General features: G+C 51.8%; 57 protein-coding genes and 3 pseudogenes (2 of these 60 cut by a window edge). 15 read left to right on the forward strand and 45 right to left on the reverse strand.

What is annotated here, in order from left to right; translation table 11 throughout:
- Together E2L00_RS14170 and E2L00_RS14175 are read right to left on the reverse strand one after the other, a co-directional pair.
- Positions 1-423, reverse strand: the 5' portion of a protein-coding gene (locus tag E2L00_RS14170; RefSeq protein WP_167612685.1) for an MFS transporter. It extends 744 nt beyond the left edge of the window; 423 of the gene's 1,167 nt are visible here — the first part of the coding sequence; it begins with the start codon at positions 421-423; its stop codon lies beyond the left edge, outside the window.
- A gap of 205 nt (positions 424-628) precedes the next feature.
- Entirely contained in the window at positions 629-1,327 is a 699-nt protein-coding gene (locus E2L00_RS14175; protein ID WP_167612687.1) for an aspartate/glutamate racemase, read from the reverse strand.
- A gap of 162 nt (positions 1,328-1,489) precedes the next feature.
- On the opposite strand from E2L00_RS14175, the gene E2L00_RS14180 reads away from it, so the two are divergent.
- Positions 1,490-1,813, forward strand: a complete 324-nt coding sequence (locus tag E2L00_RS14180) for a cupin domain-containing protein (protein ID WP_167612688.1) — start codon at positions 1,490-1,492, stop codon at positions 1,811-1,813.
- A 187-nt stretch (positions 1,814-2,000) separates the two neighbouring features.
- Here E2L00_RS14180 and kduD read toward each other — a convergent pair whose 3' ends face one another.
- The 18 genes from kduD to fliF form a co-directional block, all read right to left on the reverse strand.
- A complete protein-coding gene (gene kduD / locus E2L00_RS14185) occupies positions 2,001-2,762 on the reverse strand; it encodes a 2-dehydro-3-deoxy-D-gluconate 5-dehydrogenase KduD (protein ID WP_167612690.1) in 762 nt (253 codons plus the stop codon).
- Between the two features lie 537 nt (positions 2,763-3,299).
- Complete coding sequence (locus E2L00_RS14190; RefSeq protein WP_167612692.1) at positions 3,300-4,481, reverse strand: acetyl-CoA C-acetyltransferase; 1,182 nt, start codon at positions 4,479-4,481, stop codon at positions 3,300-3,302.
- A 306-nt stretch (positions 4,482-4,787) separates the two neighbouring features.
- Positions 4,788-7,142 (reverse strand): membrane-bound PQQ-dependent dehydrogenase, glucose/quinate/shikimate family, encoded by a 2,355-nt coding sequence (locus E2L00_RS14195; RefSeq protein ID WP_167612694.1) that lies wholly within the window; start codon positions 7,140-7,142, stop codon positions 4,788-4,790.
- 385 nt (positions 7,143-7,527) lie between these two features.
- Positions 7,528-8,127, reverse strand: coding sequence for a methyl-accepting chemotaxis protein (locus E2L00_RS14200; protein WP_167612863.1), 600 nt, complete (start codon positions 8,125-8,127; stop codon positions 7,528-7,530).
- Between the two features lies 1 nt (position 8,128).
- Entirely contained in the window at positions 8,129-8,335 is a 207-nt protein-coding gene (locus E2L00_RS14205; RefSeq protein WP_167612696.1) for a hypothetical protein, read from the reverse strand.
- A 71-nt stretch (positions 8,336-8,406) separates the two neighbouring features.
- Positions 8,407-9,192 (reverse strand): flagellar biosynthetic protein FliR, encoded by a 786-nt coding sequence (gene fliR / locus E2L00_RS14210; protein ID WP_167612698.1) that lies wholly within the window; start codon positions 9,190-9,192, stop codon positions 8,407-8,409.
- 2 nt (positions 9,193-9,194) lie between these two features.
- A complete protein-coding gene (fliQ, locus tag E2L00_RS14215; RefSeq protein ID WP_167612700.1) occupies positions 9,195-9,464 on the reverse strand; it encodes a flagellar biosynthesis protein FliQ in 270 nt (89 codons plus the stop codon).
- 13 nt (positions 9,465-9,477) lie between these two features.
- On the reverse strand, positions 9,478-10,251 hold the full coding sequence (gene fliP, locus E2L00_RS14220; protein ID WP_167612702.1) for a flagellar type III secretion system pore protein FliP: 774 nt from the start codon (positions 10,249-10,251) through the stop codon (positions 9,478-9,480).
- Positions 10,248-10,658 (reverse strand): flagellar biosynthetic protein FliO, encoded by a 411-nt coding sequence (gene fliO / locus E2L00_RS14225; RefSeq protein WP_167612704.1) that lies wholly within the window; start codon positions 10,656-10,658, stop codon positions 10,248-10,250. Before fliO ends, fliP begins: the two co-directional genes overlap by 4 nt.
- Complete coding sequence (gene fliN / locus E2L00_RS14230; RefSeq protein WP_167612706.1) at positions 10,658-11,062, reverse strand: flagellar motor switch protein FliN; 405 nt, start codon at positions 11,060-11,062, stop codon at positions 10,658-10,660. Before fliN ends, fliO begins: the two co-directional genes overlap by 1 nt.
- Positions 11,063-11,068: 6 nt before the next feature.
- Positions 11,069-12,076: a flagellar motor switch protein FliM gene (gene fliM / locus E2L00_RS14235; protein WP_167612708.1), complete on the reverse strand. Its 1,008-nt coding sequence runs from the start codon at positions 12,074-12,076 to the stop codon at positions 11,069-11,071.
- Positions 12,077-12,081: 5 nt separating this feature from the next.
- Positions 12,082-12,591: a flagellar basal body-associated protein FliL gene (gene fliL / locus E2L00_RS14240; RefSeq protein WP_167612710.1), complete on the reverse strand. Its 510-nt coding sequence runs from the start codon at positions 12,589-12,591 to the stop codon at positions 12,082-12,084.
- A gap of 135 nt (positions 12,592-12,726) precedes the next feature.
- Positions 12,727-13,980, reverse strand: a complete 1,254-nt coding sequence (locus E2L00_RS14245) for a flagellar hook-length control protein FliK (RefSeq protein ID WP_167612712.1) — start codon at positions 13,978-13,980, stop codon at positions 12,727-12,729.
- Positions 13,977-14,426: a flagellar export protein FliJ gene (fliJ, locus tag E2L00_RS14250; RefSeq protein ID WP_167612714.1), complete on the reverse strand. Its 450-nt coding sequence runs from the start codon at positions 14,424-14,426 to the stop codon at positions 13,977-13,979. Before fliJ ends, E2L00_RS14245 begins: the two co-directional genes overlap by 4 nt.
- A gap of 14 nt (positions 14,427-14,440) precedes the next feature.
- Entirely contained in the window at positions 14,441-15,817 is a 1,377-nt protein-coding gene (gene fliI, locus E2L00_RS14255; protein WP_167612716.1) for a flagellar protein export ATPase FliI, read from the reverse strand.
- Positions 15,814-16,527: a flagellar assembly protein FliH gene (locus E2L00_RS14260; protein ID WP_236127752.1), complete on the reverse strand. Its 714-nt coding sequence runs from the start codon at positions 16,525-16,527 to the stop codon at positions 15,814-15,816. Before E2L00_RS14260 ends, fliI begins: the two co-directional genes overlap by 4 nt.
- Positions 16,520-17,506, reverse strand: a complete 987-nt coding sequence (gene fliG / locus E2L00_RS14265; protein ID WP_167612717.1) for a flagellar motor switch protein FliG — start codon at positions 17,504-17,506, stop codon at positions 16,520-16,522. The genes E2L00_RS14260 and fliG overlap by 8 nt, the downstream gene beginning before the upstream one ends.
- Positions 17,503-19,206: a flagellar basal-body MS-ring/collar protein FliF gene (gene fliF, locus E2L00_RS14270; protein WP_167612719.1), complete on the reverse strand. Its 1,704-nt coding sequence runs from the start codon at positions 19,204-19,206 to the stop codon at positions 17,503-17,505. Before fliF ends, fliG begins: the two co-directional genes overlap by 4 nt.
- Before the next feature lie 286 nt (positions 19,207-19,492).
- Here fliF and fliE point away from each other — a divergent pair, with 286 nt between their 5' ends.
- The 8 genes from fliE to E2L00_RS14310 all read left to right on the forward strand — a co-directional run bounded on the left by fliE (position 19,493) and on the right by E2L00_RS14310 (position 26,775).
- On the forward strand, positions 19,493-19,828 hold the full coding sequence (gene fliE, locus E2L00_RS14275) for a flagellar hook-basal body complex protein FliE (RefSeq protein WP_167612721.1): 336 nt from the start codon (positions 19,493-19,495) through the stop codon (positions 19,826-19,828).
- A gap of 160 nt (positions 19,829-19,988) precedes the next feature.
- The gene (locus tag E2L00_RS14280; RefSeq protein ID WP_420808855.1) at positions 19,989-20,849 is read left to right on the forward strand and encodes a CheR family methyltransferase; all 861 of its coding nucleotides are present in this window, start codon (positions 19,989-19,991) and stop codon (positions 20,847-20,849) included.
- Positions 20,849-21,895 carry a protein-glutamate methylesterase/protein-glutamine glutaminase gene (locus tag E2L00_RS14285; protein WP_167612723.1) on the forward strand — a complete coding sequence of 349 codons (1,047 nt, stop codon included), beginning with the start codon at positions 20,849-20,851 and terminating at the stop codon, positions 21,893-21,895. Before E2L00_RS14280 ends, E2L00_RS14285 begins: the two co-directional genes overlap by 1 nt.
- Before the next feature lie 56 nt (positions 21,896-21,951).
- Positions 21,952-22,341 (forward strand): chemotaxis response regulator CheY, encoded by a 390-nt coding sequence (gene cheY, locus E2L00_RS14290; RefSeq protein WP_167612725.1) that lies wholly within the window; start codon positions 21,952-21,954, stop codon positions 22,339-22,341.
- Positions 22,342-22,344: 3 nt separating this feature from the next.
- Positions 22,345-22,977 (forward strand): protein phosphatase CheZ, encoded by a 633-nt coding sequence (gene cheZ / locus E2L00_RS14295; RefSeq protein WP_167612727.1) that lies wholly within the window; start codon positions 22,345-22,347, stop codon positions 22,975-22,977.
- A 119-nt stretch (positions 22,978-23,096) separates the two neighbouring features.
- Complete coding sequence (flhB, locus tag E2L00_RS14300; RefSeq protein ID WP_167612729.1) at positions 23,097-24,242, forward strand: flagellar biosynthesis protein FlhB; 1,146 nt, start codon at positions 23,097-23,099, stop codon at positions 24,240-24,242.
- The gene (gene flhA / locus E2L00_RS14305) at positions 24,242-26,347 is read left to right on the forward strand and encodes a flagellar biosynthesis protein FlhA (RefSeq protein WP_167612731.1); all 2,106 of its coding nucleotides are present in this window, start codon (positions 24,242-24,244) and stop codon (positions 26,345-26,347) included. Before flhB ends, flhA begins: the two co-directional genes overlap by 1 nt.
- Positions 26,344-26,775, forward strand: coding sequence for a flagellar protein FlhE (locus E2L00_RS14310; RefSeq protein WP_338031935.1), 432 nt, complete (start codon positions 26,344-26,346; stop codon positions 26,773-26,775). Before flhA ends, E2L00_RS14310 begins: the two co-directional genes overlap by 4 nt.
- A 23-nt stretch (positions 26,776-26,798) precedes the next feature.
- Here the strand turns inward: E2L00_RS14310 and E2L00_RS14315 are convergent, their stop codons facing one another.
- From E2L00_RS14315 to fliD, 3 genes are all read right to left on the reverse strand, one after another.
- Positions 26,799-27,137, reverse strand: coding sequence for a flagellar protein FliT (locus E2L00_RS14315; RefSeq protein WP_167612733.1), 339 nt, complete (start codon positions 27,135-27,137; stop codon positions 26,799-26,801).
- The gene (gene fliS / locus E2L00_RS14320) at positions 27,130-27,537 is read right to left on the reverse strand and encodes a flagellar export chaperone FliS (RefSeq protein ID WP_167612735.1); all 408 of its coding nucleotides are present in this window, start codon (positions 27,535-27,537) and stop codon (positions 27,130-27,132) included. The genes E2L00_RS14315 and fliS overlap by 8 nt, the downstream gene beginning before the upstream one ends.
- A gap of 71 nt (positions 27,538-27,608) precedes the next feature.
- Positions 27,609-29,030, reverse strand: coding sequence for a flagellar filament capping protein FliD (gene fliD / locus E2L00_RS14325; RefSeq protein WP_167612737.1), 1,422 nt, complete (start codon positions 29,028-29,030; stop codon positions 27,609-27,611).
- A gap of 482 nt (positions 29,031-29,512) precedes the next feature.
- On the opposite strand from fliD, the gene E2L00_RS14330 reads away from it, so the two are divergent.
- Positions 29,513-30,631 (forward strand): FliC/FljB family flagellin, encoded by a 1,119-nt coding sequence (locus E2L00_RS14330; RefSeq protein ID WP_167612739.1) that lies wholly within the window; start codon positions 29,513-29,515, stop codon positions 30,629-30,631.
- Positions 30,632-31,211: 580 nt separating this feature from the next.
- Here E2L00_RS14330 and cheW read toward each other — a convergent pair.
- The 18 genes from cheW to flgB form a co-directional block, all read right to left on the reverse strand.
- The gene (gene cheW / locus E2L00_RS14335) at positions 31,212-31,718 is read right to left on the reverse strand and encodes a chemotaxis protein CheW (protein ID WP_167612741.1); all 507 of its coding nucleotides are present in this window, start codon (positions 31,716-31,718) and stop codon (positions 31,212-31,214) included.
- A 10-nt stretch (positions 31,719-31,728) separates the two neighbouring features.
- On the reverse strand, positions 31,729-33,750 hold the full coding sequence (cheA, locus tag E2L00_RS14340; RefSeq protein ID WP_167612742.1) for a chemotaxis protein CheA: 2,022 nt from the start codon (positions 33,748-33,750) through the stop codon (positions 31,729-31,731).
- Positions 33,737-34,708, reverse strand: coding sequence for a flagellar motor protein MotB (motB, locus tag E2L00_RS14345; RefSeq protein ID WP_167612744.1), 972 nt, complete (start codon positions 34,706-34,708; stop codon positions 33,737-33,739). Before motB ends, cheA begins: the two co-directional genes overlap by 14 nt.
- On the reverse strand, positions 34,705-35,610 hold the full coding sequence (gene motA, locus E2L00_RS14350; protein WP_167612746.1) for a flagellar motor stator protein MotA: 906 nt from the start codon (positions 35,608-35,610) through the stop codon (positions 34,705-34,707). Before motA ends, motB begins: the two co-directional genes overlap by 4 nt.
- A gap of 141 nt (positions 35,611-35,751) precedes the next feature.
- Positions 35,752-36,300, reverse strand: a complete 549-nt coding sequence (gene flhC / locus E2L00_RS14355) for a flagellar transcriptional regulator FlhC (RefSeq protein WP_167612748.1) — start codon at positions 36,298-36,300, stop codon at positions 35,752-35,754.
- 12 nt (positions 36,301-36,312) lie between these two features.
- Positions 36,313-36,651, reverse strand: a complete 339-nt coding sequence (gene flhD / locus E2L00_RS14360; RefSeq protein WP_201279430.1) for a flagellar transcriptional regulator FlhD — start codon at positions 36,649-36,651, stop codon at positions 36,313-36,315.
- Positions 36,652-36,791: 140 nt separating this feature from the next.
- Positions 36,792-37,514: an RNA polymerase sigma factor FliA gene (locus E2L00_RS14365; RefSeq protein ID WP_167612873.1), complete on the reverse strand. Its 723-nt coding sequence runs from the start codon at positions 37,512-37,514 to the stop codon at positions 36,792-36,794.
- Between the two features lie 363 nt (positions 37,515-37,877).
- Positions 37,878-38,801 carry a flagellar hook-associated protein FlgL gene (gene flgL, locus E2L00_RS14370; RefSeq protein WP_167612750.1) on the reverse strand — a complete coding sequence of 308 codons (924 nt, stop codon included), beginning with the start codon at positions 38,799-38,801 and terminating at the stop codon, positions 37,878-37,880.
- Positions 38,802-38,849: 48 nt separating this feature from the next.
- Entirely contained in the window at positions 38,850-40,493 is a 1,644-nt protein-coding gene (gene flgK / locus E2L00_RS14375; protein ID WP_167612752.1) for a flagellar hook-associated protein FlgK, read from the reverse strand.
- Positions 40,494-40,600: 107 nt separating this feature from the next.
- On the reverse strand, positions 40,601-41,551 hold the full coding sequence (gene flgJ, locus E2L00_RS14380) for a flagellar assembly peptidoglycan hydrolase FlgJ (protein WP_167612754.1): 951 nt from the start codon (positions 41,549-41,551) through the stop codon (positions 40,601-40,603).
- Positions 41,551-42,672, reverse strand: a complete 1,122-nt coding sequence (locus tag E2L00_RS14385) for a flagellar basal body P-ring protein FlgI (RefSeq protein ID WP_167612756.1) — start codon at positions 42,670-42,672, stop codon at positions 41,551-41,553. Before E2L00_RS14385 ends, flgJ begins: the two co-directional genes overlap by 1 nt.
- A gap of 9 nt (positions 42,673-42,681) precedes the next feature.
- Positions 42,682-43,401 carry a flagellar basal body L-ring protein FlgH gene (locus E2L00_RS14390; RefSeq protein ID WP_167612875.1) on the reverse strand — a complete coding sequence of 240 codons (720 nt, stop codon included), beginning with the start codon at positions 43,399-43,401 and terminating at the stop codon, positions 42,682-42,684.
- 96 nt (positions 43,402-43,497) lie between these two features.
- The gene (flgG, locus tag E2L00_RS14395; RefSeq protein ID WP_167612758.1) at positions 43,498-44,280 is read right to left on the reverse strand and encodes a flagellar basal-body rod protein FlgG; all 783 of its coding nucleotides are present in this window, start codon (positions 44,278-44,280) and stop codon (positions 43,498-43,500) included.
- Between the two features lie 22 nt (positions 44,281-44,302).
- A complete protein-coding gene (locus E2L00_RS14400; RefSeq protein ID WP_167612760.1) occupies positions 44,303-45,046 on the reverse strand; it encodes a flagellar basal body rod protein FlgF in 744 nt (247 codons plus the stop codon).
- 11 nt (positions 45,047-45,057) lie between these two features.
- On the reverse strand, positions 45,058-46,284 hold the full coding sequence (flgE, locus tag E2L00_RS14405) for a flagellar hook protein FlgE (protein ID WP_167612762.1): 1,227 nt from the start codon (positions 46,282-46,284) through the stop codon (positions 45,058-45,060).
- Positions 46,285-46,320: 36 nt separating this feature from the next.
- Positions 46,321-47,004, reverse strand: a complete 684-nt coding sequence (locus E2L00_RS14410) for a flagellar hook assembly protein FlgD (RefSeq protein ID WP_167612764.1) — start codon at positions 47,002-47,004, stop codon at positions 46,321-46,323.
- 19 nt (positions 47,005-47,023) lie between these two features.
- On the reverse strand, positions 47,024-47,428 hold the full coding sequence (gene flgC, locus E2L00_RS14415; protein WP_167612766.1) for a flagellar basal body rod protein FlgC: 405 nt from the start codon (positions 47,426-47,428) through the stop codon (positions 47,024-47,026).
- Positions 47,429-47,436: 8 nt separating this feature from the next.
- Complete coding sequence (gene flgB / locus E2L00_RS14420; RefSeq protein ID WP_167612768.1) at positions 47,437-47,850, reverse strand: flagellar basal body rod protein FlgB; 414 nt, start codon at positions 47,848-47,850, stop codon at positions 47,437-47,439.
- Between the two features lie 276 nt (positions 47,851-48,126).
- Between flgB and flgA the strand changes: the two genes are divergently transcribed.
- The 3 genes from flgA (at position 48,127) to E2L00_RS14435 (ending at position 49,648) form a co-directional block, all read left to right on the forward strand.
- Positions 48,127-48,819, forward strand: a complete 693-nt coding sequence (gene flgA / locus E2L00_RS14425; protein ID WP_167612770.1) for a flagellar basal body P-ring formation chaperone FlgA — start codon at positions 48,127-48,129, stop codon at positions 48,817-48,819.
- A gap of 77 nt (positions 48,820-48,896) precedes the next feature.
- Positions 48,897-49,184: a flagellar biosynthesis anti-sigma factor FlgM gene (gene flgM / locus E2L00_RS14430; RefSeq protein ID WP_167612772.1), complete on the forward strand. Its 288-nt coding sequence runs from the start codon at positions 48,897-48,899 to the stop codon at positions 49,182-49,184.
- Between the two features lie 20 nt (positions 49,185-49,204).
- Positions 49,205-49,648 (forward strand): flagella synthesis protein FlgN, encoded by a 444-nt coding sequence (locus tag E2L00_RS14435; RefSeq protein ID WP_167612774.1) that lies wholly within the window; start codon positions 49,205-49,207, stop codon positions 49,646-49,648.
- Between the two features lie 798 nt (positions 49,649-50,446).
- Here E2L00_RS14435 and E2L00_RS14440 read toward each other — a convergent pair.
- Positions 50,447-52,111 (reverse strand): methyl-accepting chemotaxis protein, encoded by a 1,665-nt coding sequence (locus tag E2L00_RS14440; RefSeq protein WP_167612776.1) that lies wholly within the window; start codon positions 52,109-52,111, stop codon positions 50,447-50,449.
- Between the two features lie 704 nt (positions 52,112-52,815).
- Between E2L00_RS14440 and E2L00_RS21995 the strand changes: the two are divergent.
- A pseudogene (locus E2L00_RS21995) lies at positions 52,816-53,295 on the forward strand (Tar ligand binding domain-containing protein); the annotation flags it as partial.
- 141 nt (positions 53,296-53,436) lie between these two features.
- Positions 53,437-54,354, forward strand: a pseudogene (locus E2L00_RS22000) (methyl-accepting chemotaxis protein); the annotation flags it as partial.
- 538 nt (positions 54,355-54,892) lie between these two features.
- Here E2L00_RS22000 and E2L00_RS14450 read toward each other — a convergent pair.
- The 3 genes and pseudogenes from E2L00_RS14450 to E2L00_RS14460 form a co-directional block, all read right to left on the reverse strand.
- Positions 54,893-55,087 carry a hypothetical protein gene (locus E2L00_RS14450; RefSeq protein ID WP_167612780.1) on the reverse strand — a complete coding sequence of 65 codons (195 nt, stop codon included), beginning with the start codon at positions 55,085-55,087 and terminating at the stop codon, positions 54,893-54,895.
- Positions 55,088-55,298: 211 nt separating this feature from the next.
- Positions 55,299-56,465 (reverse strand): methyl-accepting chemotaxis protein, encoded by a 1,167-nt coding sequence (locus E2L00_RS14455; protein ID WP_167612782.1) that lies wholly within the window; start codon positions 56,463-56,465, stop codon positions 55,299-55,301.
- Between the two features lie 338 nt (positions 56,466-56,803).
- Positions 56,804-56,810, reverse strand: a pseudogene (locus tag E2L00_RS14460) (transposase); its annotated part runs 101 nt beyond the window's last position; the annotation flags it as partial.

The following is a 56,810-nucleotide window of genomic DNA, read 5'->3' on the forward strand; positions in this document are numbered from 1 at the left end:
GACGTTGGCAAGGGTTAAACCGGTAAACATCAGCGCCACTGCCGAAGCCTTGCGGTTGGGCGCCACGAGGCTTGCCGCTACCACGGCGCCAATGCCGAAGAAAGCCCCGTGGCAAAGGGCGGTAATAATGCGCGCCAGCATCAGGAAATGATAAGAAATCGCCGCGGCGCACAGCAGATTTCCGATGATAAATATCACCATCAGCAGCACCAGCGAAAGTTTGCGCGGTAGCCGCGCGGTCAGCAGCGCCATGATCGGTGCGCCAATCGCCACGCCCAGCGCATAGCCGCTGATTAACCAGCCGGCGGTAGGAATAGAAATATGAAGATCCCCGGCTACGTCGGGCAGCAGGCCCATAATAACGAACTCCGTCGTGCCGATGGCAAACGCACTCATCGCCAACGCCAGTAAGGAAACAGGCATGGAATAACTCCCGGTTGTAAAAATGACAAAAGGCGGAAGAGCCTGAGCTCGGCCGCCAGATTCGTGGGGACTTCAGAGGTGCAGCTTATTGAAATAATGTGCGCTGCTTAACAAATTTATAACACAGAATGCGGCCGGGTAAACCCAGCGCGCCGTAAGGATAAGCTTATTTACCCCTTAATTCCCTGAAGCGGCAAAGAAAAAATTACTGTTTACCGAGCATAAAGTTGACGGCATCTTCAGCATGAATTGCCGCCGTATCGAACACGGGAAGCGGACAATCCTGCTGTTGCAGCAGCAGGCCAATTTCCGTGCAGCCGAAAATCACGCCCTCTGCGCCCTGCTGCTGAAGGTCCGCGATCGCCTGCTGATAATAGCGTTTCGATGCAGCGGTAATTTTACCGAGGCATAGCTCTGCAAAAATAATCTGGTTGATGCGCAGACGCTGCGGCTCAGGCGGAATCAATGATTCAATGCCAAATTCCGCGCTTAAACGACCGCGATAAAAATCCTGCTCCATCGTGTAACGCGTGCCCAGCAGCGCCACCTTGCTTACGCCCTGCGCAGCAATCGCTCTGCCGGTCGCGTCCGCGATATGCAGGAACGGTAAACCGCAGCGTGATTCAATATGGTCCGCCACTTTGTGCATGGTATTCGTACACAGCACTATGCCTTCCGCACCCGCTTTCTGTAGCCCCAGAGCGGCATCCGCCAGCATCGCTCCCGCTTTATCCCACTCCCCGCTGGACTGGCAGGCTTCAATTTCATGAAAGTCCACGCTGTGCAGGATAATTTTCGCCGAGTGCAGCCCGCCCAGACGCGCCTTCACGCCCTCATTGATCAGGCGGTAATAAGGAATAGTAGATTCCCAGCTCATGCCGCCAATCAGGCCTATCGTTTTCATTTTTGCTTACCTTTTCATGACCGTTTGCTGGTTATAGCAGAGGTTCGCCGGCCAATGAAAGCGTGATTCCCGCAACAATTATCAGCGGCGAGCTATCGCAAAGATCTATTTCGCGATACGATTAAAAATGAAACAATGTTTCACACAGATAAGGAGCCGCGAATGTTTACCTTTTTTAAAGACACTACGCTTGACGATCTCGGCGCAGGCGTAAGCCGTCGCATTCTGGCGCACGGCGGGAAAATGATGGCGGTTCAGGTTAACTTCGAAACGGGTGCTGTGGGTCCCATGCATAACCATCCGCACGAGCAGCTAACTTACGTGCTGTCCGGTGAGTTCGAGTTCACCATTGGCGAAGAAGTTCACCGGGTAAAGGCGGGTGATACGCTGTATAAAGAGCCGCATGTGATGCACGGCTGCGTATGCCTGGCGGCAGGCACGCTGCTGGATACCTTCACGCCAGTCCGTGAAGATTTTCTAAAGTAGGCTGCCAATGATAACGGTTCCGCAGGAAGCCGTTTGAGCCTGCTGACAGCCCCCACAGCTGTTAAAAGTTATTTTCCGGTACTTTTTAACAACAAAGCATTATGTCTCTGGTTGACCCCACCCGAAACTACGCTTTAGAAGGGGTAGCGGGTGGCACAGCGCCACTCGCTATAGAAGAGTAACTGGATTAACGCGCCAGCCAGCCGCCATCTACGGCCACGGTATAACCGTTGACGTAGTCAGAAGCGCTGGAAGCCAGGAATACAATCGGCCCCATCAGATCGTCCGGCAACCCCCAGCGGCCCGCCGGAATACGGCCCAGGATCTCACTGCTGCGCTGCTCGTCGGCACGCAGTTGCTGGGTATTGTTGGTCGCCATATAGCCCGGAGCGATAGCGTTCACGTTGATGCCGTGTTTCGCCCACTCGTTCGCCAGCAAGCGGGTCACGCCCATGACCGCGCTTTTCGACGCGGTGTAAGAAGGCACCCGAATCCCGCCCTGGAAGGAGAGCATGGAGGCGATATTTACGATCTTGCCGCCGTTGCCCTGGGCAATAAAATGCTTCGCCGCAGCCTGCGACATAAAGAATACGCTCTTGATATTAATATTCATCACGTCGTCCCAGTTTTGCTCGCTGAATTCGATAGCGTCCTCGCGACGAATCAGGCCCGCGTTATTCACCAGGATATCAATATGACCAAACTCGGCAACCGCGCGATCCAGCAGGGCTGGAATGCCGTCGATCTTGCGCAAGTCAGCAGTCAGGCTCAGAAAACGGCGGCCCAGATCGGTAACGCGTTCGATGGTTTCCGTTGGCTCAACGATGTTGATACCCACAATGTCACAGCCGGCCTGCGCAAGTCCGAGCGCCATGCCCTGGCCCAGGCCAGTATCACAGCCAGACACCACGGCCACTTTACCCTGTAGGGAGAATGAATCCAGAATCATGGAGGTTTCCTTTTATTCAGGCCCGCGCAGCAGGCGTTTCTGGAAAAATAGGTTCACGCAATAAGCACACCTTTACAGGAAGGTCTTAAGGTGAAAGCAACGTTCTGTGAGCTTTGATGTTCTTATACTAAGCATATTGAAACTGCATTTCAATTAGGATTAAAACAACGTTTCATTTTAATGCGATTATTTGCTGGATTTGATAATGGGATCACGATTACCCGTATAAAATTGCGCTTCAGGCCCGGACGATAGCGCCGCTTTGTTCAGCTCCGACAAAGACGGCACACCGGTGCTGTATATCGCCTGAATGACGGCTAATCCGGCGCTGATTGCTGCCCGACAAGTTGCGAATTCCGTAACGGACCTGGCCCTTTCTCGCGGAGGGCTTTTTATGCGAAAAAAAGCAAACAAAGAGCCTCCGCTGTCAGCTTCGGGCGATGTGGCGATGCGTATACGTTGTGAAATATGGCGCAAATAAAAGCGCCTGCCGGGAACCGGTAAGCGCCTGAGGAAAGGAAACAACCAGAAGATTAATCAGTCACGTTCAATGGCCAGCGCCACACCCTGCCCGCCGCCGATACACAAGGTTGCCAGGCCTTTTTTCGCATCGCGCTTGACCATTTCATGCACCAGCGAAACCAGAATCCGGCAGCCGGACGCGCCAATCGGATGGCCCAGCGCTATCGCTCCACCGTTTACGTTCACTTTACGCTCGTCCCATTCCAGCATTTTGCCCACGGAAAGCGCCTGCGCCGCGAAGGCCTCGTTCGCCTCGATTAAATCCAGCTCATTCAGCGACCAGCCTGCACGCTCCAGGCAGCGCCGCGTGGCCGTAACCGGGGCAATTCCCATCAGCGCAGGATCGACGCCGACGCTGGCAAAAGCGCGAATGCGCGCCAGCACCGGGAGGTTCAGCTCTGCCGCTTTTGCCGCGCTCATCATTAGCACCGCTGCGGCGCCGTCATTAATAGACGAAGCGTTTCCGGCAGTGACGCTGCCTTCGGCCTCAAAGGCTGGAATAAGACGCGCCAGCGCTTCGGCGCTGGCGTCGGTGCGCGGCTGCTCGTCGGTATCAACAAGCAAAGTCCCGCCCGTACGCAGCTCTACGGCAACCGGGACAATTTCATCTCTGAACCGCCCTGAATCAATAGCCGCCCGCGCTTTTTGCTGTGAAGCGAGCGCGAAGGCGTCCTGGCTTTCACGACTTATGCCATATTCACGGGCGAGGTTTTCTGCCGTCACGCCCATATGGTAATCGTTAAACGCGTCCCACAGGCCATCGTGAACCAGGCTGTCGATAAGCTGGCTGTTGCCCAGCGCCGCGCCGGTTCGGCTGTTGGCTAAGACATGCGGGGCGCGGCTCATATTTTCCTGACCGCCCGCGATAACCACATCCGCTTCACCGCACTGAATAGCCTGGGTGGCAAGATGCAGCGCTTTTAAGCCGGAGCCGCAGACGTCATTGATGGTAATGGCCGAGACAGACCAGGGCAGGCCGCTGTTTAGCGCCGTTTGTCGCGCCGGGTTTTGCCCGGCTCCGGCGGTTAATACCTGGCCCAGAATGACCTCGTCGATCTCCTGCTCGCTCACGCCGCTACGTTCAAGCAGCGCTTTTACCACCGCACTGCCTAGTTCTGCCGCGCTGCGTGGGGAAAGCGCTCCCTGGAAACAGCCAATCGGGGTCCGGGCTGCCCCAACAATCACCACATCTTTCATCGCATCTCCGCAACACGTCCGCCTGACCCTGAGTGCGCATATCATGAGTTAATATTAATTATTTGTTAATTTCGTTTTTTGTAGAACGTTATATTTAAAACGTCACCATTCAGAAGAATAAACAATAAAATCATTAGGATACGCTAAGTAACCCGCCACTTCGCCTGCGGATATTTCTTCGCAACCAGTGAACATCATCACAATTTAATAACGGTGGGAATCAACGCGGTGAGATACGTCGGGGTACGGCTGGAATGAAGGAAGCTGGCCTCTGCCTGAATTGTGCAGAGGCCAGTATGTTAATGACTATTTCAGGCGGAACGCAACCACAGTATCACCGAGTTTTGTACCGAGCGAACCGTGCCCGCCGGCAGCGATGACCACATACTGTTTGCCATCTTTACCCATATAGGTAGAAGGCGTTGCCTGTGCTCCTGCCGTCAACTCCGTCTGCCATAGCAGCTTACCGGTGGTGCTATCATAGGCGCGGAAGAAGTTATCGGCCGTCGCACCATGGAATACCACATCACCAGCAGTTGTCAGCGGGCCGCCGTGCGCAACCATTCCCATCGGGAAGCCTATAGGGAAGAGGCCCGGCAGGAAGGTCGTTTTCAGGTTTTTGGTCGTCCCCACGCGGCGCAGCCAGGTAGTTTTACCCGTTTTTAAATCAACGCCCACCATGCGACCCAGCGGCGGCGCAATGCACGGGATCCCCAGATCGGAGGCAAGCTGCTGAATGTGAATCGCGTAATCACCCTGGAAGTTTTCATTCCAGTATGGCGTATTCTCATCGGTGAACATGCGTTTGGTCTGTGTCTCAGGCGTACGCTTAATCAGCGTATATTTATAAGCCAGGCGGACAGGCGCAGCCACCAGCATCTGACGCTGCGGATCTATCGCCACCGAACCCCAGTTAAATACGCCGATATTGCCCGGGAATACCAGGGAACCCTGCTCGGTAGCCGGCGTCCATGGGTTGCCATCGTAGCGCAGTGAGCGGAAGGTTGCGCGGCAGCTCATCTGATCGAATGGCGTAACGCCCCACATCGATTTTTCAGTTAACGGCTCTGGAATGAAGTTCAGCGCAGAGACCGGCTGCGTCGCCGCATAGTTTTCTCCCGGCACGCCTTTAGTAGACACCTTCACCTGCTGCACCGGATAAACGGGTTTCCCGGTCAGACGGTTGAGTACGAACAAATTACCGGTTTTGGTCGGCAGGATAACGACTGGCTGTTTTTGCCCCTGGTAATCAATATCCAGCAGCGAGGCCTGGGACGGATTATCGCGATCCCACAAATCGTGGTTAGCGGTCTGATAGCGCCATTTTAAAGCCCCGGTTTTCAGATCCAGCGCTACCAGCGCATCACGGAATTTCTCGCTATTGCTACTGTCATCGCGGCCAATGCCCAGCTCATCCGGGGAAGCGTTACCAAAAGGCACATAAACCAGACCATTTTTCAGATCCGCGCTCAGCGTAGCCCAGGCCACAGGCGTGTCATACGGATAATTTACCCCTGCCGGAACAGGCTGGGTATTGTCAGGATTCGCCGGATCAAAATTCCACACCAGGCGCCCGGTAGTCGTATCATAGGCGCGGATAACCCCGGATGGATTTCCTTTATTGTAGCCGTTATCCATTACCGAGCCGCCAACGATGACCAGATCGCCTGCAACCAACGGCGCTGCGGTCTGCATCAGCGCATGAGAGCGCAGTTTGCCCATATTGGTATGTAAATCGACAATGCCGTTCTGGCCAAAGTCGGCGCAAGGTTTACCGGTGTCGGCATCCAGGGCGACCAGTTTACCGTCAGTCGCGGCGTCAAAAATGCGCTTACGGCAGATTGCCGCCGTCGGTTGAGCTGAAACTTCATTCCCTTTTGCTTCAAAATAGCTTACGCCACGACACGTCTGGTGCTGCTGAAGATAGGAGCGATCCTGTTCAGGAGTGAACTTCCATTTCACCTTACCGGTTTCTGGATCAAGCGCGTGGACTTCATTATGCGCGGTACAGAAATAAAGCATACCGTTTACTTTAAGCGGGGTTGCTTCAAAAGTGTATTCGCTGGCATCGTCACCTTTACGTATATCGCCTGTTTTATATGTCCAGGCAACCTCCAGATCCTTCACGTTATCTTTAGTGATTTGATTCAGCGAAGAGAAGCGCAGCCCGTTTGCGGTCCCGCCATAGGCGCTCCAGTCATTACCGGCGACCTGGGCTGAAGAGGTAACTCGTTCGTTGGTTACGGTGCCGTCCTGAGGAAGCGGATCGTAGAAGCAAAGCCCAATGACCACGATAATCATAAAGATAACGGTGCCACCGAGGAATGGATGAAAACGGCGCTGTGCCTGGGTCAGCGGACGTACTATCCATGGAAGCGCTAACCATAAACCGATCAGGCCGAACACATCGCCGCGAGGGATCCATTGCCATTTATCAAAACCGACTTCCCAGATAGTCCAGAACAGGGTTATCCACATTAATAGGGCATAGAAGCTTAACGCTGACTTTTTCCTCATAAACAGCAGGATGGCCGTAATCAGTAATCCAACAGCCATTAGCGCATAAAATACGCTACCTCCCAAAAACAGGAGTTTCCCACCCATATAGAGCATCGCCAGCCCGATAAGGGCTATTACGATACCGGTGATATTTCTGATCATTAAACATCCTCAATAAATTATTCCGCAGACAACGCGTTTTCCACCACAGGCACAGCCGACGGGAAAACTAACTTCCTGTTTACCTTGTGATTTAATAAACATACGTTGTTTTTAAAAGCGCTTAATTTGTGTATTTCTTGTTAAGTGCCGCTCTAAATTATACCAACAATGAATTAATATAATTAACAACTCATGTGCTATTGAAAAAAACTTAACGATATTTTAAACGAGGCAAAGGGTGGGCGGCGAAACTCAGGAAGGTAGAGTAGGGTCGGCCAAAAGACGGAAAAAGCTTAGCTGTAAAAAGCAGATAAGCCTCCTGCTATGGAGTAGTCAGGTGTCTTATCTATAGGTAACGATATCAGGGTTCAGTTATCGACTGTCGCTAGTTCTGCTGGGGTTTCTGGCCAGCCGGACTGAGCTGGAACAGGGATACCGTTTTTAACAGCTCAAGGCCCTGAGCGTTCACTTTATGCGTCATCCGGGATAATTCTTCTACAAAAGAAGCGTTCTGCTGCGTCGTCAGATCCATTTCGTTAACGGCCGTGGCAATTTGCCCAACGCCGGTGCTCTGTTCTTCGAACGCCTGGGTAATTTCCTCCATGATTTTGCTGGCATGGGACAAAGAAGTCACGATATCCGTCATCGTCTTGTCGGCAGTTTCCATAAGTTTTGCGCCGTCATCGACGTATTTAACCGACTCATTAATCAACTGGCTTATCTCTTTCGCTGCGTCAGCGCTGCGCTTAGCCAGCTTGCGAACTCCGGCGGCGACAACGGCAAAACCCCGGTCCTGCTCGCCGGCTCGTGCGGCTGCCACCGCCGCATTCAGCGCCAGAATATTGGTCTGATTTGCAATCCCGTCGATAACGCTGTTGATCTCAGCGATTTGCATGGCGCTGAGCGACATCTTCTCCATGTTGGCGACTAGGTTATGCATCACCACAGCGCCGTTATTGGCAGTAGCCTGCGCCTGCCAGGCCAGTTTATTTGCCGACGTGCATTTTCAGCGTTGCTGGAAACGGTGGTTTTGATTTCTTCCATACTTGCAGCGGGTTGCTGGAGCGCGCTGGCCTGTTGATCGGTGCGGGATGCCAGATTTTCATTACCGCGATCGATTTCGCCGCGTTAGCGCTGATCGACTCTGAGGTAGTACGTACCGAAGAGCTCATGTTGCTCAGCAATATATTCATGCTCTGCAAGCATTCCATCATCGCGCCTATTTCGTTACGCGCAGATTATTAAAGAGAAAATAGATTAAATATTATCCGCCCGAAAATAAAATAATGATGCGCGAAAGATGATTAAATATAGCCGTTAAAAGATTTTCAACAAAAGGGGCCAGGGTATACATTTCCAGCATCAGCGCGCCCATACCCACCGTCAGCGTCAGCGGGAAGCCAATGACAAAAATAGAAAGCTGTGGCGTTAAGCGATTGAGCAACCCGAGCGTAAAGTTAATTGCCAGCAGCAGGGTAACAACAGGAAGTCCCAGCATGAGTCCACAGCGAAATATTAATCCCGCCATCCGCACCAGATAATAAAATCCTTCCGCATGCAGCGAAACACCACCGACTGGCAAGACTTCAAAGCTCTGGGCAAGAATGGTCAGCATCCACAAGTGCCCGTCGCAGGCTAAAAAAAGCAAGGTTGCCAGAAGGTTTATTATCCTGGCGATGATGGGCATATTTTGCCCACCGGAAGGATCGAAGAATGTTGCAAAGGAAAGCCCCATTTGCAGGCCGATAATTTCCCCGGCGGTTCGTACCGTCACGAAGATAAGCTGTACCGTCAACCCCATCGCAGCCCCAATGATTAGCTGCTGTGCCGCCACTCCGAAGCCCTGCCAGGAAAAAATACTAATATGGCTGTCTGGCAAATTTTGTCCGATTAAAAAAGCGATGCACAGCGCCAGCGCTACTTTGGCCTTTTTGTTTAATTCTTTGCCGCTAAAAATGGGGGCGGTACTGAACAGAGCAAGGACTCTTAACGCTGGCCAAAACAGATGACTGATTTGAAAATAGAGGCTTTCAACGGACAGGGTGTACATAGCTATCCGATTATATAAGGCAGGCTGTTAAACAACGATCGCATATAGTCGAGAAAAATACTGAGCATCCAGGGGCCGAGGATAATCACCACCAGAACGATAGCCAGTATTTTAGGAATAAAGGAGAGCGTCATTTCGTTTATCTGCGTGGATGCCTGGAGAATACTAATGAGAAGCCCCGTGAAGAGCGCCACCATCAGCATGGGGGCCGCCACCATCAGGCCAACCTTCACCGCCTGAAATCCCAACGCCATTACGCTTTCTGGGGTCATTGTTTACCGGGCCTTAGCTAAAAAAGCTTTGGGCAAGCGAGCCCGTTAATAATTGCCAGCCGTCAACCAGCACAAACAGCATCAGCTTGAAGGGCAACGAAATGGTGGCCGGCGGCAACATCATCATCCCCAGCGCCATTAATACGCTCGCCACCACCAGATCGATTATCAGGAACGGAATGAATACCGTAAAGCCTATCTGGAAGCCGGTTTTTAGTTCACTGGTAACAAAGGCGGGCAGCAGGATGCGCATTGGCACATCGTCGGGGCTGGCAAAGTTATTGGTTTTCGCCAGCCGGGTGTAAAGCGCCAGATCCGCTTCCCGGGTTTGTTGCAGCATAAAGGTGCGCATGGGCCCGGCCGCCCTTTCCAGCGCGGTTTCCATGCTGATTTTATCTTCCGTTAACGGCTGCCACGCATCCTGATAAATCTGGTTAAAGACCGGCGACATAACGTAAAACGTAAGAAATAATGCCAGCCCCAGCAATACCTGATTAGGCGGCGTTGAAGGCGTACCCAGCGCATTGCGTAACAGGCCAAAGACGATGATTATGCGGGTGAAGCCGGTCATCATCAGCAAAACCGCGGGCAAAAAGGTTAACGAGGTGAGCAATACCAGGGTCTGAACAGGTAACGACCAGCTCTCACCGTTGCCAGCATGGGTAATCAGCAGATCGCTGTTAGCGGCCCACGCGTGCTGTAAAGGCAGTAAAATGCCCGTGCCGGACAGCACAAGCAGGAAAAAAATCCTCGGGCAGCGAAAGCAAGGACGCCGTGAAACGCTCATTGCCCTGACTCCGGTTTGCGTTTTTTTACCATATTGAGCATTACGGCCTGAAAGTCCCCTACCAGCGGCGAGTGGGAAACGTCTTCCGCACCGCTTTGCTTATCAAAGGTAGCGAGGCAGGTAATGTTCGCCGGCGTTACCCCCAGCAGCAGCCATTTATCATTGACTTCAACGATAACCACACGTTCGCGCTGCCCAAGGGATTGGCTGCATTTAACGGTCAACAACGCGGACGCTTTTCGATCTTGCCGCCGGTACCCCGCCCGACGGGTAATCCAGGCGATAGCGGCAATAAGCAGCAATACCAGGGCAAGCGCCCCTCCGACGTTAAATAACACCGAACCAGGCGTATCTGAGCCGACGGGTGAATACGAAGAGGGCGTGGTGGTTTTTGTCGCAGAGTTCATTATTTGCTCAGACGGTACATACGCTCTGAAGGAGTAATAATGTCGGTAATGCGAATACCGAATTTATCGGAAACCACCACAACCTCCCCCTGCGCAATTAAATAGCCGTTAATCAGAACGTCCAGCGGCTCGCCCGCCAGGCCTTCCAGCGTCACCACCGAACCCTGACTTAAGCGCAGCAGCTCTTTGATGGTCATTTTGGTGCGCCCTAACTCCACCGTCATTTTGACCGGGATATCGAGGATCAGATCGAGATCCTGAGATAAATTTGCCGCCAGAGGTTCCTGGCCGCCAGACGGAGCCGCATTATTGTTTTCCACTGACTGCTGCTCGCTCATCGCATCGCCCCACAGATCTTCTATGGATTGGCTGCCAGCGTCAGATGAGGATGGGGTATCGCTCACAGGAAACTACTCCTTTTTAAAAGAGGCTAAAGAAGGATTCTTCATATGCTCAACCTTCAAAGCATACTGATTGTTAACACAACCATATTTACCAGACAGTACGGGTACGCCATCAATAAAGGCCACCAGACTTTCTGGCTTATCGATCGGGATAATGTCGCCTTTTTTAAGCTGCATTACCTGCAACAAACGAGTATCGATCTCGACAAAGTTTGCCATCAGCTCAATTTCGGTATCCTGCACCTGTGTGGCCAGCGTATTACGCCACTGTTCATCCTCCTGTTTGGAGTTTTCCATTAGCGGACTGGTTAGCAACTCGCGTAACGGCTCAATAATGCTAAATGGAATGCAGATATCAAAATGCCCAACGTGAGCACCTATTTCTACCGAGAAAGGCGTGGTGACCACGATATCGTTTGGCGACGAGGTAATATTAGTAAACTTGACCTGTACTTCAGAGCGGACGTATTCCGTTTTCAGCTTGAATACTGAACTCCATCCATAGTCATAGGCTTCCAGCGCCATCGACAGTATTTTTTCGATAATTCGCTGTTCGGTTGGCGTAAATTCACGCCCGTCCACTTTAGTAGGGAAACGGCCATCGCCGCCAAACAGGCTATCTACCGTCATAAATACCAGGTTCGGCGAGAACACAAATAGTGCCGTACCGCGCAGCGGATTCATATGGACCAGGTTTAAATTCGTCGGCACGGATAAATTACGGGCAAAATCATGGTAAGGCTGAATTTTAATCGCACCTACGGTGATATCCGGGCTGCGTCGTAACAGATTAAATAGCCCAATACGAAACTGGCGTGCAAAGCGTTCATTGATAATCTCAAGCGACTGTAAACGCTCGCGAACCACACGACGTTGCGTATTGGGATTATAGGGTTTAATCCCTTCATTCTGCTCCGGCTGCTGCGGGTTTTCGGCGAGGTTATCACTATCATCATCGCCTCCCCCATTCAGCAGGCGATCGATCTCCGCCTGAGAAAGTACGCTATCAGACATAGAATTTACCGTAATATAAATGCGTTAAATAATACGTCAGTAACATTCGCACTGTCGCTACCTACGAGTGGCTGACTGACTATGGTTTTAATTTCATTGATGAGCTGAAGCTTGCCTTCGCTGGTAGATAAATATTCAGAAGTTTGCTCTGAAAAAAGGATAAGCAAGCGGCTGCGAATTTCTGGCAAAAACTTCTCAACCAGCTCTTTTGAACGATCATCTTTAACGCGTAGCGTCAGGCCAATATATAAAACGCGATCACTATTTTCGTTCCCTTCATCTGGCTTCAGGCTGACGGTAAACGTATCCATTGGAATATAGGTAGGCGCAGATTCTTCGACAGGCTCAGATTCCGCTGTGGCAGCATTCGCCGCAGCTCCGCTTTTCATTTTATTTATTTCATAAAAAGTAAAACCAGCAAAGCCGCAGGCACCGAGGACCAAAAGCAGGAGAAGCAAAATGATGATGGTGTTCTTTTTACCGGGCCTGGCGTCGTTTTTATTGTTTTTCGACATTATGTAAAAACCTTGTAAATGTATCGGACCTGTAATGAACGCCCTAGAATAGATCATTCTATTACACAGGGCCTTTGAGACAATTCAGTGAATAAGTGAAATTAATGACGGCAAGCAGGCAATTAAATGTAACCGTCAAACAAAGGTATTTATTCCACTATTGTGGCGCATCTGCGCAGGACGAATAACCACGTCTCCTGTATCAGCCTGAGGAGTATCACGACCGGTATCGTCCTGCGCCCGCTGTTCGGACGCCAGCTCAGAATGCGCAGAACCGCTCCAGGACTCGGCGGAATCACTAGCTACGCGGCTCGCTTCAAGGTTGATACCCGACTCCGCAAGAGAGGTGCGCAGCTGCGGCATCGCCGCTTCGAGGGCTGCACGAACCTGGTGATTCTCGCTGACGAAATGTAAGCTCGCCTGGTCGCTTTTGAGGCGCAGATTAATTTTTAAGACGCCTAGCTCCGCCGGATTTAAGCGTATTTCTGCGTTATGAATACCGTTGCGGGTAAACATCGCAATTTGCTGCCCCAAAGATTGTTGCCAGGCAACCGTTCCCATCTCCTGCGTTAAGACGGTCGCCGACGCTGCCGTCACGGGAACCGAGGCAGCATGCGAGGCCAGTAGTGAAGAACCAGATGGCGTATGTGGATGGGCAATGGTCGCAGAGGTGAAGGAAGGCTGGCCTTCGGCAGCGGACGCCAGAGCGCCTTCGACCACAGGTTTAAAAAGACTGAGCATCTGCTCTGGCTTTTCAACCTGCACAGGAGCAGGCAGGCCAGGCGTCGATTGCGCTTCGTGGTTCACTTCTTTACCTGCCGGACCTGCAGGCGGATAGCTTTGCTTAGCCAGCGCTGCTGTGAGGGCTGCGTTGCCGCTGTCCGCCATGCCTTTACGGCTGGTTAGCATAGCCCGGTCAATATTTGCAGCTGCCGCTTCTCCTTCGGCATCAGCTGCGGTCGTTGCCGCCGCGATCATATTCATCTGCTGCGCAGTTCCTGCTACCGCACCCGCTGCGCCTGCATTTGCAGCATCCATCTGCATCACCAGAGTTTGCAGGTGTACAAGCTGCAACTCAGCAGATATCTCCGCCAGAACAGGAGCCCGATCGTCAGCCGTCTCCTGTGGCTTACCGTTTAACGTGCTGCCCGGCAGTTTATCAAGGGAATCGAAAGCGCTTCCCTGCGGTTCATGGCTGACATTAACCAGAGTTTCTGCCGCAGGCAGAGGAACCGATTGCTGCATATCTCCCTGAATCACAGGGAGCAACTGCTGCGTTTTCTGTTCAAGCGCGGCGGTGAAATCGTCGTCCTTCACGGTATCCGTGCTGCCTTGCGCGGTTGGTGTTGCTGGCTTAGCGTTCATTAAGGCCGTGATATTTACCATCATAAAGCTTTTTTCCCCAGGCAGGCGCGCTGCGCAAATTCATCCATTAATTTTTGCTCGTGTCGGCTTTCTTTTAACGTGCGCACTCTATCCGCGCGGCTTTTCAGCGTGTCGAAAGCGTTCAGGCGCTGTTTGTCGCGACACCAGGAAGACAGCGCCAGATCGACCGCCTGTTTACAGGCGGTGACGTGCCCTGCGTGCTGGCGAGCCACCTTACCAAGAGAGTCAATAAACGACTGCTGGCTTACCCAATTCACCACCGATACCCCTCGATCCACCATGTTCAACTGCAAATTCTGCTGATACTCCAGCTCGTACGCTTCCAGTTGCTCAAGCTGGATAACGGCACGCGTATAGTCCTGCTGCACCTTTCCCAGGCGAGCGGTGCTCGTCTCAAGCTGCTGCTGTGCAAGATCGCGCAGCGTATCCATTGGGCTAGTGATTACCATGCGTTACGGTCCCGTTAAGTTTTTGCAGACTCAGAAAAAATCTTATTCAGCAGCGCCTGGGAGGCTTCATAGCTGCAATTCTCGTCGATGGACTGCTGAAGGAAAGCTTCAAGCCGGGGATAAAGGCCGATCGCTTTATCCAGCAGAGGATCGCTTCCTGCCGCATAGGCCCCGACGCTGATAAGATCGCGGTTACGCTGATAAGAGGACAGCAGCTGCTTAAAGGTCTGCACCTTTCCGTAGTGCGCTTTGTCGATAAGCTCGGTCATCGCACGGCTTATCGATGCTTCAATATCAATCGCCGGATAATGCCCGGACTCCGCCAGGCGACGCGATAACACGATATGGCCGTCAAGAATCGCTCGCGCCGAATCGGCAATAGGATCTTGCTGATCGTCGCCTTCCGTCAGAACGGTATAAAAAGCAGTTATCGAACCACCGCCCTTCACCCCGTTTCCGGCGCGTTCTACCAGCGCAGGTAATTTCGCAAACACCGAAGGCGGATAGCCTTTGGTTGCCGGAGGCTCACCGATGGCCAGCGCGATTTCACGCTGTGCCATGGCGTAACGGGTCAGTGAATCCATAATCAACAGCACGTTCATGCCGCGTTCACGAAAATCTTCGGCGATACGGGTGGCATAGACCGCGCCTTGCATGCGCAGTATCGGTGAAACGTCTGCCGGGGCGGCAATCACTACGGAGCGGCGTAGCCCATCTTTACCGAGAATATTTTCGATAAAGTCTTTCACTTCGCGCCCGCGTTCGCCGATAAGCCCCACCACAATCACATCCGCCCTGGTGTAGCGGGCCATCATGCCCAGCAGCACGCTTTTGCCTACCCCGGAACCGGCAAACAATCCCATACGCTGGCCGCGCCCCACGGTCAGCAAGCCGTTGATTGCGCGCACGCCAACGTCGAGAACGTTCTTGATCGGATCGCGCAACAGAGGGTTTAAAGGTGCGGTAAACAGTGTGTCCTGCTGTCGGCGACAAGGGGCAGGTAAACCGTCCAGCGGACGGGCGCTGGCATCCAGCACCCGTCCCAGCAACGCAGGCCCCAGCGGCAACTGTTTGCCCTGGGCCAGGCCGGGACCGCTGTCAAAAGCGTAAACGCGCGCGCCGGGTAAAACACCGTCAACGTTTTCAAGCGGCATCAGATAGAGGATCTGACCATTAAACCCCACCACTTCGCTTTCGATTTTTGCGATGCCGTTACCGGTGTCGCGCTCCACAATGCACAGCGTGCCGATAGGTAACTTAAGGCCAACCGCCTCCATTACCAGGCCCGTGGCGCGCGTCAACTTTCCGTAATGGCGAAAAGGCGGAAGCCCCGCAATCTTCTGCTCCCGGCTTTCAATGGCGTCCAGCCAGTTTTTCAGGCGCGCGGTCATGAGCTGAAATCTTCCCGGCTCAGGCGACAAAGTTCTTCCCAACGGGTGCTCAGGGTCGCGTCAATTTCGCCCTCGGAGGAAGTAATACGGCAGCCGCCCGGCAGAATATCCACGTCAACAAGCAGTTCCCATCCCAGCGAGGTAAGCGTGGGGCTGAGCCGCTCGGCGACCACGGCCATATCCTCTGCGCTCACCCGCAGCTGGATATCACCCGCCAGCAGCGTATCTTCCCTGAGGAGCTGTTTAAGCTTCTCGATCAGGATAGTGTTGTCATAAACGATGTTTTTCCCGACGATTGAGCGCGCGGCCGTTAGCGAAAGCTGCACCAGGCGCGACGGGATCACGCTATCGAGGTTATCCAGCGCGTCCTTAAACGCTTCGAACAGGTGGGCAATCTGCGCAGCGGTTTCATCCTGTAGGGCTTTAGCCTGCGCCAGTCCCTGTTCGATCCCCTCTTTTTTACCGAGCTGCAGTCCGTCCTGATAACCCTGCCGTTTGCCTTCTTCCAGACCTCGCGCCTGGCCCTGAGCAAAACCTTTTTGCTCATTCTGCTGACGGATGCGTGAAAGCTCAGCCTGTAGCAGCTCGTCAGACTGATAGTTTTCGGGGACCGCCTCTGGCTCAGAAAACGTATGTCCCGTGCGGCTACCAAAGTCAGCCAGCAGATCTTCCGGCTGCCAGCGGCGCCATGCCATAGCGTTATCAGACATAGACGTCCTCCCCGCCACCAAGCACCACTTCGCCGCTCTCGGCTAAGCGGCGCACCACCAGCAGAATATTCTTCTGCTCGGCCTCCACCTGCGACATACGCACCGGGCCGCGAGAGTTGAGATCTTCCACCATGATATCCGCCTGACGCCTGGACATATTGCGGAAGAACTTATCGCGCAGCGGCTGTTCAGCCCCTTTAAGCGCAACGATCAGCGCCTCGTTATCGATCTCCTGCAGAATACGCTGGATGCTGCGATCTTCTAGCGCAATCAGATTTTCAAACAGGAACATCTCATCAATGATTTTCTGCGCCAGCTCATGGTCAAATTCGCGCACCGCTGCAATAGCCGCATCTTCCTGCTGAGATTTCATCAGGTTGAGAATTTCAGCCGCAGGACGCACGCCTCCCATTTTGCTGCGTTTGAGATTTTGTCCGTGCAGCAGGTTGTTGAGCACTTCGATCAGCTCGTGAAGCGCCGCTGGCTGTACGCCGCCGAAGGTAGCAATACGCAGCATGATGTCGTTACGCTCGCGATCGTCGAATCTCGCCAGCACGTCGGCCGCCTGGCTGCGCTTCAGATGCACAAGTATGGTGGCGATAATCTGCGGGTGCTCATCGCGAATCAGGTCATATACCGTTACCGGTTCCATGAAGTTAAGCGTTTCGATGCCGTTGTTGCCGTCCTGGGTTTCCAGCAGATCTTCCAGCAGGCTTGATGCCCGCTCTTCACCCAGCGCTTTCACCAGTACGCTACGCAGATATTCATTGGTATCGATGTTGAGCGTCGCGACTTCGCTGGAATCCCTCTGAAATTCTTTCAGCACATGGGAAAGCTGATCGTGAGTAAATGCGCTCATGCTGACCATCGCCGAGCTAATCCGGGTTACCTCCTGGGTAGACAGGTGCTTAAACACCTCAGCCGCCCGCTCATCGCCGAGCGTCAGCATGACGATGGCACTTTTCTCTGCGGCATTCATTTTCCGGTAAGCTCCTTGTTCATCCATTGGCGCATGACCAGCGCAATCACCTGCGGACCGTTCTCCGCCATTTCACGCAGGTGCTGAGCGTTGAGTTCAACGTCAATACGCGCCTGAGCCTTCATTTTCGCGGTCTGTTCGTTCTTACTTGACAGCGCGTCCAGTTCGGCCTGACGGGCTTCTTTCTCCAGTTTCAGCCGCTGTAACGCCAGTTCCTGGTTACGCATCCAGGCTGGCTGTACGGCTTTACGCCACAGAACCCATGCCACAATGCCAACCAGCAAATAACGGGCCGCGGCCAGCAACAGGTTGATGGCTTCCGGCTGTTGCCACAGCGGCAGCACCCGCTCGTCATCCGCAGTGCTAAAGGCGGAGTTGACGATGTTCAGGGTGTCGCCGCGCGCTTCGGAATAGCCAACCGCCTCTTTCACCAGCGCGGTTATCTGTTCCATCTGCTCTTTGGCTAAAGGCGTCAGGTTGCCCTCTTTATTCAGCACATGATTTACCACCACCGCGACTGATAAGCGCTCAATGCTGCCCGTACTGCGCTTAATGTGCGTCAGCGTGCGGTCAAGCTCGTAGTTGGTGGTGGCGTCTTTGTTTGAGTTAAACGGGATTATCGCTACGGCATCGTTAGCTCCGGCGGCAGCGGATTTGTTGTTAGCGTTCCCGGCTCCCTCTTGCGCCTGGTTAGCCGTACCCAGCGGCTGAGTTAACGGCGCCGTGGCGGGTGTCGGCGGTTGATTACTCAGCGCGCCCGGCACGCCTCCGTTACTAGTTTTGCCGCCCTGCTCTGCGTCGCTGGTCTGACGGCTGCGGATAGCCATTTTTTCCGGCGCTGAGTTGGGCTGGAACCGTTCAGCCGTCTGCTCGTGAGTCGTAAAATCAACCTGTGCCGTTACCTGCGCACGCACGTTCTGGCTGCCAACAATGGGCGCCAGGATAGACTGAATCCGACGCTGAAAATCTGCCTCCACTTCGCTGGTGTATTTTAAGCGAGAGGTTTGCTGCGCCTGGCCGCCGTGCTGCGACAGCAGGCGACCCGTTCGATCCACGACAGTCACCAGATCGGCATTCAGACCGGGAACGGCGCTTGCAATTAACCAGGTAATGGCGTTCACCTGGCTTGTATCCATACTGCGGCCGTTATCCAGATGCACCGTCACGGAAGCTGAAGGTTGTTTTTCATTGCGCACAAACAGGGAGGGTTTTGGTATGGCAAGGTGCACGCGAGCGCGGCGAACCGGACCTAAATTTTCAATAGTGCGCGACAGCTCCCCTTCCAGCGCACGCTGATAGTTAACCTGCTCGCTGAACTGGCTGATACCAAATTTTTCCTGGTCCAGCAGCTCAAAGCCTACGGCCCCACCTTTGGGCAGCCCCATCTGCGCAAGCTTAAGACGCGCCTCATAAATCCGATCCGCCGGGACCATAATCGCACCGCCGCGCTCGTCAAAACGATAGGGCACATTCATCTGTCCCAGCTGGGCTACAATGGCCCCGCCGTCCCGATCGCTGATGTTGCTGTACAGTACGCGATAGTTCGGCGACTGAGCCCAGAGAGCAAGCGCGACGATAAGCGAGATGGCAGCCGCAGCAGAGACAATCAGAGCAATTTTAGGATTGGCACGAATACGCTCAAAGGCTGCTATCAGAGTTGTTGTATTGTTGCTTTTAATACCGTTTGTGGTGGCATTCATGCCGCAGTCCTGTAAAAAATAAATGACGCAATGTGTACGCAATATTGCGAATCAGCACTCCGGTTAGAGATCCAAACAAAGCACAGCGGGCGATCCTTCATTTTTACCAAATTTCATTCGTGTATTATGTGTCATTCCGAATTTATCTTAAGCACCAATGAGCTGAAATTTTTGTCAGCTTATTGCGTTATCTTGTCAGCCAGACCACATGCTAAACTCCCCTTAATAAAAAGAAGCAAAGCCTGAATCATCAGGGTTTATTAGCGATAATTAACAGGAGCGTTTAATGGCTACTCCAGCAATGAATAGCGTGCTGGAACAAATTCAGTTTCAGTCAAGGCAGATCACCGGATTATCCAACGGCAATGTGCTGTCAGATAAACAAAATGCTGCTAATTCCGTTTCCTTTTCCTCGCTGTTATTTAACAGCATAAACGGCATTAGCCAGATGCAAACGGCAGCAAAAACCCAGGCGCAGAACTATATAACAGGCGCCTCGGACATTGGTCTTAGTGATGTAATGGTCTCTTTGCAAAAGGCTTCAGTGGCGCTAAATATGGGAATACAGGTCCGCAATAAAATGGTCAGCGCCTACCAGGAAATTATGAACATGGCGGTATAGGTTCCGCTTTATAGTTTACCAGGATCATTACCGAAGAGATTTTTAGGCAATTAACGCTCAGCAATTTGATAACCTCATTCAGCATATTTTCTAAAAACAGACCCGCGCAGTCACGCCATTATAATAAATTTTATATGTCGCAAGGATGTTATTTATGAGTATGGAAAGCGACGATCGTTTAATGAACAGCACAGCTATTCGCATTCAGCCTGGGCTTGCAGACAAAGAACTGGAAAAGGTTAGTCAGCTTATTTATCAACGCGCGGGGATTGTGTTAAACAGCCAGAAACGCGACATGGTTTATAACCGCCTGTCGCGGCGTTTACGTGAATTAAAATTAACGCACTTCAGTGAGTACTTAACTCGCCTGGAATCGAGTCCCAATAGCGGTGAATGGCAGACATTTATTAACGCGCTAACTACCAACCTGACTTCTTTTTTCCGGGAAGCTTATCATTTCCCCGTTCTTGCTGAGCATGCGCGCGCGCGCAGAGGGAATGGCAATTATAAAGTCTGGTGCACCGCCTCCTCTACCGGGGAAGAACCTTATTCTATCGCCATCACTTTAGATGAGGCGCTGGGCCGCAGTACGCTTAACCCGCGTATCTGGGCATCGGATATCGATACCGAAGTGCTGGCCAAAGCAGCGGCTGGCGTTTATCGGCTATCCGATCTCGGTAACCTGAGCGCTGAGCAAAAGAAAACCTACTTCCTGCGCGGTATCGGGGAGCAACAATCCCTCGTGAAAGTCCGAAAAGAGCTGCTCGATACTATTCATTACCAGCACCTCAATCTCCTGGATGCAAAATGGGATATTCCGGCACCGTTCGACGCTATCTTCTGCCGCAATGTGATGATTTATTTTGATCAAAAGACACAGGAACAACTGCTGAATCGCTTTGCCAGCATGCTGAAACCCGGCGGTATTTTATTCGTCGGGCATTCTGAACACTTTGGCACGACAAACGGCGCATTTCGCCTTCGCGGTCAGTCAGTGTACGACCTGACACAGGATAAATAATGCACAAGATTAAAGTCCTCTGCGTTGACGATTCGGCGCTTATTCGCAATATCATGAGCGACATTGTCAATCAGCAACCCGATATGGAAATGGTCGCCACCGCACCGGATCCGATTATCGCTCGTGATTTGGTTAAACGCTTCAATCCGGACGTGCTTACGCTTGACGTTGAAATGCCGCGTATGGACGGACTGGATTTTCTCGAACGCCTGATGCGCCTGCGCCCCATGCCGGTCATTATGATCTCATCGCTGACCAGTAAAGGCTCTGAAATCACGCTTAGCGCGCTGGAGATGGGTGCGGTGGATTTTGTTACCAAGCCGCAAATGGGATTGAAAGAGGGCATGGCGCAGTACAGCGAGCTGATTGCCGAGAAGATCCGTATCGCTGCAAAGGCGCAAATCTACCGTCGCGATCGCCACAAGGCGCTGCCAAAAATTATCGCCAGCCCGCTGGTCGGCAGCGAAAAAATCTTTGCTATCGGCTCGTCAACCGGCGGTACCGAGGCCCTGCGCCAGCTCCTGATGCCGCTGCCCCGCACCTGTCCGGGCGTCGTCATCGCCCAGCATATGCCCCCCGGCTTTACCCGCTCCTTTGCCGAACGGCTCGACAAGATTTGTGAAATCGCGGTGAAAGAAGCCGAAGACGGCGACCGCGTGCTGCCCGGACATGCCTATATCGCGCCCGGCGCCGTGCATATGGAGCTTGTGCGCAGCGGGGCTAACTATCACGTGAAGCTCAACGATAACCCACCGGTTAACCGCCATCGTCCGTCGGTAGACGTGCTGTTCAAATCGGTGGCGGCTTGCGCGGGTAAAAACGCCGTAGGCTCGATTCTGACCGGCATGGGCAACGATGGCGCGCATGGCCTGCTGGAAATGCGTAAAGCGGGTGCTCACACCCTCGCCCAAAGCGAAAAATCCTGCGTGGTGTTCGGGATGCCAAAAGAAGCTATTGGCCTTGGCGCCGCCGTGGAAGTTGTCGATCTCTGTGAGATGACGCAGCACATGTTAAACAGCGTAACCGGCCAGGCACGGCGAATTTAACTCAGCATAATTACTCAACTCTCCCCGCGGGGGGATTAAACCTTTCAGGAATTAACATGGCAGATAAAAACCTGCGTTTTTTAGTCGTTGACGACTTCGCTACCATGCGCCGTATCGTGCGTAATCTTTTAAAAGATTTAGATTTCAATAACGTTGAAGAAGCTGAAGACGGCCAGGACGCCCTCACTCGTCTGCGAGAATCTTCCTTCGATTTTGTGATAACCGACTGGAATATGCCCAATATGGATGGCCTCGAACTGCTGACTGAAATTCGTAAAGATGCCGTGCTTGGCAAGCTGCCGGTGCTGATGGTGACGGCGGAAGCGAAAAAAGAAAACATTATTGCCGCCGCTCAGGCCGGTGCCAGCGGGTACGTTGTTAAGCCTTTCACCGCAGCGACGCTGGAAGAGAAGCTAGGCAAAATATTTGAAAAGCTCGGGTGGTAAATTATGGATAGCAAAGCAACGCAGGATAATTTTAAGGATATCTTCTCGCGGATTGGCCAGTTAACGCGTCTGCTGCACGATAGCGTGGCCAATCTTGGGCTTGACCGCATCATTATTGATGCGGCAGATGCCATCCCTGATGCCCGCGACAGGCTGTCTTATGTCGTGGCAAAAACGTCACAGGCGGCGGACTGCGCCTTAACCTGCGTGGAGGTTGCCCGCCCGCTACAGGACTCGCTTAGCAGCCAGTCCACGGCGCTAAGCACGCGCTGGGACGAATGGTTTGCCAGCCCCGTTGAGCTGCCGATTGCAAAAGATCTGGTTTCGGATACCCGTCAGTTTCTGCACGATACGCCGGATATTGCCGGTAAGACCAACGAGCAGCTTATGCAGATTATGATGGCGCAGGATTTCCAGGATCTGACCGGCCAGGTTATTCAGCGCATGATGGTGCTTATCGAGAATATTGAGAAAGAGCTGATCCATGTTCTGCTCGATAACATGCCAGAAGAGGTGGCACCAGGGAAGACGGCTGAAGAACCGCTGAAAAATGGTCCGCAAATCGATCAAAACGGCGCAGGCGTTGTCGCTACGCAAGGTCAGGTTGATGATTTACTTGAAAGTCTGGGCTTTTAATTTTCTTGCGGCATCTTTGCGAGCGGGCCGTGCCGGCGTGTTTTTTATCCTGCTATTAAAGGTGTTGTCGTTCAGCCCTTCGCCGCAGCGTTGTTATACCCGCAATATGATTAAAGCCGATGTCTGAAGAAAGCGATGTAGAAAAAACAGAGGAACCCACGCCCCAACGACGAGAGAAAGCCCGGGAAGAGGGGCAAATTCCTCGTTCCAAAGAGCTGACGTCATTGCTGATGCTGATGGTTGGCTGGAGCCTGATTCTGTTCGCTGGGGATGTGGTGGCCCGCAAGCTGGCGACGCTGTTACAAAGCGGGCTGAGCTTCGATCGGTCAGCTTTCCTGGATACCGCCTCAATGATTCGGCAGCTTCGCCAACTGCTGCTGATGGCGGCATCGTCGGTATTGCCGATTTTGCTGGGGCTGTTTTTGACCGGCATCTGCGCCTCTGCGCTGCTGGGAGGCGTCCAGCCTGGCGGTAAGGCATTCAAATTTGAACTAAAGCGGATAAATCCTTTGCCCGGCCTGAAGCGTATGGTTTCCGCTCAGATGGTATCTGAATTAATCAAAGGCATACTCAAAGTCGTGCTGGTAGGAAGCGCTGGCGCGCTGTTTATCTACCATAACAAAGCACGTTTTATTTCTCTCGGCCACGGCTCGCTGGCCGACGGTCTGGCAGATTCGCGCTACCTGATTTCCCGGTGCCTGCTAATGGTTATCCTCGCGCTGATCCCGATGGTAGGTTACGACGTGTTTTACCAGATCTTCAGCAATCTGAAGAAAATGCGCATGAGCCGCCAGGAAATTCGCGATGAACTTAAACAAAGCGAAGGCGACCCGCACATTAAGAACCGCATCAAACAACTGCAACGTGCCGCCGCACGCCGGCGCATGATGTCCGACGTGCCAAACGCCGATGTGATTGTGAATAACCCGACGCACTACTCCATTGCCTTAAGCTACAAAGAAGGCGGCAACGCCGCTCCCATCGTGCTGGCTAAGGGCGCGGGTGAAATGGCGTTACGCATTCGAACAGAAGCGCAAAAGCATGCCATCCCCATGCTTGAAGCGCCGCCGCTTGCCCGTGCGCTCTATCGCCACTGCGAAATTGGACAGCCTATACCTGGCGAACTGTACAGCGCCGTTGCCGAAGTCCTTGCCTGGGTTTATGGCCTGAGACGCTGGCGGCTGGGCGGCGGCATTGCGCCTAAAAAACCTGAGAACCTTCCCGTGCCTGCTGCGCTGGATTTTGCACAAGAGAGTCATGAGTGATGGCAAACTTCGCCGCCAAATTACGTTTACCCCCGATGAGGGAGACACAGTGGAAAATACTGGCGGGGCCGATATTAATCATGCTGATTCTGGCCATGATGATATTGCCCCTGCCCGCGTTTCTGCTTGATTTACTCTTCACCTTTAATATCGTCCTTTCCCTGATGATATTAATGGTGGCTATGTTCACCCAAAAGACGCTCGATTTCTCTGCATTCCCTACGGTACTGCTGTTTTCGACGCTGCTGCGCCTCGCGCTGAATATCGCCTCAACGCGAATCATCCTGATGGACGGGCACACGGGAGCCAACGCTGCGGGCCGCGTCGTTGAGGCATTCGGGCATTTTCTGGTCGGGGGGAATTTTGCGATTGGTATCGTGGTGTTCGCCATCCTCATTATTATCAACTTTATGGTTATCACCAAAGGCGCTGGCCGTATCGCGGAAGTCGGCGCGCGCTTTGTGCTGGACGGGATGCCGGGCAAACAGATGGCCATTGATGCCGATCTGAATGCGGGTCTTATTGGTGAAGAAGAAGCCAAGCGCCGTCGCAATGAGGTGACCCAGGAGTCCGACTTCTACGGTTCGATGGATGGCGCCAGCAAATTTGTGCGCGGGGATGCGATTGCCAGCCTGCTGATCATGGCGGTGAACGTCATCGGCGGTCTGATAATCGGCATTCTGCAACACGATTTGTCCTTTGGGGCCGCCGCCGAAACTTATACCATCCTGACTATTGGTGACGGCCTGGTTGCCCAGATCCCGGCCCTGATCATCTCGACCGCGGCTGGCGTTATCGTTACCCGGGTTGTCACCGATCAGGACGTGGGCGAGCAGATGGTAGGCCAACTGTTTAACAACCCGCGCGTTCTGGTCCTTTCGGCCGCGATAATTGGCCTGCTGGGCACGATCCCCGGCATGCCTAACTTTGTTTTTCTGCTGTTTACCGCCTCGCTGCTGGGCATTGCCTGGTGGATGCGCGGCAAAGAGACAGAAAGCCAGGCGGCGGGCGGCTCCCGGTCCAAAGAGAGCAGAGACGCGGCCAGGGCCCAGGCCGACGCCGTTCAGGTGACCGAGGCCTCCTGGAATGACGTTCAGCATGAAGATGTGCTGGGTCTTGAAGTCGGCTATCGGTTAATCCCGATGGTGGACAGCGCGCAAAGCGGCGAGTTGCTCACGCGCGTTCGCGGCATCCGTAAAAAATTCGCCCAAGAGATGGGCTTTCTACCGCCCGCAGTGCATATCCGCGATAACCTCGATCTGCCGCCGACCCACTATCGCATTCTGCTTAAAGGCGTCGAAATCGGCAGCGGCGAAACGATGCCCGAACGCTGGATGGCTATCGATCCTGGCTGTGCGGAAGGCGAGCTACCCGGCACGCCGTGTCAGGAGCCGACGTTTGGCCTGCCCGCAGTATGGATCGATGAAGTACTGCGCGAGCGGGCCCAGATTCTGGGCTACACGGTGGTTGATCCAAGCTCGGTCATTGCGACCCACCTTAATCACCTGATTGCCACACACACCGATGAGCTGTTTGGCCGTCAGGAAACGCAACAGTTGCTCAGTCGTCTTAACAAAGAAATGCCGAAGCTGGTAGACGATCTGATCCCGGGCGTTATCTCCCTGACCACTTTCCATAAGGTACTGCAAAATCTGCTGGCGGAAAGGATCTCAATTCGCGATATGCGCACCATTGTTGACACGCTGGCTGAGTATGCGGCGGTACAAAACGATCCCGATGAGCTGACGGCACACGCGCGCATTCGTTTAGGTCGCGCCATCACGCAGCAATGGTTCCCGGGCAACGACGAGATTCGCGTTATTGGTATGGATATGAACCTGGAAAGGTTAATGATCCAGGCAAGCCAGAACGGCAGCGCCATCGAACCGGGGATTGCCGAAAACCTTATGCGGCAGACTGAAAAAGCGCTGGCTCAGCAGGAAGCCCTCGGTGCGCCGCCGGTGCTGCTGGTGAATCAGCCCCTGCGTATGATGCTTTCACGTTTCCTGCGCCGCGTCTATCCGCAGCTTGCCGTACTGTCGAATCTGGAAATCAGCAATAACCGTACGGTGCGCATGACCTCCATCGTTGGAGGCCAGGAGTGAAACTCGCGGGGTTAATGGTGCTGGCTGCGCTTCTTTTTCCGCCTGCGGCTTTCGCTACCGGTGGCGCCTGGCACCAGAAAACGGCTGGCGTCGTAATAAGCGTGGGGAAACAGACGATGGCGGGCGCGGCGTTGAGCGCCCCGGCAGATCTCCCCGCCTCGGCGCAGGCCAGCCTCCTGGCATGGCGGGTCACGCTGCTCACGCCTCCTCCTGCGGGTCTGGAGATAAAGCTGTGCAGCGCCGCTACCTGCATTAAGCTTGCAGGACTGAGCGGGCGAAAAAAACTCACCGCCCCGCTTTCAGCACGCGGCCCGTTTCGCTTTGTTTATTCCGTAGCAGGCCGGGGACAGCTTATTCCTGCCTTGCACGTGGTCAGCAATGAGTTAACGGTAAATTATCGCCGGGTCATACCAGAGCCTGGCTTTTAGCTGCTTAATATTGCGGTCGCAGTTTATTGCAGGGTCGTCGTAAAATTTGCAGAATAAGCCAGGCTACATTTTTTTCCGCGATTGAGCGATGAGATGTCCGTTTTTAAAGCACCAAGGCGGTTTTTCAGCTTTTTTATTATTTCGGCCTCATTCTCAATCAATTTTTCTATCAGAATACGGATCGCTTCCTGCTCGCCTGAGGTCAGGATCTCAGGATGATTATTAATAACCTGTTGTAGCCTAATGACGTAATTTTCCGCCAGCTCAATAAACCTCTGCCATTCGCCCAGGCGTGCCATCTCAAGCAATTTTAAATTTAGCTGATAAACACTTTCATAATCGTTGATAAGGGCTTTAGTCATTTTTTGCCTGCTTAAGCTGGGGATCGATTTCCTTCCATGTCGTGGCGAGATTCATCAGTAGCTCATCAACGTGAGCGAGCTTCTCCGGATTATTGTGCAAATTGCATTCCAGCAGGGTACGCGACATATATTCATAGAGCATTTCCATTTCCTGAGCGATCGCTTTACCCTTTTGATGATCGAGTGAGGCGCGAAGGCCATTATCAATAATATTGATGGCTTTAGAAATCATCTCTCCGCGCCGGGCCAGGTTCCCGGTTTCGAAATAAATCTTTGCGCGTAAAATTGCGTTGTGCGCACCGTCAAACAGCATCGTAATAAGCTGATGTGGTGTTGCCCCCGCCAGTTGACTTTGCAAATCAACCTGAGCATAGGCTTGTATGCCTTGCCTTGCGTACATAACAGGCTCCGTAATAAAGAGGCAGAAGGTATCGACGCTCCTGCCCGGAGAAACAAAGGATTAAAAAATTTTTACAACGTAGCCAGAATGCCGGAAAGCTGCGAGTTCATGCTGTTCAGCTTAGACATGGTGGTATCCAGGTTCTGGAACTGCACGCGATAGCGCTCAACGGACGCGTCGATTAAACGCTGCGTTTTATCAATCTGTTCCTGCATCCGATCGGCCTGTGCGGTCAGCCCTTCGGTCGAAGTTTTGATGATGCCGTCAGTTTTCTTGTCGGTATCGCCTATATACAGGGTAATAATTGCGCCAAGCGCGTCGGCAAGACCAGCCCTGTCACCGCTTCCCGTAAACATCGTGGCAATACCATTTGGGCTATCGGCAATCGCCTCATCGATCTTTTTCTCATCCAGCGTCATCTGCCCGGTTGAGGCATCGATTTTTATACCGAGATCCGCAAGCGAGGCATAGTCAGCCTCCGATTCGCCATAAACGGCATTCACCGCCGAGCGAATCTCGCTCACCAGTCCACGTAGCGTAGAATCGCCCATAAGAGCACCGTTCTGCGCGTTTTGCGTGGCCACATCGGCATCGGCTAAGTGAGAGGAATCATAAGGAACATATTTACTCAGGCTGGTTGTAGACGTCAGTAAGCCATTGTACTGCTTAACAAAATCCTGCAACGTGCTTTTAATTGCGCTGGTGTTTTGCGTCAGGGTCAGCTGTTCTGATTTATTATCTTCAGAGGGTGCTGTCAGGGTCAGAGTGATACCGTCAAGGATATCGGTAACGCTGTTGCTTGAGCGGGTGTATTCACTGCCATCGACGATAAGTTTTGCATCTTCTGCCGCAGAGACCTCATGCAGATTGGCGCTGTTCAGCACGGCATCCAGGACGGCATCACCTTCTACGCTGACGGTCATTTTTCCATCCGTTCCGGTGGTTCTGGAACTCAGCACCAGTTGATAGCCATCGTCGGTACGCTGTACGGTGGCGGCAACGTCGCCTTTCGCCGCGTTAACCGCTTTAGCAATCTGGCTCAGCGAGGTTTCATCGTCCCTGAGCGTGACCTGCATCTTGCTACCGTCTTGCTGGGCGATAGTCACGGTGCGTTCTTCCCCTTCGGTCGCAGAACCCAACTGCCTGTGCTGATTGTCGAAGCTATTGTCGGTTTTTAACTTATGCGAAGTGGCAAGGTTGAGCACGGTGACCGAGTGGGTGTCAGCGCGAGCCGTCGACGACGCCGTCGCGGTAAATGCCTTATTGGTGCTTACCGTCAGGGTATTAAACGCATCACCGGTAAGTTTTTTTACCGTTCCCTGCAAGGTTGAAAGCCCGCTGGAGACCTGACCCCACGCTGATACTTTGGCCTTATAGCTGCTTTGCAAAGCGGTATAAGGGCTTAACCGGGTCTGCTCACCAGCTTTAATCTGCGCCAGCATAACCGTTGTATCCAGCCCTGAGCCGATACCCAATGATGATATAGAAGCCATATAATTCTCCTTTATGGCATAAATTGAATTTTTTTATTCGCCATTGTGTTTTCTATCGGTGCTTATGCCATAAAGTTTAATTTTTTATCAGAACAGGAACAACTTACAGGGCCGCCATAAAACAATCATGGAGCCTGTTCAACCAATAAAAAAGGTAGCCTCGCCTGTTTTTAATCTCACCATCGCAATAGGCCGATATGCTAACAAAAATGCGCGCAATTCAATGAATGGGGAGTTTTTCCTATTAACAACATACCTGTCTTAACGTAATTGAATACCGCCTTCTCTTATGCGTAACGGCAAGGCACTCAGGTCCAGGAAAAGGTCTTAAATAAAAGACAAGTAAAAAAACAAAAACCACCAAAAAATTTTTAGAGAATTTTTTTCGCGCCGATATTCATATTATGCGAACAGAACAACGCATGGAAATATTGGGCTCCACATTGAAGTGTTGCTAAGTTAATTAAGAAAGAGGAAAAAATATGTCGCAGGTAATTAATACTAACTCCCTGAGCCTCGTTGCGCAGAATAATCTGAACAAGTCTCAGTCTGCCCTGGGTACTTCTATCGAACGTCTGTCTTCCGGTATGCGTATCAATAGCGCAAAAGACGATGCTGCCGGTCAGGCTATCAGCAACCGCTTTACCGCGAATATTACCGGTCTGACCCAGGCCTCCCGTAACGCCAACGATGGTATCTCCATTTCGCAAACCACCGAAGGCGCGCTGAATGAAGTCAACGACAACTTACAGAACATTCGTCGTCTGACCGTACAGGCGCAGAACGGAACTAACTCCGACTCTGACCGTCAGTCTATTCAGGACGAAATCGACGCCCGTCTGGCAGAGATCAACCGTATCTCTGAACAGACCGAATTCAACGGCGTTAAAGTGCTGAGCAAAGACCAGACGCTGAGCATCCAGGTCGGTGCAAACGATGGCCAGACTATCGATATCAACCTAAGCGAAACCAGCGCCGCGACCCTGGGGATGGGAGGTTTTGATATCAGTCATGTGGCCACCAGGCTTAGCGTAGATGGCACCTATACAGACAGTGGCACTGGTTTTACAAGCGCTGGAATCACTGAGACAGCCCTTACAACAGCCAAAACTGCACTCTTCGGCGCAGAGGGTAAGGGTGATATTTATTCGGTGAATGACGGGGCCGGCGGTACCGCATTCGTCGCCGTTGGCACCAAAGCCGATGGTACCAAAGTTGCTGCCAGCATGACGCCAGGAGCCGTGGCTGCCGCTGGTGCTGCATTTACGCTTACCAGAGGTGCGGATCTGGATATTACTAATACCGATGATGCGGCTCTGCTTGCCCAGGTGAATCCTCTGTCGGCTATCGATAGCGCAATGTCAAAAGTTGATGAAATGCGTTCCGGTCTGGGCGCCACCCAGAACCGTTTCGCATCTGTAATCAGCAACCTGAACAGCACCGTGAATAATCTGAGCGAATCCCGTTCACGTATCATGGATGCAGACTTCGCCTCTGAAGTTTCTGAGATGAGCCGTGCGAACATCCTGCAGTCTGCCGGTATCTCCGTATTGGCGCAGGCAAACCAGGTTCCACAGAACGTTCTGTCCCTGCTGCGTTAATTCTTTCTCCGTCGCAAGCAAACCTGGCCCTTTCGGGCCAGGTTTTTTCATTTATTCACGCCCACTTTCCGGTAATTATTTAAGTAGCGGCATCTCTGCACGCTTATTCTATTGTTGGCGGCTTGTACAAAATGCAGCTTAATTTGTATAGCAAAGGCAGCCGCAGCGCATAGCTGGATAGGTAAATTCCCATTTAAATTCAGGGAATTATATTTTATGCCGTCCGGCCTTAAATAACTCGGCCTGTCATTTTTCTGGCCGCTTTAACAGGTTGCCTGAAGTTAACGAACGCTTGACTGCCCTGGCGCTGAACAGCATTCAGAAGATGCAGGCCGCAGGCTTGCGGTTCGCCATAGATGATTTCAACACCGTCGGGACTCGTCATGATGGTAGATAGCAGATTTGGTGTCGAAGAGGTACAAAGGGAGATCGGACGCAGCGCCTGGCTGAACGGGGGAGCTGATCTGCTGCAGGGCCAGAGTTATTTCACTTCTGCCTCCTGAGCGTTACAACGCGCGGAATAAATAAAGCCTGTCGTCAATTCAATCACGACAGGCCTTTGTATGGCATGCAAAACTTTTTACTCGTGGGCGGTTTCTACTATTTTTTCGACCAGTTCCATCTCTTCGCTGTTCAGCAACTTTTCGATATCAACCAGAATCAACATACGTTCATCGATGGTCCCTAAACCCAAAAGGTATTCCGTAGAAAGGGTGACTGAAAAATCCGGAGCTGGCCTGATCTGACCGTTATTCATTGAAATAACGTCTGATACACCGTCAACGATAACGCCCACTACACGATCGGCAAAGTTGAGGATAATAATAACCGTGTTTGCATTGAATTCGGTGACCTGCAAATCAAACTTCACGCGTAAATCCACAATCGGCACGATTACGCCACGCAGGTTTGTTACTCCCAGAATAAAGTCTGGCGTATTGGCAATACGCGTCACCCGGTCATAACCGCGGATCTCCTGAACCTTGAGGATTTCAAGACCGTACTCTTCTTCGCCCAGGGTAAATACCAGGTATTCCTGGCCAATATTTTTTTCATCGAACTGCTGTTCTGATGCTGAGAAACTCATTAGCTCACCTTCACTGATTCAACAATAAGTTGTTGTTATTAACCAATCGCTTGTTTTTGCAAAGCGAGACCAGTGCCGCAACATCCAGAATGAGCGCTACGCTGCCGTCGCCAAGGATTGTTGCCGCTGAGATACCCGGAACTTTGCGGTAATTAAGTTCGAGGTTTTTCACCACCACCTGATGCTGACCAATCAATTGGTCGACCAGCAGCGCATAGCGGTTACCCGCACTTTGTAGGATCACCGCGACCCCCTCGCTGGCCTGAAGCGCATCGCTATTGATGTCAAATATTTGATAGAGCTCGATAAGCGGCATATATTCGCCGCGTACCTGCAGCATAAGCTCGTCGCCCGCCATACGGTAAAGTTCGCTTTTATTCGGCTTGAGCGACTCCATAACGGTACCGAGCGGCAACACATAAATTTCGTCGCCGACCTTCACCGACATCCCATCAAGGATAGCGAGGGTCAACGGCAGGATGATGCGGATGGCGGAGCCTTTATCCTGTTCGGATCTAATCTCAACGTGTCCCCCCATTTCCTGGATATTTCGACGCACCACGTCCATGCCAACACCGCGCCCGGAAACGTCGGTGACTTTCTCGGCCGTTGAGAACCCGGCGGCAAAGATAAGCATCCAGACTTCGTCGTCGCTCATGTTATCGCTAAGCGTCAGACCCTGTGATTTAGCACGCGCGAGGATCTTTTCACGGTTAAGCCCTGCCCCGTCATCAATCACTTCAATGACAATGTTGCCGCCGTGATGCTCGGCCGACAGAATAAGATTGCCTTTCTCCGGCTTTCCTTTCTCCCGACGAACCTCTGCCGATTCAATACCGTGATCGAGGCTGTTACGCACCAGGTGGGTCAGCGGATCGATGATCCTTTCAATAAGACTCTTATCCAGTTCGGCCGAACCACCACGTAAGGTCAGCTCCACTTCTTTATCGAGCTTGCCGGCAAGGTCATGCACCAGACGCGGGAAGCGGCTGAAGACGTACTCCATCGGCATCATGCGGATGGACATTACCGACTCCTGCAGGTCACGCGCGTTGCGGTCCATCTGGGCGATGCTGCTGATGAGCGTGTCGTGGACTGCCGGGTCGAGGGTGCCGGAAAGCTGCGACAGCATCGCCTGGGTGATAATTAGCTCGCCGACCTGGTTGATTATCTGATCGACCTTCTCCACCGCCACGCGAATACTGCTGGACTCTACGCTATGCGTTCTGGCAGCGGGTTTAGGTCTGGACACGGCTATTTTCGCAGGCGACGTGCTGACTTCAGTCGGATTTTCCGCGACGGCGGACAAAGCAGTTTCACCGCTTTTAACCACGGCTGGCGTCGTTGCCTGCCCGGCAATTTCCGTAATCTCAATCTGTTCCGGCTCAACCACAAAACAAAGCACGGCGAAAATATCATCCGGCGATGTTGTGGTGCGTAACTTAGCCACTACCCGATCGTCAAAAAGCTCGTGGCCTTCCAGCTCACCAAGGTTTTCCAGCTCTTCAAGCAGAATCGTCTTTTCCGACTCTTTAAGCGCGCTAAGCGTGATTTGCAATAAGGCCTGCGCATTTTTTACGGTCGCTGCGGAGTCTGCCTGGGCTGGCTCAGCCGGTGCGAGCGCTGCACCGCCTTCCTGTTGGGCTTTGGCCTCAAGCGCAATCTGTCGCAAAGCATCACAGATATACCGAAAACTTTCCTGATCGGGCTCCTGGGATAATTTATACGCGTCAAGCTGCTCTTGCATGATGTCCTTACTCTCCAGAAACAGATTAATAATATCGCTGTTGAGCGGAAGCTCTCCGCAGCGGGCATCATCCAGCAGATTCTCCATTAAATGCGTGGTCTCCTGCAGCACGCTAAAACCGAACGTTCCGGCTCCGCCTTTAATAGAGTGCGCCGCACGGAAAATCGCATTCATCATCTCCTTGTCCGGGCTGGCACAATCCAGCTCTAAAAGATGCCGCTCCATATCAGCCAGTAATTCATCTGCTTCGGCAAAGAAAGTCTGATAAAAATCACTTACGTCCATCTTGCTCAACCTTTTCCTGGTTTAGTATTGCGGACCCCGTTTGCTCAATCCCCGGCGGGGACGCCACCGTTTTAAGCTGCGCTTGCGTCTGTTCTATCTGCTGCATAGCCGAAACGATGTTTTGTGAGGTGTATTCGCGCCTGATGCTTTTCTCTTTTTCCCGGCTTAGCACCAGAATGCTGATACGTCGGTTCGACGGATCGGTGGGCTGGGTATTTTCCAGCACCATAATGTCTGCGGTTCCCGTCACGCGCATAAATTTGTCCGGAGAAAGGCCTGCGGCGACCAGCGTGCGACGCGAGGCGTTAGCACGGTCTGCGGAAAGCTCCCAGTTGCTGTAACCGGCGCTACCGCCGGCATACGGCAGAGAATCCGTATGCCCGGTGAGACTGATGAGGTTCGGCAATTCGTTGAGTACCGGTGCCAGACTCTGGAGAATGCCAACCATATAAGGTTCCAGCCGCACGCCACCGACCCGGAACATCGGTCGGTCCTGGGTGTCAAGAATCTGAACTAACAGACCATCATCGCTTAGCGACAGGCGCAGGTTGGCGGCGTAATTGCTCAGACGGGGATCGTTCTTGATCAGGCTTTCCAGCTTATCCAACGCGCGCTTTAAATTTTGCACGCTCTTTTCACGATCGATTTTTCTCAGAGTCTGCTTAAACACCTCACCGCTCTGCTTGATGACGTCATCTCCGCCGCCTGGGATCACGCTGTCGCTCAGGCTGTCTTTATTGCCCTGGCTTAGCGCGGCCTTGAGCGGCATATTGAAATATTCCGCGATCTGCTGACGCTGCTGCGGCGAGGAGGTCGCCAGCAGCCACATCACCAGGAAGAAAGCCATCATTGCCGTCATAAAATCCGCATAGGCAATTTTCCATGAGCCGCCGTGATGGCCGTGCTTATGGCTTTTCTTCTTGCGCACGACAATCAGCGACTGCCCGTTTTTACTCATGAGGCGCTGTCCGACGAGCCGCTGTCCGACGAGGCGCTACTGGAGACTGATTTTACCTGCCGAACATGGTCCTCCAGCTCTATAAAGGAAGGGCGCTCGGTGCTATACAGAATTTTGCGGCCAAACTCGACGGCAATTTGCGGCGCATAACCGTGGATGCTGGACAGAAGCGTAATTTTGATGCACTGCAGCATCTTAATCTGCTCGCTGCTTTTCTGGCGCAGAAGGGTAGCCAACGGCAGGACAAATCCATACGCCAGCAGTATCCCCAGGAAGGTCCCCACCATCGCGTGGGCAATCAGTTCGCCCAGCTCGGCCGCCGGCCTGTCCGCGGCGGCGAGCGCGTTTACTACTCCCATGACCGCAGCAACGATACCGAACGCCGGCAGGGCATCGCCTACGCTGTTAAGGCTGCTGGCCGGGACTTCATGTTCATGCTCGCAGGTTTCAATTTCCTCATCCATCAACGCTTCCAGCTCGAAAGCATTCATGCTGCCGCTGATCATCAGCCGCAGGTAATCGAGCATAAAATTCATCAGTACGGCGTCGGCCAGCAGCCGGGGATAGGCGGAAAAAATAGGGCTGTTTTGCGGGTCTTCAATATCATTTTCCAGGGAGATCGTCCCGCTCTGGCGGCTTTTGTGCAGCAATAAATACATCACGCCGATGAGATCCAAATACAGGGCTTTGCTATAGGACGACCCCTTCATCAGATGCGGGAGCACCTTCATCGTGGCCTTGATGGACTTACCATTATTCCCTACGATAAACGCGCCGACCCCCGCCCCACCAATAATAAGGACTTCGATTGGTTGAAATAGCGCAGCAAAGTGCCCACCGGATAAACCATATCCACCAAATACGGTCAAAATGATTACCGCATAACCAATAATGACTAACACATGAACTCCTTGCTGGAATAAAAATCTTCATCACACCCTGTAGCTGGTTACCAGCATCCTTTGCACGGGTAACCTTCATATCATTCATGGTAATAACAGGGCGGTAATATCCTTATGGGTGGCCTACGGTTATCAGATGCTTTATACGTTTTGCCCAGCGGTTAAGTCATACACCTTACTTTTCTTTATGGCGCGCGATGGCGGGCTGCACAGGCTACAGGTAAACGGGCCTTTAGCATGCTCCGTGGATGCCACAAACCAGCCCTGACAGACGCAACACTTCGTATGCTCAATCATTCCGCAATCAATAAAGCGCAGCAGGGTCCAGGCCCTTGTAAGCCCGAGTACTGGCTTCTCATCCGCGATGCCCGGACACTGTTCCAGATACAGGCGATAGGCTTTTACCATCGCCTCAATAGGACGGCACCCTTCGGTTTTTTGCAGATAAAGAAAAATGTTATAGAACATGGATGAATGAATATTCTGCTCCCACGACATAAACCAGTCTTCGGAAAAGGGCAGCATTCCCTTGGGCGGAGGGCATCCTCGTAATTCTTTATATAGCCGGAGTAATCTTCTGCGGCTTAAGCTCGTTTCGCTTTCCAGAACCTGCATACGAGCGCCAAAGGAAATCAAAGCCATTGCTATATGGATTTCTTTAATTTCATCTAAAATACTTTTTTCAGACATGGTTCATCCCCTTCAGGCCGCAGGAATGCTTTCTTCCGCAAGCGAATTCAGCAGATTGGTTGATAAGATGATGCCGGTGTGCATTTGTTGTAAGGCTTCAATACGCGAATCTTTAGTCAAATGCTCAATGACAATTTCATTATCAACCCGCAGACGACAGATTAACTGGTTCGTCGAAGCAAGCTTAATAAGCTGGGGCAGGGATAAATCTTTTAAAGTGTCTATCGTCGCCTCGGTCAATCCGAGACGAAAACCCGCGGCGAATTTATCTTCTCTGATTAACTGCTGGGCTAATAGCAGATAAGATAAGTTAATATCGTGAATACTTTGCAGTTGCTCATCGAGATGCATTATGTTTTTACCTTTGTTATATCCATCAGGGAATAAATCGGTAGCACATTAAAACAATCATTACATCGAAGAATGTAACAGAATAATAAACAAAAAGTGCCTTAATGCTGTGAAAATGGGCTAAACAAGCTCTTTAAACATTATTTATCCGACGCCAGTCGCGCCCGTAACCTTTTTATCGCATGACTGTGCAATTGACTAACGCGGGTCTCCGTGATGCCCAACAATACGCCAACCTCTTTCATATTAAGTTCTTGCTGGTAATAGAGATTCAATAACAATTGTTCGCGTTCTGGCAGCGCGCTGATTTCAACCGATATCTGACTGATGAGCTTTTTTATCATCAGATTATTTAATGGATTTAATTTTTCGTGTTGCGCATCGGGTTGTTCAAAGCCATCTGCAGATTCCTCCTGCAACTCTTCCAGCGAAAAAAGCTGACTGCTGTTGGTATCTGCCAGCATCTGCTGATATTCGCGTATCGTTATGCCCATTGCGGCGGCTACATCGTTCTCAGAGGCCGCCATACCGGTACTTTGCTCAATTTTTTGTATAACGGCGACAATCTCCCGGGCGTTGCGGCGCACTCGCCTTGGCACCCAATCCCTTTCACGAAGCTCATCCAGTAATGCCCAACGCACGCGCTGGGTAATATAATTTCCCAGCGTAATACCTTTGCCGGGATCAAAATCATCAATTGCGGCAAGCAGACCAACAGACCCCGCCTGAATAAGATCGTCAAGGTCTACGCTCGCTGGCAAACGAGCCTGCAGACGAAGCGCTTCATGGCGCACTAATGAACTATATTTCATCCACAGTTCATTTTTATCTGCTACGCCGTTAGGGTTATAGATACCATTCATATTTCCATTATCCCACCAGTCCATTAACGAGCAGCTTGACAAATATCCCTAAAAATCCGGCAAGCTAAACATTCACTACAACAAACTTTAATTATAGGATTTTTCTTTTCGGTAGGTAAAGTACAGTTAACCACCCAGCAGGAAATAAAAATTATTCAAGCAATTTTAATAAGGTGGAAGGGTAATGGAATTTCCGCCTCATCTTTACTGTATATAAGGCTTTTTTAAATATTATGCGCATATTATTTCCTCTGAGGAAATTTTACTTCCGCCAAATTTTATCATTAACACTCCAGGTCGATTAGCTTGGTGATATTTAATAAATAACGATTTGGCGCAATAAATCTCAAACAGAAAACAACATTAACGCAACATATTAAAAATCGACATCTGCTGCATGGACTGGAAAACCATCATTGATGAGTTCAGGGCGAACTCGCTCATCTTTGATTGTGAAACCAGAGTAATCATTGAATCCGGATCGGACCCCACGGTTTGTTGCAGACGCGACTGTAAAGCGATCTTCTGCGTCTGTGCGCTAAAGCCAAGGGATTCAATTTGCTGCAGGCTGGTGCCGACTTCCGCCTGAATTTTACCGAGGTTATCGATGCCGCGGCTAAGAGAAGCATTGACGCTGTCCAGCGTGCTTTGCAGCGCTTCGCGATCGGCATCGCCTTCAACGGGCCGTTTGAGCGCGGCAATGGCTTTATCCAATGCGGTAAAAATATCGTCCGCGGTACCGCTCATAAAAACATTTTTGCCCGTGTGGCCTACTGCTATTTCAGCGCTTTCCGCCACCTTTTGCGTCATCGCCGTATCCCCACCCACGTAGGTGCCATCTGCCTGGAAGGGGGCTTCGCCAGTCTTGTAGCCGGAAAATATGTAGCGGCCGTTTTGGTTTTTACCGTTCGCCAAATCCAGCATATTGTCACGGATACCCTGGATCTCCTTCGCCAGAGCCTGACGATCGGCGTCTGAGTAGGTGCCGTTACCGCCAGCGACAATCTTTTCCGCCAGGTTTTTTGTCAGCAGATTAGCAACGGAATTAAGGGCAGTGTCTTCCTGCCCGAGCGCATCCTGAGCGTACAAACGTGCGGTATCAAACTGGTTAATGTTTGACAGCGCGTTCTGATAAATCACCGCCTGGGACGCCCCTGCCGGATCGTCAGAAGGTTTCAGCAAAATCTGTCCGGCAGATAAACGCATATAGATGTCGTTACCGCTGCTCATCGCTTTAGATAAGCTGTCGATATTGTTTTGATACATGTACTGGGTGCTTAGACGCATCGTGTTTTCCTTAACCTTTCCCACCTCACCCGCCGAGGTGAACGGTGCTTAGCGGATACTTAAAATCGTGTCGAGCAGTGTTGTCGCCGTCTGCAGAACCTGGGCGTTTGCCTGATAGTATTGAGTGAACATGGTTAAATTAATGTACTCCTCGTTAAGATCGACCCCGGAAACCGCCTGTTGCTCATACAGCATGGCGTCAACGGTTTTGGCGCTGGTCGCCGCGTTGGCCTTGAGCGATGTCACAGAGGAACCAACGGAGCTAACCAGGCTGGCGTACGCTTCGGTGAGCGTAGATTTACCGATTAAGGTTTCATTTTTAATCGCCAGCAGATTTTTGATGTTTTCGTTATTGCTCTCTTCGCTTGCATCCGGTGAATTTGAAGCTGCGATCGTGCTGCCGTCTGCGATGGCCACGCTCAGGTTATCCGCAACGCCTGATACCGAGTTGAGCACAAAGCTGTCGTTGGCCTGCGGGTTACCCTGCGGCTTGATGGAAAGGCCATCAAACTGAAGCTCGCCGTCCGGACCCGCCGTCGTTTCCACTGCCCCGCCGCTGCTCGTCTTCACTTCCCAGTCGCTGGCGCCCGGCCCTTTATAGGTGATGATGTAATCCTGCGGCCTGACGTCGGCGATGCTGCTGTAGGTCACGCCCAGTGAAGCATTGCCGCCGTTATTACGGTTAGCCAGCGCCGCCGGGACGGTAACATTGAAGATGGCCTGCCCCTCAGCGCCGTTCAGGTCGTAACCTTGCTGATTCACTTCGTTAAAGCGGTTCGCCATTTGCAGGGCAAGCTGGTTGAGCTGGTTGCGCGCGTCCTTAAGGTCTTCATTACGGAACATAAACAGACCGGCAAGCTTGCCGGTGGTAATTTTTGCTTCATCCAGCGGCAGCGAGTTACCCGAAGCATCAACGTAATAGACCACCGTTTCAGAAGGGTTCGCCGGCGAGACGCTGGCTTCCATAGCATAAGAACGATCGCCGTTAACCAGCGGCAGTCCGTTTGCTATCGTCACATCGACCCGACCGGTGGTCGGGTTTTCCGTTACGCGAATACCAATCTGGTCGTTCAGCGTACCCAGTAAGATATCGCGCTGATCGAGCAGGTCGGCCGGCAGGGTTCCCGTCTGTCCCTGAATCTTTTCGATTTCCCTGTTCAGTTTGGCAAGCTGTTCAGCGCTGGCATTGATGACATTAACGGTCTGCGTAATCTGGGTATTGTTTCCTTTTTCCAGTCCGTTAAGCGTTTTGCTGTTGGACTGAAACTGGTAAGCGAGCGCTTTAAACTGCGAGAGCGTTTCCTGACGAGCAGCCAGACTTACCGGATCGCTGCTCATTTTTTCCATGGCGCCGAAAGCATTGTTCAGCGCTACGGAGACGTTAGAAGTATCATCGCCCAGCATGTTATCAACCTGGCTTAGTTGTTCATAACGGCTGGCCAGCGCCTGATATTCCGTGGCAGCGCTACGCACCTGGTTATTGATAAAGCCGTTATAAGCACGCTCTACGCCGTTAATCTGCACACCGTAGCCGAAGAAACCATTACCCGTGGTTCTGCCTCCCGCTTCACCAAAAATAATGCTCTGACGACTGTAGCCGCTGGTCATTGCGTTACTGAGATTATTACCAACGACATTTAATGCCGACTGAGCAGAACCCAGTCCCGATTGAGCTAAATTCAGAAGATTCATAAGCATCCCACGTTAAATTTCTGCGCAGAAAATCCTTAAATTAATCAAGTAAATTCCTACTGTTAATTTATATATCGGACCGAACGGAATTAACTGAAACGATAATCCTAAAATAGTGAAGAAAAATCGTTTTTATAGGCATTTAACGCCTGATTAACATTACTTTTAACCTGTTGGATAATTGATATTAATTTATTTGCATATTGCGGGTCGGTTGCATATCCGCCGCGCTGCAAGGCCCGCGCTGCATGCTCAGGTGAGGCCGCACGCGTAACGTCCTGATAACGAGGATTATGCGTCAGCAGTGCCGCATAGTCCGCTAATGCTTCAGAATAGGAGCCATATACGCGAAATGCCGCCCTCACTTTTTGCGGTACGCCATGTATATATTCCGTGGTGGTTATTTCCGTGGTCTCTCCTTTCCACCCGTCGGTCGCTTTAATAGCAAATAAGTTGTAGCTCGGCCTACCTTCTTTGGTAAGTATTTCCTGATTACCCCAGCCGGATTCCAGAGCAGCCTGCGCAATAATAAGCTGGTGAGGTACGCCGCTTTTTTTTGCTGCATTCATCGCCGGGGCTAACATTCGGGCGATAAAATCACTACTCTTGCCGCCGGAGCCTGCCTCGTCCACCGTTCTTGCTTTTTCATGGCTGGTAATATCTTCGGTATTTAACCGCTGTGGTATGCGTTTAAACGAGGCGTTATTCAGAGAAAGCGGCGTATGCGCCGTTGACGTCGCGCCTGTAGCACTCTGCCCTTCGCCGCTCATTTGTTTTACCAATACTTCAGCCAGCCCCAGATTGCCCTGTTCAGCGATATTCTGCGCCAGTTGCTGATCGTACATCGAGGTGAACATTTCTGACTGCTGCGAATTGAACAGCCCATCTTTGAAAGTGGCATCGCGCATACTCTTTAGCATCATCTGTACGAACAGGCCTTCCATCTGTTTAGCCGCAGCCTTCAGTCCCTGTCCGGGATCCTCTTTTGCAGTACGTTTCAACGCTTCCAGGTTGCGAATATCAAAGGCCGCTCCCCGGGTCAAAGCCGAGCTGTTCATCAGTTAGTCTCCAGTTTTGCGCGCAGGCAACCGGCGCTTTTCATTGACTGCAAAATGGACATCAAATCATTCGGCGTCGCCCCGAGGCTGTTAAGCGCCCGCACCACGCGTTTCAAATCGGCGCTGGTGTTCACACGTTGCAGGGCGCCGTTTTGTTCACGCAATGAAATCTGCGTATCGGTTGCCGCAACGGTTTGCCCGCCTGCAAGGGGCGTATCCGGCTGGCTGACTTGGGTATTACGCGCGACCTCCACGGTTAAATCTCCCTGCGCAATGGCACAGGCATCCAGCGTTACATGCCGGTTCATTACCACCGATCCCGTGCGGGAGTTGACGATCACGCGGGCTTCCATTGCGCCCGGGCGAATCGTCAGGTTTTGCACCTCCGCCAGAAAACGCACTTTCGCCGCGCTGTTCATCGGGGCAACCAGCCTTATCACTCGTGAATCTTCGGCTATTGCCGTACCGCTGCCCAAGTGGCGGTTTATCTCGTCGCTTACCTGCTGGACAAGCCCGAAATCACCGTCGTTGAGCCGCAGATACAGCGTATTCTGGCTGGCGAAACTCACCGGTACTTCACGCTCTACGGTTGCGCCGCCGCTGATACGCGCCCCGTTTAGCTGGTTAACCTGCACGCTGCTGCCGCCGCTTTGCGCACCGGCACCGGACATCAACAAATTGCCCTGCGCCAGGGCGTAAATCTGGTTATCCACCCCTTTTAACGGGGTCATCAGCAGCGTCCCGCCGCGCAGACTTTTTGCGTTACCCATCGAGGAAACCACAACGTCAATTTTCTCTCCGGCACGGGAAAAAGGAGGAAGTTCAGCCGTGACCATAACGGCAGCCACATTTTTAAGCTGCATATTGGTGCCGGGCGGAACGGTGATGCCCAGCTGGGAAAGCATGTTATTCAGACTCTGGGTAGTGAAAGGGGTTTGCATGGTCTGATCCCCCGTACCGTCCAGCCCCACCACCAGGCCATAGCCCATTAGCGAGTTACTGCGTACGCCCTGAATCGAGGTGAGATCCCGGATGCGTTCGGCATGCGCCGATGGCAAAGGGGAAATAATCAGCCCAACGCAGAACAGGCTAAGGCAAAAAGTGATGAGGGAAGTTTTCATATCGGCTAACTAAAAAGGTGAGAGATTAAGGAACAGACGCTGTAACCAGCCCATCTGCTGCGCTTCATTAATGTAACCATTGCCAACGTATTCAATGCGGGCATCGGATACCTGAGTCGATATCACCGTGTTGCTGCCGCTGATAGTCCGCGGGTTGACGATGCCGGAGAAGCGGATAAATTCGGTCCCCTGGTTTATCGCGATTTGTTTTTCACCCACTACGCTGAGGTTGCCGTTTTCAAGCACCTGCTTCACCGTGACGGTAATCGTGCCGCTAAAGGTGTTCCGCGCGGCCGCGCCGCCTTTACCGGTAAAATCGTTGTTCCCGTTGATAGAAGCGTTAGCTCTGTCGCCGCCAAACAAACCGCTGAGGGCTTTTGGCATCGCGTCAAAAGCCAGCCCCGTTGAGCCGTCACGGGAAGCGCTGGCCGACGAGCTTTTGCTGGCGCTGACGTTTTCCTGCAGCAGAATAGTCAGCGTATCGCCGATATTTCTTGGTCGACGGTCTTCAAAGAGCGGCTGGTAGCCGTAATTCATCGCCTGTCCGCTTTGAAAAACCGATCCGTTGACGGCGGCAGGCGCCGCCGGGGCCGGGTTAGCCGTTGTCTGCCCTTCCACTAAAGACGTATGCGGAATATAGGCGCAGCCAGCCAGCGGCAAAGCGCAGACAAGCAGAACCAGAACGCGTTTGAAGCCATCACGCCCTGAACTTAGCGGCGTCCCGGTCATATCGGAAAAGAGATGATCTTTCATTTCATTCGCTGCCGTCAGGACTCGCAGGCCGCCGCCCGTGGGTTTAAGCCCGGGCAGCGCTCAGCGGTGCGGTTAAAGTTGCATCAGGCGCTGCAACATCTGATCGGATGTCGAAACGGCTTTGCTGTTAATTTCATAGGCGCGCTGCGTCTGGATCATATTGACCAGTTCCTCAGCAACGTTCACGTTGGAGGTTTCGACGTAGCCCTGGGTAAGGGAGCCGGCCCCGTTCAGGCCCGGCGTGGACTCATTTGGCGCGCCGGAAGACTGGGTTTCGCGATAAAGGTTCTCACCAGTGCTCTCAAGGCCGGAGTCGTTAATAAAGGTGGCTAAGGTTAGCTGTCCCACCTGCTGCGGAGCGGTCTGGCCAACGATCGTCACGCTGACGATACCGTCTTTCCCTACCGTCAGGGTGTTTGCATCCTGGGAGATGGTGATAGCCGGCTGGATTGGGTAACCGCTGGCCGTCACCAGTTGGCCATTCTGATCGAACTGGAATGACCCATCACGCGTATAGGCCGTGGAACCATCGGGTAGCTGCACCTGGAAAAATCCATTGCCGTCGATCGCCACATCTTTACTGTTATTGGTCTGCGTCAGGCTGCCCTGGCTGTGAATACGCTCGGTTGCCACCGGGCGCACGCCGGTACCTAATTGCAGGCCCGAAGGAATAGTAGTCTGCTCGGAAGACTGTGCGCCGGGCTGGCGCAGCGTCTGGTATAGCAAATCTTCAAATACGGCACGCTGGCGTTTAAAGCCGTTGGTACTCACATTTGCCAGGTTGTTTGAAATCACATCCATATTGGTCTGTTGTGCTTCAAGGCCTGTTTTAGCAATCCATAAAGAACGGATCATCAGAAATATCTCCTTATCAGCGTTAGCCTGTACTCAGCAGCTGATTAGCGTTCTTCGCGTTGTCATCAACGGTGCTGATGACCTTCATTTGCATGTCGAAACTGCGTGCCGTGGCAATCATGTCGACCATCGCTTTTACGGGACTAACGTTGCTGCTTTCAATGGCGCCCGGCACCACCTTCATATCCAGATCTGCCGGCATGGGCTGCCCCGGATTAGCAACGGAATGGAACAGGCCGTCATCACCGTTTTGCAGCGCCTGAATCGGAGCATTGACCAGTTTGAGTCGCCCGACCTGGGCCAATGCGGTAGGCTCATCGCCCGCGCCAAGTGCGGTAATGGTGCCGTCAGGAGCGAAAGTGATTTGGGATTGTGGCGGCACGGTTAACGGGCCGCCGTCGCCGAGCAGCGGAAAACCGCGCACCCGAAGCTGGCCTTCGCTATCCACCTCGATATTGCCATCGCGCGTATAGGCCTCGGAGCCGTCTGCCAGCTGCACCGCAAGCCAGCCATCCTGCGGCAGAGCAACGTCCAGGCCGCGCCCGGTCTGGTTTATACTCCCCATGGCGTTATCGTGATAAGGGGTAGATCCGACCACAAGCGTTCGCGTCTGGATGGACGGGCCGTCAACCGGCACCGCGCGCCAGGCCATGAGCTGGGCACGAAACCCCGGCGTGGAGACATTTGCCAGATTATTCGAGGTCACCGCCTGGCGACTGAGGGCTGCGTTTGCTGCCCCCAAAGCGGTGTAAATTGCACGATCCATATCAGCCCGCTTTACGACATGTTTGAGAGAATCTGAAGAAGCTCAGACTGCGTTTTGATGGTTTGGGAGTTGGACTGGTAGTTGCGCTGGTAGACGATCATGTTGACCATCTCCTTGCTCAGATCCACGTTCGACGCCTCAAGGCGGTTACCGTACAGCGTACCCAGGTTGCCCGTGCCGGAAATGCCCGAAACCGGCTGGCCGGAAACCGGCGTTTCAGACCAGCAGTTATTGCCTTCTGAAGCCAGGCCACCGGGATTGGTGAAGTTGCTAAGCACCACCTGACCCAGGAGCTGTTTCTGCCCGTTGCTATAAGAGGCAATAATTTCACCGCTGTCGCCGACCACATAGCCGTTCATTAAGCCTGGTGGATAACCGTCGGTGCTCGGGCTATCCATTGCGGTATCGGCTGCCTGCTGGGTCATACCTGCCATATCAAGATCAAAATTCAGCTCGCTGCCGCCGTTATAAGAGGCGCCCTGCACGTTGAGTTTTGCCGGGTTGGTCACCAGCTGGCCGGAAGGGTCAAATTCAATGTCCATCAACTGATAAACAGGCTTACCGTCAGCATCCAGATTAGGTGAGGTGGTATCGCTGGAATGCGTCGTCCATTTGTTATTGGCCGTTTTCACAAAGTAAACGTTAACGGTGTGTTTGTTGCCCAGGCTGTCGTAGGCATCGACCTGCGTCACCGAGCTGTAGCTTTTTGAATCGGCAGGATCGAAAGGGTTGCCCGCCGGATCGATAATTTTCGTTCCGGAATCCAGGTTGCCTTTCATCGTACCGCTATCAGAAGCACGCGCCTGCATTTGGCCTGAGGGGATCTGGATTGGCCCGATCGCGGCACCCGCCTGAATAGTCGGCGGCGTTCCCGTCGCCTGATAGCCGGTCAGATACATGCCCTGGTTATTGACGATAAAACCATTTTCATCACTTTTGAACTGACCGTTACGGCTGTAAAACACGCTGCCCGCGTCGTTCACCAGACGGAAGAAACCGTTACCGGAAATCCCCATATCAAGGCTGCTGTTGCCCTGGCCAAGCACGCCATCGCTGAAATTCTGATTCACGCTGGAAACCTGAACGCCCATGCCAATCTGGGAGCCGGCAAATACATCGGCAAAAGCAATGGAGCCTGATTTAAAACCCACCGTCTGGGAGTTGGCAATATTGTTGCCGACCACATCCAGCGCCTGCGACGCGGAGCTTAATCCGCTAAGTCCTTGTGAAAAACCCATATTGTTAGTCCTGAAAGCTAAAAGTTAAAACCGACTTTATTCAACGAGATACACATCGCCCAGCATGGCCGTGCCCGCTAAGCCCAGCTGTAGCAGTGCGCCGCTCGGGGTAAAGGCAACGCTTTCCACCTTCGATTTTTTCAGGGAAACAATCTCTGGCACGCTGCCATCTGCGTTGGAAACGGAGTAGGAAACTTTGAAGCTGCCGTCTTCGACGGTGCGCGGATCGGCCGGCTGGAAATTGGTTAAATCACCCAGCGTGAATTGATGAACGCCCGCTTTCATACCCTTTAGTTCAGCGGTATAAACATTGCCCTGAGCATCGGTCAGGATAACGTTGACGGTATCTGCATCGCTGCTAATCGAGAAGCCTCCCCGCTGATTGCCTTCCTCAACGTTCGACATTGTCGATTCGCCTTCGATTAACACATGGCGGCCTATCCACTGGCTGGCATCCATCTGCTGCATGCCTGATACCAGCAGCCCCATCGAATTTACGCTGGCGTTAAGCTGCTGGACGCCTGCGGCAGTCTGGAACTGCGTTAGCTGTGAAGTAAGCTGGTTGTTGTCCATCGGATTGGTGGGATCCTGGTTTTGCATTTGTGCCACGAGGAGGGTCATAAAGCTGTTCATCAGCTCCTCGACGTTGCCTCCCAGGCTATTGCTGCTTTTTATGGCGTCGGCGCTGCTGTTTTGACTCATCACGGCTGAAACGGCCATATCAACTTTCCTTATCGATCTATTGACCCAGGGTCAGCGTTTTTAACATCAGTGCTTTCGCGCTGTTCATTACTTCCACATTGGCCTGATAGCTGCGGGAGGCTGAAATGGTGTTCACCATTTCACTGACCACGTCAACGTTAGGCATTCGCACGTAACCTTTATCATCCGCCAGCGGATTTCCCGGCTCGTAAACCATGCGATCCGGCGCGCTGCTTTCCACCACATCACTCACTTTAACGCCGCCGGTCTGCTGCCCTGCGAAGGCATCAACCTGAAACACAACGTGGCGGGCGCGGTAAGGATTACCATCAGGCCCAACGGCGCTGTCGGCATTGGCCATATTGCTGGCGCTGACGTTGAGTCTTTTTGACTGGGCGGCCATCGCCGAGCCTGAAATATCTAAAATATTAAACAGAGACATAGCGATATTTAACCCTGACTAATGACGTTCATCATGCTTTTAATTTGTCCGCCAAGCATCGTCAGGCTGGATTGATATTTGATGCTGTTATCAACAAAGCTGACGCGCTCACGGTCCATATCAACCGTATTACCATCAGCACTCGGCTGGTCCGGCACGCGATATAATAATTGGCTGCTATGGGTGTTGGATGCGGTAGCTGGAATATGTTTCTGCGTTGTCAGCTTTAAAGCCAGCGGCGCTCTCGTCTGCGGCTCATTACCCATCGCTTTTTTGAGCTGCTGTGAAAAATCAATATCTCTGGCTAAATAACCGGGCGTATCAGCATTCGCGATATTTGACGCTAAAATATCTTGCCGTTGATTAAGCAAACGTAATGCCTGCTGCTGAAAACGCAGCGAATTATCGAGTTTGTCAAGCATGATGCGCTGACCTCTGCCAAATGACTAATAACAAGTACATACTAAAGTGGAACAATATAATTCTATAACGCAAAAACGTGACAGAAATAAGCGCAATTAAGCACCTAAAAAAGCCTGTAAAATAAAACTGGCCCTAATACGCAATATGCGCTCACAAGTGAAGGCATTTAGCGCAATAAATTATCCCTATTCTGGCATATACTTTTCGACTCAAAAATTAAGTTCAGGCTTGCCTTTCCTGCCTGACATAATAAGGCCAGCATTGTTATGCCCTTTATGTACCGTCTCTTCATTACCTGCCCGGCACTGCTGCTCTATGGCCTGCTATTCTTTATTACGCCACTTCAGGTACAGGCAGAACAAACATCTTTAGAAGGCCAGATTGCCGCCCTGCTTAATAAGGGGCAAAACGGTACGATTACCCGTAGCGTCAGCATTCTTACGCCACCAAAGCAGCTTGCCGGACTGTGCGCGGCCCCGCGACTTTCTGTCAGCGGTAACGACTCACGTATAACCGGCAACCGCAGCGTGATCGCCCAGTGCGGTAATCAAAAGAAATTCATTCAGATAAATATTCAGGCTGAGGGAAGCTGGTGGACAGCGAGCCGGGCTATCAAAGCGGGTAGCCTGATTCAGGCCGAGGATATTACCGCCCAGGGCGGTACAATGGCACGGTTACCGCCGGGCGTGGTATTCCGCAAGGATGATATTGTGGGCCAGGTTACAAGCCGCACTATCAATACTGGGCAGCCCATAGTCGGCAGCCATCTGCGCAAGCGCTGGAAGGTAACCGCCGGGCAAGAAGTAGATCTGCTTGCTAGCGGCGCGGGTTTTCAAATTCGTACGCACGGCAAAGCGCTGGGCAATGCCGCGGTGAATGAAACGCTGCATGTCAAAACGAATTCCGGGCAAATTATCAGCGGAAAAGTGACCACGGATGGCAAAGTGAGCATTTTCATTAAAGAATAGCTTTAGTTTTTTTTTAATTCACCGATTTATATTTTTGTAGCCTGACGCCGCAAAACAAACTATTGACGAGGATTATTATGAGCATAGACCGAGCACAGCCACTTACAACCGGTAATGCTCAGCATAGCTTAGCGATACGCTCAAAAAACCAGAGCGTAAGTAAAACACCCACTGCCAGCAATGAAACAGCAGGTACTCAGGTTAGCTTAAGTAAACTGACACAAACCGTTCAGACCGACACGTCCCGCGACATTAATGTGGAACGTCTGGCCAACATCAGAGCCGCGATGGAAGCTGGCGAGCTCCATATTGATACCAATAAAATAGCGCATGCCTTAGTGCAGGATATGCTTCATTCCTCTTAAAAGATCCGCGAATACAGACAATGGAAAACTTACGAGTTATTTTATTAAAAATGCATGATTCCATGGTGGAACTGGAAGCGATTCTTACGGAAGAAATGAATCAACTGGCACGGCCGCAGATTAACCCGGTATCTTTGCAGATTATATCGGACACCAAAAGCCGTCTGCTCTCAACCATTGGTTATTACGACGAAATGCGTGTCCAGGAAGAACATAGCCTTAACCTGGCAGCGCCTTATGAAGCCCATAAAGCTTTTGCCGCGCTATGGAAAAATATCACCCAGCATGCCAGAGACGCTAATGAGCTAAATAAAAAGATAGCCACGCTGCTTGAGATGCATATGCAAAAAACAAACGATCTAAAAAAAATGGTAAATCAGGCTGATAACCGGATCTCCACCTACAGTGCAGATGGTAGTTCTCGTCAGACCACCTCCGGTAAGATTTATAACATTAGTATTTAACCCAGTGCCTGTTGCCTTTTTTCGATAAAGGCGCTCAAGCTTCCTTTTTTAAGGAAGCTTTTTTTTAGTTATTGCGCAGAATTAGTTAATAAATTAAACACCCCGTTTATATGTATATTACGGCTGCGAACACTAGCGTTAGTGCGCTCCTTGTCCTTTTCCTTCCGCCCTTTCACATCCCTGAAGCCGTTAAAAGAACCAACAGAGAGCGAATCGCTTCCCGAGCCTTATGGATGAAGGTTAAAGCGTTGCCAAAAATATTATTGTGAAATCGTTATGCAGATTATTTTCTCGCACCGGGTAAAAATGAGCTAGCCGTATTTGATTTTGCGCGGCAAATTTGTGAAACCTTCAGGCTGAGAAAGCAGGCGATACAGGCTAGTAGCCTGTTACGCTCCGCAAGTGGGTGCCGTCATTCCCTCGGCCATATGGAGCAGGTGCGCAACGTGCGCGGTGACAACTCTCTTTGCCGAACCGGGGTAGATTCGGGCTCATGCAGTCCGGCAATCTGGTGAGTAAACTCCGTTCGAAAGCGAAATACGCTGACGGAAGCCGCCAGACGGTGCCAGAAATTATTTGTGCGCAAGGGCTGTCGGGCATGGCCCGGTACAACGCTTGCTATGAAAATGACGTCCTGCTTCCCGTTACCTTTGTCAAAGCAGGCAGGTGATAGCGCAGGCAAACCTTATCGATGACTATTGATGCAAAAAAATCCGCAAATTTCTTCGTTTGCGGATTTCTAACTTGCTCTGGCCTGTCTACAAAAGGACCGGGGCCCTTCTGTTTTTGCCTTCAGAATCAGAAGGTTTCCCAGTTCTCGCTGGTATCAGCTTTCACGGGCTGGCGCACCACGGCAGGAATAACCGCTGGCCTGGCCGTCTTTTTCCGCGTTTCGACAAGGCTGTCCTGATTAAGTCTGAACACCGAAACGGCCTGCGTCAGGAGGCTGGCCTGCTCTTCAAGCGCGGCAGCGGCGGCGGCAGACTCTTCCACCAGGCTGGCGTTCTGCTGGGTCACCCGATCCATTTCAGACACGGCCTGGCCCACCTGATCGATACCGCGGCTCTGTTCATCTGATGCCGAGGCGATTTCGCTCATGATGTCAGTCACCGAAGTGATGGCGCTGACGATTTCCCCCATGGTTTCACCCGCGCTTTTAACCTGCGCCGAGCCGACTTCCACCTTGCTGACGGAGTCATCAATCAGCGTTTTTATCTCCCTGGCAGCCTGGGCGCTGCGCTGGGCCAGGCTACGCACCTCGCTGGCGACAACGGCAAATCCGCGCCCCTGTTCACCGGCCCGGGCGGCTTCCACCGCGGCATTCAGGGCCAGGATATTGGTCTGGAAGGCGATACCGTCAATCACGCTGGTGATATCGGCAATCTTCTGCGAACTGGTGGCGATATCGCTCATCGTGTGCACAACGTTATCCACCACCCTGCCGCCACGTCTGGCGGTCTCTGAAGCATTCAGGGCAAGCTGGCTTGCCTGGGAGGCGTTGTCCGCATTCTGTTTAACGGTGGCGGTTAACTGTTCCATACTTGCCGCAGTCTCTTCAAGCGAGGCGGCCTGCTGTTCCGTACGGGATGAGAGGTCGTTATTACCTGTCGAGATCTCGCTGGCGCCGGTGAAAATAGCCTCGGCGCCGGCGCGCACGTGGCCAACGGTGCCGGACAGCTCTTTCTGCATATGAGACAGCGTATCAGCAAGCTGGCCCATTTCATTGGCGCTCTGAATATCAATCTTGTGCGACAGATCGCCGTTCGCGATACGACGAATACCATCAATAATTTTATTCAGCGGCGTGAGAAGTGCAGCTTTCATACCGCGCCAGATAAAGACGTTGACCAATAACATTAAAGTCAGGACGACTGCTATAGTTATCAGGAAAATATCAAAATTACGATTTGTATCATTGATGGTCAACGTATAGTGCTGAGTGACGTTTTTTCGATAAATTTCATACTGCTCTTCAAACTTATCTATATAATTTTGCGTGGGTTGGTTGCGTGCGGACTGGATATCACCTGCTTTTAATAATTTAATGAGGTCTAACTGCGCGTTATAAAGAATAAAATAACTGCGTTTGAGCTCATCCGCTGTAAAATCGTTGAGCTGTTGCGGCAAACTTTCATAATCACTCCAGCGCTGGGCAGCAACTTCCAGAGAAGCACTGGCATTTTGAATAAAAACAGCCGCCTCCTTCTGTAAGCTTGCGGCATCCCGAATATCCTTTTCCCCCAGATATATTATGGCGAAAGAGATATCATTTCGGGCCTGCAACAACGCTATCCACGCTTCATTGACGGCAGCGCGTCGCTGGTTAAGGGCGTCAAGTACTTCAAAATTTTCTTTATCTTCTTTAAGCGAGTAGAGCGATGCCCCGCTGGAAGCAAACTGTAAGACACCTAACAACATCAGAAATATAGTCAGGCTGGTAACGATTTTTATACTTTTTAACATAAAATTTCTCTTCCCGGGATGCATTACTATTAACTATCGGTTAGAACCCAAAAAACTTTTGAAATATATAGGTGCTTTAGTTAATTTTTCTCACAAAAAAAATCCACAGCGCCAACAGATAAGTTCACAACTTAAACAAGAGCGCTGATAAATCATTAGACGCGGTTAATTTTAGCTTTAGCCTGCAAAAATATGCGCTATTTACTTAATTAAAGAAATAACATTGACAGAGATAACCGCTGGCCTGCCCGTCTTTTCCCGTGAATATATTACTAAACGCTATCGGTTGGAAATTGAAAAAATACAGCCCTTCTATTTTTAATACAGATGCGGCAGTTATAGGCTTTAAATGATTCGCGTTTTGACGATCACGCCTTTAACGTTCAACTATATACTCAATTCACCCAATGAGAAAACAAGTCACCCGAAACCAGCCTGTACACCGGCGATGACTACCAGCCCAGGTCAGCGAGATTAGTGCGATGACACAAGGCGTTAAATGCCGTTACGCGAGTCATTTTTCAGCGCAGCATAGAATCAATGTATTGATAATAAAAGGAAAAACCATTCTCATGTCAGGCCGCGGTAAAAAACAACCGAAATAGATTGAAAAAAGATCAGTTAAGAAAAAATAACTTACTCGCCTATTATGTTTTTAATCCGTTAACCGATTAATTATTATATACCTAACTGGAGAAGCCTGGATGATAAGTCGTATAAAAATTGTTAATGGATTAATAGCCGTATTGGTGTTATTTTTTATTCTGCAAATTTCCTCACTGAGCTTTCTTTTTCCGATTATTAGCCGTGACGTGGACAATTTTGTCCGGCAGCACGAAATCACCGGGCAACGTAACGATCTGGTGCTCGCCAAGTCCTATCTGCAGGAAGCCCGCGTTCACCTTCTCAGAGCTAACCTTGCTAATTACCTTGAAGATCCCACCACGCAGGCTGGCCGTAACGCTATAGAGACCGAGAGAGAGCAAACCAGGATATTCCTTAAAAATGCGCAACAGGCCTGGACGGACTACTTAAAATGGACGCCGCTCGATCTTAAACTTGAAGAAATGATTAAAGATAATTATACGGCTTTCTATAACGAACTACTGGTGGTGGCTAATTACCTTGAGGAAAACGATAACAAGGCCGCGTATGGCGTTAACCTACAGGTCCATCAGGATAAATTTGATAATACATTCCTTAAAATTGTGAATAAGCTTTCCGATTACAATAAAACTAAGGTGACGGAGAGCGCGCACTCTTACAACGTTGCTATAGGGGTAACCGTCTGCCTGCTGATCGTTCTCATCCTGATAGTTGTTTTATCCTGGTTCGGCATACGCACTATTCTTCTTGAGCCTTTACGTAAGATGATTGAAAGTATTCGCCACATTGCCAGCGGTAATTTAGTTCATAAGATTGACGTGCAGGGCACTAACGAGATGGGCCAGTTGGCCGAAACACTACGCAGCATGCAGATAGAATTAACAAATACAGTAGAAGATATTCGTGCCGGCGCCGATGCTATTTTCACCGGCGCCAGCGAGATCTCGACAGGCAATAACGATCTCTCATCCCGTACGGAACAGCAGGCCGCCTCGCTTGAAGAGACTGCGGCAAGCATGGAAGAAATTACCGCGACCGTTAAGCAAAACTCTGACAACGCCTCCCAGGCAAGCCAGCTTGCCCTCAATGCCTCAGAAACCGCCCAGCGTGGCGGCAGGGTGGTGGATAACGTTGTGCACACGATGAGCGATATCGCCACCAGTTCGCAGAAGATTGCCGATATCACCAGCGTGATTGACGGTATCGCCTTCCAGACCAATATCCTGGCCCTGAATGCCGCGGTGGAAGCCGCCCGGGCCGGTGAGCAGGGGCGCGGATTTGCCGTTGTCGCCAGCGAGGTGCGTAGCCTGGCCCAGCGCAGCGCCCAGGCCGCCAGGGAGATAAAAACGCTGATTGATGACTCCGTCAGCAAGGTGGAAGTCGGCTCGGCGCAGGTTAAAAGCGCGGGTGAAACCATGGGGGAAATCGTCAGCGCCATCACTTCCGTGACTGACATCATGAGCGAAATCGCCTCGGCATCAGATGAACAGAGCCGCGGTATCAATCAGGTGGGCCAGGCCGTATCTGAAATGGATCGGGTGACCCAGCAGAACGCCAGCCTGGTGGAAGAGTCTGCCGCCGCCGCTGCCGCGCTTGAAGCCCAGGCGAGAAGCCTGACGCACGTCGTCGCGGTGTTTAATACTAATCACAAAGCAGCGACTGCCTGAGGGCTGAGGCGTTCAGCGTCTGAACGCAGGTAAACAGTGGGGGCCAAAGCGCTCCCCTTATCTTTTACTGTCGGCCAGATTTTCCTAAAACATCAAAGGTATGTAGCCGATGACGCGATCCATCCATTTCACCACCACGGAATTTTTCAGCATAATAGAGGCATAGCCTGTGGCTGCGATGAGGATAGGTGTCCGGGCTAGCAATCACGAGATGAATAGTCACCAGCCGGAGCGTCCCGGTAACGGGAGAATGGCCTGCCGGAATAAACTGCTGCGGTAACAGCCAGATGGATTCCCTGTTAGTGACAAGCTCAGATATTTCCCCCGGTTGCCGAACGAGTTCTTCAAGCGTGCGTTCAGATGCTAACGCGATCGAAATGCGCTCAATAAGGGCGCCAGATATAAAACGCGGCTACCTTTACTCGCTGGCAATGCGGGTGGCTAGCCCAGGAAGCGCAGGTCTTTAACGTAGACTACGGACAAATTTTCCTTTCCTTTTCACGCTTCGCTAACGATAAAACGTCGAGCCTGCCACGGCGGCCTTAACGCCGCGAATCCCCTTATCAATGAGATCGAGAAACACCGATTTTGCCGCTGCCGTCTTAAACGCTGGCAATTTATTAATGGCGCTGGCAACCAGGCGGTCGATACCGCGCGCCAGGAACAGCCCCAGACATGCTTGCCTCAGCGGTAAGACTGGCATCGATTATCGCCCCGCTAGCCTTCTCGAGCTTCTGTCTTGTCGTGCAGAAAGCATGGCCGGGCGCCATCTGGCTTTTGGTTATTGTGGCTTATGCGATTGCCGTCCCGCTAATAGCGCTGTCCACCGGATAGCCTGAGGAGACCGCAGCGTAGTCGCTCAGGGCAAAGCAGCCCTGAGCGCTAATCATCCGCTGAGGCATAACGTGGAGAAATTAAAAATGCTGCCAGTGACCTTCCTCTTGCCGATTTAATAGCCTGCTGGGGGCGGGACGCGGCGATGCAGACAGCCTGTATTCATCTCCTTCGCCCAGCCGTAAATTGCTGGTTCTTTTTTGCAGCTCAAGCACCTGCGTATTAAGCACTTCAGAAGAACCGGCCAGCTCTTCGACAACGGCAACGTTGCTTTGGGTAGCTTTTTCCAGTTCGGATAAGGCCAGTGTGATTTGCTGAATGCCCTTTTCCTGCTCGTTGGTCGAAATAGAAATATGCCCCATCAGCGTGTCAATAGACTCCGAACCGGACACAATATCCCGCATATTTTTTTCCGCCTCTGAAACCAGCGAGGCTCCCTGCATCACGTTTTCATTGGTTAAATCGATCAGCGATTTAATGTTTTTAGCCGACTCCGAGCTTTTATGCGCCAGGTTCCTGACCTCGCCTGCCACAACGGCAAATCCCTTCCCGTGCTCCCCTGCTCTTGCAGCTTCAACGGCGGCGTTAAGCGCAAGGATATTGGTCTGAAAGGCGATGCTATCGATGATGCTGATGATCTCCGTCATTTTATTGGCGCAGTCGGTGATGGACGTCATATTAGTGGTCAGCTTTTGCATCAGGTCGCTGCCATGATTGGCCGAGCTGTGGGCCCCGCTGGTAATGCTGCTTAGCTGGCGCGTGCTTTCCGCGTTGTTTCTGGTGCCCGCGGAAATCTGCTCCATACTGGAAGCGGTTTGCATCAGCATGGCCGACTGCTGCTCGGTCTTGACCGACAGGGTGGCGCTCTGTCGCGCAAGCGTTTCAGAAATATTTTTGGCCGAGTGGGAAGATTTTCTGATGTCCATAACCAGCGTTGTGATTTCGGCAGAAAGCGTGTTGATCCCAGGAATTAATCGGCCAGCACAGTTATTGCCAAACTCAGGAATATGCACTGATAGGTTGCCAGTGTTTATCTCATCAATATTGCTTTTGACCTGGTTGATGGGCCTGACAAGATATACCGTCATATAGGACCATAACGATCCGAGCACTACAATCCAGGCGATATTTAACAGCAGCATCATTTTTAAATCTGCTGATAAAACAACCGCCAACAAATCTACTACCGCAAAAGACAACAACAGAAAAATAGTAATGACGCTTCGGACGCTGGCATTTTTAAACATGGTTAAGACCTGTCACTTCTCAGAAGGGTATACTAGTTATTATCAATTTTTGCAGGAAAGCCATTTCCTCACGAAGATCGAAGCTATATATCGCGATAAGACAAATGAAAGGTTTTTTAACCGGCGCCGGCTTTAGCTCGACTAAGATGCATAATATATTTTTAGCATTATTTAATTATTATGTGTTAAGTGGATCATAAAAATTAAACGCGGTATTAAAGTTTTCACCTTGAACAGAAAATCGAATTTTATTATTGCGGAAAATTAAAGAGGGTTTGGGGCTGGGGAAGAAAATCGCACGGAAATCCGTAAGAGCCGTGAACGATCGCAACTTTGATGGTGGTA

This window comes from Cedecea colo (assembly GCF_011808225.1).
Taxonomy (GTDB): domain Bacteria; phylum Pseudomonadota; class Gammaproteobacteria; order Enterobacterales; family Enterobacteriaceae; genus Dryocola; species Dryocola colo.

Bases quoted from the DNA above. Each gene is read 5' to 3' on its own strand.
- flgC (WP_167612766.1), bottom strand. From the start codon at position 47,428: ATGTCTCTGTTTAATATTTTAGATATTTCAGGCTCGGCGATGGCCGCC.
- fliR (WP_167612698.1), bottom strand. From the start codon at position 9,192: ATGTACACCCTGTCCGTTGAAAGCCTCTATTTTCAAATCAGTCATCTG.
- fliI (WP_167612716.1), bottom strand. From the start codon at position 15,817: ATGACCGCGCGCCTGAAAAACTGGCTGGACGCCATTGAAAGCCGGGAG.
- E2L00_RS14190 (WP_167612692.1), bottom strand. From the start codon at position 4,481: ATGAAAGATGTGGTGATTGTTGGGGCAGCCCGGACCCCGATTGGCTGT.
- E2L00_RS14410 (WP_167612764.1), bottom strand. From the start codon at position 47,004: ATGGCCGTTTCAGCCGTGATGAGTCAAAACAGCAGCGCCGACGCCATA.
- E2L00_RS14390 (WP_167612875.1), bottom strand. From the start codon at position 43,401: ATGACCGGGACGCCGCTAAGTTCAGGGCGTGATGGCTTCAAACGCGTT.
- E2L00_RS14455 (WP_167612782.1), bottom strand. From the start codon at position 56,465: ATGTTTAAAAATGCCAGCGTCCGAAGCGTCATTACTATTTTTCTGTTG.
- fliL (WP_167612710.1), bottom strand. From the start codon at position 12,591: ATGTCGAAAAACAATAAAAACGACGCCAGGCCCGGTAAAAAGAACACC.
- flgB (WP_167612768.1), bottom strand. From the start codon at position 47,850: ATGCTTGACAAACTCGATAATTCGCTGCGTTTTCAGCAGCAGGCATTA.
- E2L00_RS14205 (WP_167612696.1), bottom strand. From the start codon at position 8,335: ATGAATATATTGCTGAGCAACATGAGCTCTTCGGTACGTACTACCTCA.
- cheA (WP_167612742.1), bottom strand. From the start codon at position 33,750: ATGGACGTAAGTGATTTTTATCAGACTTTCTTTGCCGAAGCAGATGAA.
- E2L00_RS14175 (WP_167612687.1), bottom strand. From the start codon at position 1,327: ATGAAAACGATAGGCCTGATTGGCGGCATGAGCTGGGAATCTACTATT.
- fliM (WP_167612708.1), bottom strand. From the start codon at position 12,076: ATGTCTGATAGCGTACTTTCTCAGGCGGAGATCGATCGCCTGCTGAAT.
- E2L00_RS14330 (WP_167612739.1), top strand. From the start codon at position 29,513: ATGTCGCAGGTAATTAATACTAACTCCCTGAGCCTCGTTGCGCAGAAT.
- fliO (WP_167612704.1), bottom strand. From the start codon at position 10,658: ATGAACTCTGCGACAAAAACCACCACGCCCTCTTCGTATTCACCCGTC.
- E2L00_RS14245 (WP_167612712.1), bottom strand. From the start codon at position 13,980: ATGATGGTAAATATCACGGCCTTAATGAACGCTAAGCCAGCAACACCA.
- E2L00_RS14435 (WP_167612774.1), top strand. From the start codon at position 49,205: ATGGAAAACTTACGAGTTATTTTATTAAAAATGCATGATTCCATGGTG.
- flhB (WP_167612729.1), top strand. From the start codon at position 23,097: ATGTCTGAAGAAAGCGATGTAGAAAAAACAGAGGAACCCACGCCCCAA.
- E2L00_RS14285 (WP_167612723.1), top strand. From the start codon at position 20,849: ATGCACAAGATTAAAGTCCTCTGCGTTGACGATTCGGCGCTTATTCGC.
- fliD (WP_167612737.1), bottom strand. From the start codon at position 29,030: ATGGCTTCTATATCATCATTGGGTATCGGCTCAGGGCTGGATACAACG.
- flhD (WP_201279430.1), bottom strand. From the start codon at position 36,651: ATGCATCTCGATGAGCAACTGCAAAGTATTCACGATATTAACTTATCT.
- cheY (WP_167612725.1), top strand. From the start codon at position 21,952: ATGGCAGATAAAAACCTGCGTTTTTTAGTCGTTGACGACTTCGCTACC.
- flgG (WP_167612758.1), bottom strand. From the start codon at position 44,280: ATGATCCGTTCTTTATGGATTGCTAAAACAGGCCTTGAAGCACAACAG.
- cheW (WP_167612741.1), bottom strand. From the start codon at position 31,718: ATGAGTTTCTCAGCATCAGAACAGCAGTTCGATGAAAAAAATATTGGC.
- fliQ (WP_167612700.1), bottom strand. From the start codon at position 9,464: ATGACCCCAGAAAGCGTAATGGCGTTGGGATTTCAGGCGGTGAAGGTT.
- E2L00_RS14450 (WP_167612780.1), bottom strand. From the start codon at position 55,087: ATGCCAGTCTTACCGCTGAGGCAAGCATGTCTGGGGCTGTTCCTGGCG.
- E2L00_RS14315 (WP_167612733.1), bottom strand. From the start codon at position 27,137: ATGACTAAAGCCCTTATCAACGATTATGAAAGTGTTTATCAGCTAAAT.
- kduD (WP_167612690.1), bottom strand. From the start codon at position 2,762: ATGATTCTGGATTCATTCTCCCTACAGGGTAAAGTGGCCGTGGTGTCT.
- E2L00_RS14400 (WP_167612760.1), bottom strand. From the start codon at position 45,046: ATGGATCGTGCAATTTACACCGCTTTGGGGGCAGCAAACGCAGCCCTC.
- E2L00_RS14280 (WP_420808855.1), top strand. From the start codon at position 19,989: ATGGAAAGCGACGATCGTTTAATGAACAGCACAGCTATTCGCATTCAG.
- fliG (WP_167612717.1), bottom strand. From the start codon at position 17,506: ATGAATGCCGCAGAGAAAAGTGCCATCGTCATGCTGACGCTCGGCGAT.
- cheZ (WP_167612727.1), top strand. From the start codon at position 22,345: ATGGATAGCAAAGCAACGCAGGATAATTTTAAGGATATCTTCTCGCGG.
- fliS (WP_167612735.1), bottom strand. From the start codon at position 27,537: ATGTACGCAAGGCAAGGCATACAAGCCTATGCTCAGGTTGATTTGCAA.
- E2L00_RS14385 (WP_167612756.1), bottom strand. From the start codon at position 42,672: ATGAAAACTTCCCTCATCACTTTTTGCCTTAGCCTGTTCTGCGTTGGG.
- flgJ (WP_167612754.1), bottom strand. From the start codon at position 41,551: ATGAACAGCTCGGCTTTGACCCGGGGAGCGGCCTTTGATATTCGCAAC.
- fliP (WP_167612702.1), bottom strand. From the start codon at position 10,251: ATGAGCGTTTCACGGCGTCCTTGCTTTCGCTGCCCGAGGATTTTTTTC.
- E2L00_RS14365 (WP_167612873.1), bottom strand. From the start codon at position 37,514: ATGAATGGTATCTATAACCCTAACGGCGTAGCAGATAAAAATGAACTG.
- flgA (WP_167612770.1), top strand. From the start codon at position 48,127: ATGTACCGTCTCTTCATTACCTGCCCGGCACTGCTGCTCTATGGCCTG.
- flgM (WP_167612772.1), top strand. From the start codon at position 48,897: ATGAGCATAGACCGAGCACAGCCACTTACAACCGGTAATGCTCAGCAT.
- E2L00_RS14180 (WP_167612688.1), top strand. From the start codon at position 1,490: ATGTTTACCTTTTTTAAAGACACTACGCTTGACGATCTCGGCGCAGGC.
- flhA (WP_167612731.1), top strand. From the start codon at position 24,242: ATGGCAAACTTCGCCGCCAAATTACGTTTACCCCCGATGAGGGAGACA.
- E2L00_RS14195 (WP_167612694.1), bottom strand. From the start codon at position 7,142: ATGATCAGAAATATCACCGGTATCGTAATAGCCCTTATCGGGCTGGCG.
- flgE (WP_167612762.1), bottom strand. From the start codon at position 46,284: ATGGGTTTTTCACAAGGACTTAGCGGATTAAGCTCCGCGTCGCAGGCG.
- E2L00_RS14260 (WP_236127752.1), bottom strand. From the start codon at position 16,527: ATGTCTGATAACGCTATGGCATGGCGCCGCTGGCAGCCGGAAGATCTG.
- flgL (WP_167612750.1), bottom strand. From the start codon at position 38,801: ATGCGTCTAAGCACCCAGTACATGTATCAAAACAATATCGACAGCTTA.
- E2L00_RS14440 (WP_167612776.1), bottom strand. From the start codon at position 52,111: ATGTTAAAAAGTATAAAAATCGTTACCAGCCTGACTATATTTCTGATG.
- motB (WP_167612744.1), bottom strand. From the start codon at position 34,708: ATGAGTAAAAACGGGCAGTCGCTGATTGTCGTGCGCAAGAAGAAAAGC.
- flgK (WP_167612752.1), bottom strand. From the start codon at position 40,493: ATGAATCTTCTGAATTTAGCTCAATCGGGACTGGGTTCTGCTCAGTCG.
- fliF (WP_167612719.1), bottom strand. From the start codon at position 19,206: ATGAATGCCACCACAAACGGTATTAAAAGCAACAATACAACAACTCTG.
- fliE (WP_167612721.1), top strand. From the start codon at position 19,493: ATGGCTACTCCAGCAATGAATAGCGTGCTGGAACAAATTCAGTTTCAG.
- flhC (WP_167612748.1), bottom strand. From the start codon at position 36,300: ATGTCTGAAAAAAGTATTTTAGATGAAATTAAAGAAATCCATATAGCA.
- fliJ (WP_167612714.1), bottom strand. From the start codon at position 14,426: ATGGTAATCACTAGCCCAATGGATACGCTGCGCGATCTTGCACAGCAG.